This window comes from Actinoplanes italicus (assembly GCF_003001815.1).
Lineage (GTDB): Bacteria > Actinomycetota > Actinomycetes > Mycobacteriales > Micromonosporaceae > Actinoplanes > Actinoplanes italicus.
In genome coordinates this window covers 1-52,803 of the sequence record NZ_PVMZ01000043.1, presented here as the reverse complement: position 1 = coordinate 52,803, position 52,803 = coordinate 1, and the positions used below count along the sequence as shown (strand labels likewise).

The following is a 52,803-nucleotide window of genomic DNA, read 5'->3' as shown; positions in this document are numbered from 1 at the left end:
AACGCCCGGTTACATTCCGAACCCGGTAGCTAAGCCCTCCAGCGCCGATGGTACTGCACTCGGGAGGGTGTGGGAGAGTAGGACGCCGCCGGACTCAACGTTAAGAAAGGCCCACCCCACACGGGGTGGGCCTTTCTGCATTTCGGGAGTTTTCGCTGGCGGTTCCGCACTGGCTTGCCTGCCTCGCACTGGCTTGGCGCTGCCTCGTAATGGCTTGGCCGTCCTGCACGGGAATGGCGGTCCTGCACTGGCATGGCCATCCTGTGCTGGAGTGGCGGTTCCACTGGCGTGGCGGTCCCGCATTGACTGGCACCGTGGATCGGCCGGCCCGCACTGGATCATCGACCTGCCTGTCTGCCTGTCTGCCTGTCTGCCTGTCTGCCTGTCTGCCCTGGATCTTGGGAGGTTTTGCCGTCTGGGCAACCGCATTGCCGCAAGATCGGGATTGAGGGTGTTGTGCCGATCGTGAGATCGGGGATTGAGGGTCTCGTACCGATCGCATGATCGGGATTGAGGACGTGCGGCTTGGATTGGGTCGTGGCGTGGTTTGACGTTACGTTCTCGTTATCGATGGGTCAGAACTGACGGGCCGGTGGGTGCATCGCATCTAGTGACAGGACGCGAGAGGCGCGGACTTCACTGGGAGAAGGAATGGCGGTGCGACGCACGGCTGCGGTGGCGGGTCTCGCCATCTTGATCGGGTGCAACAACGAGCCTCAACGGTTTGGCGGAGTGGCCGTGACGGCCAGGACCGTTCAAACGACCGTGCCGAGTGCCGGCAGGCCGGCTGCGGGGGCAGGCCCGGTCAGGGAGTCCGCGTCTGCTGGAGCGACTGGTATGGCCGGGAGCAGTGCCGTTGGGGCGACGGCATGGCGGGGCGCGGGTGCCGTATGAAAGGACGGCACGGCCGGGCACGGTGCCGCGAGGTCGGGTGACAGGGGCCACGACCGACTGCGAATGGCGACTGGCCACGAGCGGTGGCGAAACGGGACTGGCCACGAGCGGTGGCGAAACGCGACTGGCCACGAGCGGTGGCGAAACGCGACTGGCCACGGGCAACTACGAATGGCTTTGAGTGGCTGAGCGCTGATGCGGCCGCGGTCGGGGAGCCTGTGTCGTCACGGGGGCGATCATGGGGTTGTCCGGTAGCGGCGGCAGCCGAGTGGTGGGAATCGTGCGGTTGTGGCAGCTGTGGCCGTACCTAAGAAGAGGTATGAAGAAAGGCCGGGAACTCCGTGAGATTGCGGAGAACCCGGCCTTTCGCATTGCTGGGGTTTGGTCAGGACGGGAGTCCCAGGGAACGCCAGTCGACGAACTTGAAGTTGGTGCTCGTGCGACCGTCGTCCGGGGTGTTCTCGCCGTCGTGGAGGACCAGCAGGCCCTTCGGGTAGCCGGGGAGCGCGACCGCGGTGACGGCGGCCCCGTCGGAGTGCTGGACTCCGTCAGCGTTGCGGCCGTCGGTTACCGAGAAGATGTTGAGCGGCTTGTTGGTACGGCGGTCGTAGACGAAGAAGCGGCTGTCGCCCTGGCTGGAAACGATCAGGTAGCCGCTGCGCTTGCCGGTCGGGTAGATGGTGGCGCCCTCGACGTCGGCGGTGATGCGGCCGCCGAAGTCGTTCACGTAGTCGACGGTGCACTCCTCGGTCTCCGGGTCGTAGACGGCCGGCTGACCGAACTCGCGGACCCGCTCGACGACCCGGGGGATGCTGCTGAACGTGCCGCCGGCCAGGTTGATGCGCCAGAGGGCGACGTCCTCCTGGGCGGCGTAGAGCACGCCCGCCTCGGCGTCGACGACCATGCCCTCGACCTGCGGGTCCTCGCCGGGCTCGAGGCACGGCGTCCAGATCTCGCCGTTCGGCAGGCGGAACTCGCGGGGCAGGTCGATCGTGTCGGTGGTGCGGTAGGTGACCTTCCCGTTCCGCTCCTCGAGGCGGAAGATGCCGAGACGGGTGCTGTGCCGGCGGCTCACGACGGCGTAACGGTCGTAGACGGCGATGCCGTAGCCGGTGGCCTGCTCCTCGACCTCGGCCTCGTCCTTCGAGAAGAGCAGCGGGACGTCGGCCGCGGTGATGTCGGTCAGGCCGTTCGCCTCGATGCGGTAGATGCGAAGCCTGTCCAGGCCGCGGTCGGTGACGACGGCGACGTCGACCTTCTTCTTGCCGAACGTGAAGCCGGTCAGGATGTCGACGTTGTTGAAGCGGCCGCCCTCGGGCGTCGCGATCGACTGGACCTCGCGGCCCTTGAGGTCGTAGACACGCAGGCCGCCGTTCTTGGCGGTGCCGATGACCAGGCTGCGGCCCTTGTCGGCGGGGTTGATCCAGATCGCGGGGTCGTCGGCGTCCGCGTCACCGCCGGCCTCGTCGTCGAAGAGGCTCGGAGTCTCGACGGTGGCCCGGATCTCCCGGGTCGGGCGCTCGGCCGCGTATGCGGGGAAGCCGGCCGCGAGAGTGGTCAGGGCGACGAGCGCGGCAATGCCGGTGGTCCGTTGCATGACCGGTGACGATTCCCGATCCACCTGACCGGGGGGTGACTGGTTGTTGAACACCGAATACCCCGTTATCTATCTGCTCGCGCCTCGGACTGATCAGCATGACGACCGAAGATCACAGAGGCACTACGACTGGTGCAGGCGCAGGGTCTTGAGGACCTCGTCGGTGTGGTCCGTGCCGACCTGCTGACGGATCTGCATATAGACGCCCTCACGTCCGTTTCCGGTCAAGAGTACGTCGGTGTACGAAACGGTCGCCGTTGCACAGCGCCGGACCTGGCCGGTCATTCCGGCGGCGCGTACCTCGCGGTCCAGGCCGCGGGCGCACCCGGGATGCGACGGCCACGCCACCGGCATGCCGGGCACCAGCCAGCGGCTCCAGCCCGCGAACAGGGCCGGTCTGGTGGGGTCGCGCAGATCGGTGCCGACCTGCAGGCCGGGTTCGGTGCCGGACGGCAGGCCAAGCGAGGAGACGTTCCAGCCGGAGTCACGCAGCTGGCGGGCCCACTCGCCGGGTACCGACAGCGAGAACGTGTGGCCGGCGTCGGTCACCCGTACCCAGCCCTCCGGAGTTCCTCCCGGGACGGTGGCGCCCGCCGTTAGTGCCAGCAGCGCCAGAGCCACCAGCGTGCCTGTCACGTGCCGCAGGAATCGGACGACCCGGCGCTGGATCACCGAGGACTCGAGCGCCGAGGCGAACGCCGCGGGCGACGGCCAGCGGCGGTTCCGGTCGGCGTCGAGGGCCCGCATCACGACCCGGTCCACCTGCCGCGGGATCTCGGGGCGCAGTTTCGACGGCGCCGCGCGGTTCTGCGGCGGGGCGTGTCCGGTCAGCATCTGGTACGTCATCGCGCCGATCGCGTGCACGTCGGCGCGGACGTCCAGGCCGCCGCCGGGCAGGCTCTGCTCCGGCGCCATGTATCCGGGCGTGCCGGCGATCACGGTGAACCCCGACGCCTGCGCGATCGACTTCGCCAGGCCCAGATCGGCCACCAGAACGCGTTCCGAGCCTCGGACCGTGTCGAACAGCACATTGGACGGTTTGAGGTCACGGTGCAGGACCCCTGAGTCGTGCAGGACCGTCACGGCGTGTGCGATGTCGGAGGCGGTGCGCAGCGCGGCGCGTACCGCCATCGGGCCCTTCTCCAATCGGTCGGCCAGGGAGCCGCCGGCCGCGTATGTCATCACCTGGTAGGGGCGGCCGTCCGGGAGCTCGCCGAAATCGTGCACACGTACCAGCCGTTCCGAGTCGGCCCGCCGCAGCACCTGGGCCTCCTGCTCGAACCGGGCCCGGACATCGGGGTGATGCGACCAGTTCTCGGCGAGCACCTTGATCGCGACCTGCGATTCCAGCATGTCGTCCTCGGCCAGCCATACGGTGGCGAACGCGCCCGATCCGAGACGCCCGGTGACTCGATATCGGCCGATCTTGGAAGGTACCTGCACGTTCGTATTATCAACGTCGTTGAATCGAGAACGGGGGCGACGTGCGGGACGAAGAACAGGAAGAGCTGGCCCGGAAAGCGGCCGGCGGTGATCGTGGCGCGCTGGAGAAGCTGCTGGCCGCCATTCAGCCGAGCGTGCTGCGGCGGTGCGCGCGGTTCCTGCCGTGCTATCAGGACGCCGAGGAGGCCTGCCAGGACGTGCTGATGCAGGTGGCGCGGAACATCGGCGGCTTCGAGGGGCGGTCCAAGTTCAGCACCTGGCTGCACGTGATCATCGCCAACGGGTCGCGGCAGACGTACCGGACCCTCAAGCGGCGGGCCGCCGAGCAGGGCTACGCCGAGATGCCGATCGATGTGGCTGACGCCCGCACCACGAGCGTCATCGCCGGGTCCCGCCTCGATCTGCTCGATGCCCTGGAGAAGCTGGAGACGAGCAAGGCCGACCTGGTGGCGCCGATGGTGCTGCGCGACATCTGCCAGCTCGACTACAGGGAGATCGCGGTGCATCTGGGCATCCCGGAGGGCACCGTGAAGTCCCGGATCCACCAGGCTCGCGGGCAGGTCCGGGAGTACCTGCTGGCCGGGATGTGACGACGGGCAGCGTCGGGTCGTCTACGTAGCGACGAATCGGGACCGGTTCATCCTTTCAGCTGATCAATTCGGTCGATTTCTCGCTTAGGCTGCGACGATGCGTGTCCCACGCGTCGTACTGGCCGCTTCTGTACCTGTAGGGAGTTCCCTCGTGTCTCGTTCCACCTGGCTGGCCCGCGCCGGTTTGGCAGCGCTCGTCGTGGGCGCCGTCGGTGTGGTGGCGACACCCGCACAGGCCGCGAGCACCGGGGTCGTCTCGGTCTACGGCGGCACCAAGGTGCAGTACAAGGCCGGCAGCGGGCACCAGAACCGGGTTCTGCTGTCCCGCTCCGGTAACACGATCACGGTCGACGACCGCGTCTCGATCAAGGCTGGTACGGGCTGCAAGGCGGTCAAGGGTGACAAGACAAAGGTGCGGTGCACCCTGAAGACCGCACCCACCCGGGTGCACGTTCGCACGTACGACCGCAACGACACGATCGTCAACAGCACCGGCCTGGCCATGACGGCGGTCGGCGGTACCGGCAGCGACAAGATCACCGGCGGTACGCGCGGCGACATCCTCTACGGCGACCTCGGCGGGGACCAGATCTGGGGCCTCGGCGGCAACGACCGGATCTACGGTTCGCCGCAGAACGACAAGCTGTACGGCGGTGACGGCGCCGACTGGATCGAGGACGGGCACGGCCGCGACCTGGTCCGCAGCGGCAACGGGGACGACCAGATCTTCGGCGGTGGCGGCAAGGACGTGTACTACGGGGATGCCGGCGCCGACCGGATCTCGATGAACCAGTACCCGGCGAGTGTGGCCGACGCCGACCGGATCCTCGGCGGGGCCGGTTCCGACACCGTGCACTACAGCTACGACTCGGCGGTCAGCATGGACGCCGACGGGGTCGCGGACGACGGACGCAAGGGTGAGGGCGACAACCTCGCCACCGACGTCGAGAACCTGGTCGGCGGCTTCGGCAACGACCGGATCGTCGGCAGCGCGGGCCCGAACATGCTCGAGGGCGTGGGCGGCAACGACACCATCTACGGTCTCGGCGGCAACGACGTCCTGTACGGCGGTCCCGGCACCGACAAGATGTACGGCGGAGCCGGCGACGACTGGCTGACCGGGGAGGACTGGGACGCCAACCGCACGTCCGACCTGCTCGACGGCGGTGCCAACGGCACCGACGGCGACTCCTGCCTGCGGTGGACCAACGACCAGACCGTGGGCTGCGAATACGTGACCGCCGGTAGCTGACGGACCTACCGGGCCGGACAACCCGGCCGGATTGCGGGCCGAACCTTTCCGGTCGCCACGGCAGTAGTCGCTTGACAATGCCTGCGGGCTTGCGATCATATGTGGGGTGGGTCCGCGGAGACTTGGTCGTCTTCGGCGGGTAACCTGTCACCTTGCGGGCTGCTAGCTCAATGGCAGAGCTGAGGACTTTTAATCCTTAGGTTCAGGGTTCGAGTCCCTGGCGGCCCACCATGATTGAGCTGGTAAAACTTCAGATCACGAATTAACTTCTGGCCCCAGGGCCGCTCCGTTGAATCAGTAGCCGGAGCAGCCTTGGGGCTTCAGTTTGCCCGGGATTCGGCCTTCCGCTTGGGATGGGCGTCGGGGCCGGTCCGCTGGTGGCCGATGCCTTCGAAAAGGCGCGACTCGCGGGGCGCATCCGTTCTGAAACCGATCTATCTCAGGAGCCGTCGGTACGGTATCGTCCCGTCGAGCAATCCGGATGTCGGAGGAAACAGCGTGCCTCGTAAAGCCTGGTCGGTAGTCGCCGGCATCACCCTTTCCGCTGTCGCCGGGGCAGGGGCGATCGCTTCTCCCGCCCAGGCAGCGAGCTCCGGCATCGCATCGGTCACTTCCAGCACGAAGGTTCAGTACAAGGCGGCGAGCGGCAAGCAGAACCGGGTGGTGATCACCCGGTCCGGCAGGACGATCACCATCGACGACAGGGTGCCGGTCAGCGCCGGCAAGGGCTGCAAGAAGGTCAAGGGTGACAAGACCAGGGTCACCTGTACGACGAAGAAAGCCCCCAGCCGGGTCACCATCTACACCTACGACCGCAATGACGTCATCGTCAACAACACGGACGTACGCATGAGCGCCTTCAGCGGGAGCGGCAGCGACACCGTGACCGGCGGCTCGCGGGGCGACGCCATCCAGGCCGGAAGCGGCAACGACAAGGCCGACGGCCGAGGCGGCATGGACACCCTGTGGGGCATGACCGGCAACGACACGCTGCGCGGCGGCACCGGCGACGACCAGCTGTGGGCCCTTGAGGGCAACGACCGGCTCCACGGCGACGCGGGCAACGACGACCTCAACGGCGGACAGGGCCGCGACCACCTCGACGGCGGCGACGGCATCGACTGGCTCTACGGTGACAGCCCGCACGAGGGAACGCCGGCGGCGGACGTCATGCTCGGCGGATCCGGCTCCGACTTCGTCCACTACGCCGGGTACACCAAGGCTCTCGTCATCGACGCCGACGGCGCCAGGGGCGATGACGGCCAGGCCGGCGAGCACGACACCATCGGCGCCGACGTGGAATCCCTCCTCGGTGGTTCGGGCAACGACCGGATCACCGGAAACGCCGGCAACGGCTCCTTCTCGGGCGGAGACGGCAACGACGTGATCCACGGCGGGGCAGGTGTCGACTCCATCGACGGCGGCGAGGGCAAGGACAAGCTCTACGGCGACGCCGACGACGACTTCCTCCACGGCGGCGACTACGACAAGCAGGTCGCCGACCTGCTCGACGGAGGCGGCAACGAGGTCACCGGCGACCATTGCGAGAAGGCAGCCAAGGACATCCTGGTCCGCTGCGAGTACTGACGGCGGCGGACTGCCCTCACGGTCTACCCATGGAAGTACGGCAAGAAGTTCACCGTACGGGTCCGCGCGTACGACCGGGCCTGGCAACGTCAGGCACAGCACCGTCCGGACGTACCGACGTTAGCCCGAAGATCTCTTGTAGGCAGTCGGGCTGGAACGGTACCGTAACGGCGCGCCGCGGTAGGCGCTTCTACGGGGAGGAACGTCATGGCTCGGTGGTCTCGGTCGAGGCTGCGCTCATTCGGCATCGGCGCATCGGTGTTCCTGGGCGGCTCACTACTCGTCGCCCCGTTGGATTCCCCTGTGGTCGCCGCGCCACCGACGGTTCCCTCCGGCCTCCTCCCGGTCGTTGCGGAGGGCGGCGACCGCTCGGCGTTCCGTTACACCGACGTCTCGGGTGGCACGGACAAGCCGATCGGTTTCGTCTCCACCGGTGGGACGGTGCGGGCACAGCCGTTCGGTGAGAACGCCAAGTCCGCCCTCAAGGCGAAGACCGGCGCACCGGTCGCCGCCGGCAAGACGGCCACCACGGCGGCAGCCACCTACCGGACCACGATCCAGATCGACTCGCCGAACTGGACCGCCTGGAACAAGACGATCCACCTGTGGAACCGGGACACCTGGGCCTACATCACCGTCGACAACCCGGGCAGCTCGCTCACCGCCACGGCCGACCTGCCGCCGGGAAACTACTTCGTCGGTGCGATGTACGGCATCTACAACGTTGACAGCTACCTGCTGACCAAGGCGTTCACCGTGACGGGCAAGGCGCAGACGGTCGTCCTGGCGCAGTCGTCGGCCAAGGAGGTCGCGCTCAAGGTCGACGACGCCACCGCCCGGATCGACGCGAGCGCTGTCTGGCTGTCGCTGCCCAACGGGGACCTGATCGGCTTCGCCGGGGGCTACAACGACACGCGGACGTACGTGACGACCGCCTCCACCGCCGGCACCACCCTGCGTACCCACCAGATCCTGACGAAGAAGGGCGCGACAGCGCTCCAGCCCAGCCCGTATCGGTACGACCTCGCCCAGAGCTGGGCCCACCCGTTCCCGTCCTCGCTGATCAGCACGTCGAAGACGGCGGCGCTGGCGAAGACCACCACGACCGTCCGGGCGCAGGGCATCAACACCCCCGGCTCATACCAGTCGGTCACCATGTTCGGCGAATGGACCGGTGTCTACCTGCCGACCCAGATGCGCCTGCCGGCGACCTTCGTCGAATACGTGACTCCCGGCGTGACGTTCTCGCGATTCGTCCAGTACGGCTCGTCCCAGCACCTCGACCTCGGCGACCGGAACCTCCCGGCCGGACCGTCCACGTCCACGACAGCCGGCGCCGGTCCCCTGAGGCCGAGTCGTCGCACGTGGAACGACGACTCCGAGCGGCGCGGGAACCAGCTGCGAATCCTGGAGAACATGCCGTACGGCGACAGTGCCGGCAACCGCGGCTACGACTACGACGCCAAGGTCGCCGTCGAACTCAGCGCCGACGGCCGGGCGCTGGGAACGTCCAGCAACGGCGGCCTGATGGTGGACGTACCGGCCGGGGAACAGACGTACCGGCTCAAGCAGCGCCATGACCGGATCGTCGCAGGTTCCCAGCTCGCCACGAAGGTCGAGAGCGACTGGACCTTCGTCTCCGGCGGTTCCATGCAGGGCACGCTCGACCTGATGGACCTCGCGGTCTCCTCCACCGGCCTGGACCAGCGCAACCGGGCGGGACTCGCCCCGGTGAGCCTGACCGTCGTCCCGTCCTCCCGGCGCACCGCCGGGGCCGCCGGCACGGTCCGGACGATCGAATGGTCCACCGACGACGGCGCCACCTGGACCAACCTGCCGCTCACCGCCTCGGGCGCGGGCGTCACCACGTCGCTCACGGTGCCGGCCGCGGCGGCGTTCGTCTCGCTGCGGATCACCGCCGACAACGACCGCGGTGGAAAGCTGACCCGGACCGTCCAGCGCGCGTTCGCCGGCCCGGCCACCGGCGCCGACGAGCAGACCGGCGGCGTGACCGTTTCCAACGTGACGTTCCAGAGCGGCAGCGTGCTGAACGTGGGCACCTCCGGCACGACCAGTGTCACGGCGACGTTCACCGCCTCCGCGCCCTCCGGGATCGCCGACGGGGGCCTGTTCCTCTGGCACGGCGCCTACGACACCCCGGACGGGGTTCAACTCGCCGGCACGAGCTGCACGCCGGTGAACGCCACCACCGCGAACTGCTCGGCCACCCTGTACTTCTGGGACGTGCGCCACCTGTTCTCCAGCAACGCGCTGGCCGGCATGTGGCGGGCCTCGGCCTGGGCGACGGCGAAGGACGGCGCCGGCCACGCCCACCGGCACAGCGCGGGCACCCTGCTGATCAAGCGGGCCGTCGGGCTGGCCACCGCCGACGCCACTCCGGAGCCGGTCAAAAAGGGCAATACGATCACCATTTCCGGTACGCTCACGCGCGCCGACTGGGCGACCGGCGCTTACGCCCCCTACGCCGGCACGGTCACGCTGCAGTGGCTCAAGCCCGGCACGAAGACCTGGACCAGGGTGAAGTCGGTGAGGTCGGACGCCAACGGCCGGATCAAGACCACGGTCACGGCCACCGCGGACGGTTACTACCGCTTCGTCTACACCGGTGACGTGGTCTCGTCGGGAGCCGTCGGAGGCTGGGACTACATCGACGTGCGCTGACCTGCCGTCCCCTGTGGAAATTCCCGCTCTCCGTCAAGGTCGTCGATGTTAGGCTCCGTCGCCCCCGAAGAAGTCCATCGGACTCCGAGGATCGGGGGCACGGGGAGAAATCATGCATCGCACTGTCCGGGCGTTGCTGTCCGCGGCCGCTGCCGCGGTGAGCGCCACCACCTTCCTCGTCGCAGTCGCGCCCGCGCCCGCGCAGGCCCAGACCTACGGCGACGTTCCACTGACCTCCTGGACCTACACCGACAAGGCGCAGCCGGCCACGCCGAACCCGAACCCGGCCGGTGACTTCCTCATCGGCAGTCGCGAGGGCTCGACCGGCCGCGCCTACTTCACCTTCGACCTGACCCCGCTCAAGGGGCAGGTCCTGCACCGGGTGACCTTCTTCAGCACCGAATCGGCCGTCACCGACTGCTCGAAGGTCGCCACCGTGCAGGTGTGGCGCACCAAGCCCGTCGCATCGACTACGACCTGGCAGAACGCACCGAAGGAGCTGGAGCTCCTCGCCGAGCGGACCCGCGGCCCCGGCACCTTCTGCCCGCAGTCCTACCTGGGGATCGACATGATCCCCGCGATCCAGGCGGCGTTCGCCCGGGGCGAGAAGAAGATCTCCATCGGGGTACGCGTCAGCGCCGCCGGTGAGGATGACGCGTCGCTCGGCCGGACCATGCGTCAGGCGCGGATGAGCTACGCCGCCAACCACGCGCCCAAAGTCAGCGGGCTGAAGCTGAGGTACCCGGACGCGGGCTGCGGAACGCTCGACAAGCACCCGCCGGCCGGCCGGTCGGTCCAGGTGCAGGCCACCGTCACGGACGCCGACCCCGGTGACAACCCGCAGATCACCTACGCGTACTGGCCGGTCGACCGCCCCGCCGAGCGCAAGGAGACCGGGTCGCCGACTCTCGACATCAGCGGACTCACCGACGGTACGGTCGTCGCCTGGACCGCGCAGGGCTGGGACTACGACGACGCCGGCCCGTGGGGTAAGACCTGCTACTTCACGGTCGACACGGTCGCGCCGGCGACGACCCCGGTGGTGTCCTCGAAGCAGTACCCGACCGCCGAGTACCCGGGCGGCGGTGGTCCAGGCGTGCCGGGCACCTTCGTGTTCGACGCGGCCGGCGACGTCGAGACCGTGGGCTTCGACTGGAGCCCGCTCGACGGCAGCACCGTCCAGAGCGTCAAAGCGAACCGTCCCGGTGGCCGTGCCAAGGTCACCATCACTCCGCGTACCCGAGGCGCCGCGCGGCTCGAGGTTGCCGCACGCGACGCGGCCGGAAACCGCGGTCCGTGGGTCGAGTTCCGGTACGAGGTCCGCGACAGCGCCCCGCTCGCCTCGGTCGAGGTGAACGGTGTGGGTCTGACCAGCCACATCACGCTGTCGTCGAAGTGGCCCGAGGTCACCTCGTTCGGGTACACGGTGGACGGTGGCCCGGAGACCCAGGTGCCCGCGGTCGACGGCAAGGGCGCGGCCGACCTGGTGTTCGACAGCCCTGGCAACAAGACCATGGTGCTGCGTGCCTACGCGGGCAACCGGATGCTCGGCTCGGACACCATCCAGGTGCAGGTCACCGACGCGCCTCGGGTCACGTCCGTCGAGTTCGACACCACGAGCATGCCGATCGAGGGCCGGCCCGGCTCGTTCACCTTCGCCCCGCGCCGGGCGGGTGTCGTGTCGTACCTGTACGACTTCGGTGACGGTGCGCAGCGGAGTATCGACGCGGGCGCCGATGGCACGGCGGTGCTGAACTGGACGCCGGAGCGCGCCGGATCCTTCGACCTCACCGTGTATTCGGTCGATGCCTCGGGGAACCGGTCGCTGGCTGCGGAGAAGTCGTTCTACGTCCGCAGTCTGCGGCCCGAGGTCGTCGTGCGTACTTTCGACGCCCACGTCGGTGAGCCGGTCAGCGTGCTCGCCATGTCCGATCTGTCGACCACGGTGGCGATCGTCCACAGCTTCGACGGTGGCCCGCAGCAGACGATCGACGGCTCGATCGTGAACTTCTCGGTGGTGCCGACCCGCGCCGGGGACAGCCTGCTCAAGGTATGGGCGAAGCAGGCCGACGGCACCCTGTCGCCGCCGACCGAGAAGGTCATCCATGTCGACTCGGCGCCCGGCGTCGTGTCGAAGGGGCCATTCGACGAGCACGCCGTCATGGGATCGCCGGTGTCGTTCACCTTCACCGCGGTGCAGGAGGACGCCACCACGTTCCGGTACTCGGCCGGTAGCGCATACGACGGTCAGGAGCACCCGCAGCTGACCGTTCCGGTCGGACCGGACGGCACGGCGACGGTCAGCCACGACGTGCCGTTCCAGGACTGGGGTGACGTCAAGGTCGAGGTGGTCAGCGTGAGCGCCGACGGCACGGAGTCGGACGCCGGCACCCACTCGATCTATGCGCGTGATCCGCGCGTGGAGATCTTCAGCAACCCGTGGCCGGCCGACGCGCCGGAGGGTATGGGCGGGGTCGGCATTCCGGGCCAGTTCGGGTTCGGCTTCTACGACCTCGGCGAGGTGACCACGAAGTACTGGTGGCGGGTCGACGACGGTCCGGAGCAGGAGGCCGTGTTCGACCCGTGGGCGTGGGAGACGCTGGTCTCGTACACGCCCGACCGCTCGGGTGACCACGTGCTGTATGTGCAGCGCGAGTTCACCGACGGGTCGCGGTCGCCGGTGGCCACCGTCCCGTTCAAGGTCGGCAACGAGGTCGCGCGCAGTTGATCGCCGATGATGCGGCCCGGTCCGGTGACCGGGCCGCACCATCGCTTCTGCTTTCGAGAATTCGATATGGACGATGGGGTACGGGCCATCACCGGTGACGATGGGGTATGACGCCTGACGGGAAGCAGCCGGAATCGATGCGGACGATCACCCTGACGACCGCCGCGGCGACGCTCGTCAGGTCTCTCGTCGCGCTGACCTCCGGGGATCCCGGTCAGGTGGCCGAGTCGCTGCAGGCGTTGACCACGCTGGCGAAGGACGCGCCGGGCCTGCCCATGCGCGGTGAATGGCCGTGGTGAAAAGCGCACACCGCGCCGTGGTGAAAAGCGCACACCGCGCCGTGGTGACGGGCGCGCGCCCCGCGCCGTGGTGACGGGTTACTCGGCGGCCTCGCGCCAGATCTCGGCGGCCCGGCGGTAGGCGGCGGCGTCCTCGGCCAGCTGGGCGGCGCGGCGCAACGTCGCCGTGGCCTCCTCGATCCGGCCGCAGCGGCGCTGGGCACGGCCGACCGCCAGGACGAAGCGAACCCGCTCGATGCCGGACAGCTCACCGTCGTTCAGAGTGGCGGCGATCTCCAGGGCCCGTTCCGGTTCGCCGCAGGCCAGGGCGTACCGCACCTCGAGGCTGACCGACGCCGACGGGTCGGCCAGGGCCTCGGTGGCGGCGGTCGCGGCACGGGCGGCCTGCATGTGGGTGGTGATCTCGGGCAGATCAGCACCGGCGTCGAGCAGCGCGGAGGCGGCCGCCCGGGAGAAACGGGCCCAGTCACGCAGCGACGTCCCTGGGTGGGCCAGCATCTCGCGGGCCGCACGGAGGTGACCGAGCGACCGGTCCACCGCGCCGAGCCGGGCCAGCGTGATGCTCGCGACCCAGTGTGCGCGGCCGGAGATCGGCGGACTGCCGAGCTGGGCGGCTATCTCGAGCATCCGGTCCAGGATGCGTTCCACCTCGATGCCGCCGCCGGCGTCGCTGAGCACCGACGCGTGGACGGCGAGCAGCCTGACGTGTTCCGCGCCGCGGACGAACGCGGTGTCCCGGATCTCCTGTTCCGCGGCCTCGACCGAGGTCAGCGCCTCGCCGAGTTTGCCCACGTCACGGGCCGCGCCGGCGAGGGCGATCCGGGTGCGTACGACGGCCTCCGGCACCCCTGACTGCTCGGCAGCCGTCATCAGTTCGGCGAGCAGCTCGTATCGCGGCTCGTGGAGGTTGCGCAGGTCGAGGACCCGTTCCAGGGCGAGACCGTGGTGCAGTACCGCGTTCGCCGGGCCGGTGCCGCGGGCCGCCCGGTAGGCCGCGGTGAGCCGGACCTGCGCCTGGCCCAGGTCGCCGTGTTCGATCGCGCTGGAGGTGAGCAGGTCCTGGACGAGTTGCCCGCCGTTCCGGTCGTCACCGGTGGCCGGCAGGTCGACGTCGCCGACGAGTGCACGCACCGGGACGTCGAGGGCTTTGGCGAGCTGCATCACCACCTCGAGGGTGGGCACCCGTGCGCCCTTCTCGAGCAGCGAGATGTACGACTGGTTGACGGAACCGGTGGCCAGGTCGCGCTGGGAGAGCCCGCGCTCGGTGCGCAGACGACGCAGCCGCTTACCCAGTTCGGGCTGCGTGATCTGCCGGGACATGGGCTGCCTCTCGCCTCGACGTTCAGGAACTGCACAGTAACTTTACCCTAGTCATCGCGGCGATAACAGCGTCCGAATATCAAGTCTTGAAATCAGGCGTCTCCTGTCATGGGCGGACCGAGCTGGAGACGGTGTGCTTGATGCCGTTCATCAGCACCAGCACCGCTTTCACGGATGGGAGCATCAGTGCACCGGTGCGGGTGATGGTCGCGCCGGCCGAGTTGCGCTCGAACAGCCGTACGCCCAGGGCCTGTTCCAGGCATTTGATCTGATAGCTGACCGCGGGCTGCGAGTAGCCCAGGGATCGCGCCGCCAGGTCCATCCGCCCGAGTTCGGCGACTCTCACGAACGCTTCGAGCTCGCGCTGATTCATCTCTACCCCCGTGTCGACGAGCGCATCTTTACCGAAGTCATCACTTGAGTCATCAAGCTAGCGAGTGCTGGAGTCATCGTCAATCACTTTGCGATGCCATATCGAAGTTTTTGAAGTGACCTTGGGGCGTCGTCGTGCCCGCTGCTGTCATGGGTTCGTTGCCAGGTTCCGGCCGCACCCAGATGCCGGCTGCACAGAGAGGAAAGCCCATGTCAGAGGGACAGATCGTCCTTTCTCGACTCACCAAGCACTATCGCGGCGTACGGGCGGTCGACGAGCTGTCGTTCCAGGTCGAGGCCGGCCGCGTGACCGGGTTCCTCGGGCCCAACGGCGCGGGCAAGACGACGACCCTGCGGATGCTGCTCGGACTGGTGCAGCCGACGTCGGGAGAGGCCGCCATCGGGGGTCGCCGCTACGTCGACCTTGCCCAGCCGATCCGCACGGTCGGCGCCGTGCTCGACGCCTCCGCCGCCCACCAGGGCCGCACCGGCCGCAACCACCTGCGGGTGTACTGCGCCGCGGCCGGACTGCCCTACAGCCGCGCCGACGAGGTGCTCGACCAGGTCGGGCTCACCGCCGCCGCGGACCGCAAGTTCAAGGGTTACTCGCTCGGCATGAAGCAGCGGCTCGGCATCGCCACCGCCATGCTCGGCGACCCGGGCGTGCTGATCCTCGACGAGCCGGCGAACGGTCTCGACCCGGAGGGCATCCACTGGCTGCGCGGCTTCCTTCGCAGGCTGGCCGCCGACGGGCGTACCGTCCTGGTCTCCAGCCACCTGCTCACCGAGATGCAGTCGCTGGCCGACGACGTCGTCATCGTGGCGGCCGGCAAGCTGATCCGCCAGGGCCGCATCAGTGAGCTGCTGCAGACGGTCTCCCGGTCCCGCATCCGGATCCGCACCCCGCGTCTCGCGGAACTGGCCGCGGCGCTGACCGCCGTCGGCGCGATCGTGGAGACGACCACAGCCGGCACGCTGCTGGTCGAGGGCATCGACCAGGCGACGGTCAGCCGCACGGCGCTCGGCGCCCAGCTGGAGATCCACGACCTCGGCACCGACACCCCCGACCTCGAGCAGGCGTTCCTCGAGCTCACGAGCGGAAAGGCGGCGATCCGATGAACCTCGTCCGCAGCGAACTGGTGAAGATCCGCACCACGAACGTCTGGTGGATCCTGGCCGTCGTCGCCGTGCCGCTCTGGGGGGCGGCCATCTGGTCCGCGTGGGCGCTCGACCCCGCGAACGCCGGCGAGACGACCGAACTGTTCGGCGAGACGATCGTCGCTCCGGACGTCGCCGAGATCGCGGCCACCTTCTACACGGCCGGGCAGTACATCGGGCTGTTCTTCGTCTTCCTGCTCGGCGTGCTGCTGATGACCAACGAGGTCCAGCACTCCACGGCCACCCCGACCTTCCTGGCCACACCCAAGCGCGGCTCGGTGGTCGCGGCCAAGCTCGCGGCGGCCGCGATCGTGGGCCTGATGTGGTGGGCTGTCGGCACGGTGCTCAACATCGTGGTCGGTGTGGCGTTCCTGTCCGAACGCTGGGGCGGCAGCCAGCTCGACGACGCCTCGGTGTGGGGCGGCATCGCCCTCAACGGTGTGGCGTTCGCGCTCTGGGCCGTGTTCGGTGTGGGCCTCGGCGTGCTCATCCGCAGTCAGATCGGCGCGAGTCTGGTGGCCGCGTCGCTCTACTTCCTCGGCCCACTGGCCGCCACGGCCGGTCTGATCATGCTCGTCCAGGTGGCGGGCGAGGGCGTCAAGGACGTCATGGACTACCTGCCGTACGGCGCGACCAACGCCGTCACCGGCGGTTCCGACAGCATGCCGTACTGGCTGGCGGCGCTCGTGCTGCTGGGCTACGGCGCCGTCACCGCTCTGGCGGGAACCGCGCTGGTACGTCGGCGCGACATCGCGTGATCGACTCTCGCTCGCTTCCGTAGGCCCTGCTGTCACAGGGCAGAAATAGAGCGTCAGGGGCGGCGCCCCGGGTTCGCATGAATCCGGGGCGCCGCCCCTTTTCATGCGTGCCGGAGAATTTCGTGTGTGCCGGAGAATTCTGTGTGTCCGGGGGAGAAAGGAAAACAATGGAACGCAAAAAGGCGGGTGCCCCGCAGTGGTGAGACCACTACGGGGGCAACCGCGCTTCGGTGTTACCTCAGTGCCGCCTGCTTGTCAGCAGACCTCCTTGATGGTCTTCGAGACGCCACCGGTGGCGCGAGCGATCGACTCGGCGCAACGGGTGGAGGAGCTGGCGGCGATGATGCTGGCACGGATCAGGATCGGCACCAGGGGGCTGACGGCCGGGCTGAAGGCCGGGGCGTTCGCGCCGGCGTCCATCAGCTCGAGCTCCTCGGCCGAGGTGTACTCGGTGTAGCCGTCGACCAGGTTCTCGGTGTTGAGCTTCTCCATTGTATTTCCCTTTCTCTTCCGGCTCGGCGTCTCCGTTCCGGTGACTAAACAATCGCATCCGCCGCCAAGCCCCCGCTACCCTTCTTCCGATTCTTCTATTTACGTTGGACAGTGCTCCATTAATGCGTGAGGGTCGTACGCAAGCGCACGTAAAGGAGGACTGTGATGGCACCGGAAAAGGGTGATCTGGCCGCGCTGCTGGCGCCCGGGGTCAGCTTCCGCCGGCTCCTGCTGGTGGGTACCGGCGCCCTAGCCGTGACCCACCTGCCGTTCTGGCTGAACTGGGCCGGCGAGTTCTACCCGGACCTCGAGCTCCGCATCGTGCTCACCCGCTCGGCCACCCGCTTCGTCGCGCCGGACGCCCTCGCCGCCCTCGCCGGCGGCCCGGTGCTCGTCGACGACTGGGCCGCCCTGCCGGTCCGGCCCGCCCCGCACGTCGACCTGGCCGGCTGGCCGGACGCGATCCTGGTGCACCCGGCCGGTCAGTCGTTCATCGCCCGGCTCGCCCTCGGCCTCGCCGACAGCCCGGTGCAGCTGGCCCTCCAGCTCACCACCGCGGTCATCGGCGTCGCGCCGGCACTGCCGCCGGGACACGGCAACGGACGGGCCGTCGGCGAGCACCTGGCCCGGCTCGCGGCCGACCCGCGCATCGTCGTCGGACCCACCGAGGAGGCCACCAGCGCCTCCACCCGGGAGGTCCACGACGGCGGCGTCACCCCGGTGTCCACGATGTTCCGTCTGATGCAGCAGCGGCTGGTCGAGCGTGAGACCCCGATCGGAGCCGGTCATGGCAACCGTTGACAGCCGCGGTCCGGTGGTCTCGCGAACCGAGACCCGCCTGCGTCGCACGATCGTCCACGAGGCCGCGCCCGGCAGCTACCTCTGGTGGCTGCGCCCCGGCGACGCCGACCCGGTGGCCCGGACGGCGATGCCGGAGAACATGCGTCCGGCGGTGAGCGAGGCCAGCAGCGTACGACTGCGTTTCGTCCTGCCCGATCCGGACCGGGACGGCCTGACCTACCGGGTCGGCTCGCCCCTGTCGGCGGCGTTCTGGCAGGGCGCCGGCCCGGTCGTCGAGGACCGCCTGTCCGAGGTGCTCGGCGACGTCGTGCGCGGTCTGGCACGCCTGCACCGGATCCGGGTCTGGACCACACCGGCCCAGCCGCCCGGGATCGCCCGGCTGCGGCACTGGCTCGACCACCCCGACCTGCGGGACGGCGGGGCCCGCCTTCATCGGCTGGCCCGTCGCGCCTGGGGGCCGGCCGGCCTGCGCCGGATCGCGGAGTGGGCGGCCGCCGCGGGCGGACGGACCGGGACGATGCTGCACGGCAACCTGTCGCTTTCGGCCGTCGTGCCCACTCTGGACGGCACCGGACCGGTGGAACTGCTCACCGGCGCCGAGCTCAGCGGTGGCGACCCGGCCTTCGACCTGGGCTGGCTGCTCGGCGAGTTGCGCGAGCTGGCATTCGTGGCCGGTACCGACACCGATCCGCTGACCGCGGCGGTGCTACGGGCCGCCGACCCCGCCCTGCTCGACCGCCCGGCCCGGCACCAGGCCACCGTCCTGCGGATCGTCACGCACATGCGCGACCACGCGTGCGCGATGCCGTGGACCGACGAGCTGGCCGACTACACCGACCTGATCAGCGCGCTGCTCGACGCGGCGCCCCGCTCCACACAGGAGACGCTGCGATGACCGACTCGACCAGCTCGATGGCGCTCGCCTTCACCCCGGAGAGCCTCGACGACCACCCCGAGGTGAACCGCTTCGTGGCCCGGCTCGGGTACGGCGAGTTCGACCCGGCCACTCTCGCCGCGCACGGCGGACGCAACCTCAACTGGTCCGGCACCACCACGACCGGCGACCGGCTGTTCGTGAAGGCGCTGCCGACGATCGCGGACATCGCGCAGACGGCGCTGCGGCGCACGCTGGCGTACGAGACCGTCGCGAAGACCCGTCCGCCCGGCTCGCCGTTGCGCTCGCCGGACCTGCTCGGCACCGACGAAGAGGCGGGTCTCGTGGCGTTCCGGCTGGTGCCCGGCGCCCGCGGGCTCAACGCCGTCGCGGTCGCGGGCGAACTGGAGCCGTCGGTCTGCCAGCAGGCGGGCGCGGCGGTCGGTGCCCTGCACGGGCTCGACCCGGGTGACCTCGCCGACGAGACGCCACTGGAGATGCCGCCGCTGGCCTGGCTGCGTGCCATGCCGGTGGTGCTGCTCGGCGGTTACACGATGGCGCAGCTGGCCGGCTGGCGGCTCGTGCAGAACGACCTGCCGCTGGTCGAGCGCCTCGTCGAGCTGCGCGAACAGGAGAGTCTCGCCCGCAAGGTGCCGGTGCACGGCGATCTGCGACTCGACCAGTTCCTGATCAGCGACGGCCGGGTGCAGCTGTGCGACTGGGAGTACTTCCGGCTCGGCGACCCGGCGCGGGACGTCGGCGCGCTCGTCGGCGAGCTGGTGTTCCAGGCGATCTACCTGGCGCTGACCGACCGCAAGGCGGCCGTCGCGTCCGGCGGGACCGCCGAGCTCGACCACGCCGAGGTACGCCGCCGGGCGGGACTGGGTGTCGACCGGGCAGGGGTGCTGGTCCGAGCGTTCTGGTCGGGTTACCGCTCTGCCGCGCCAACTGACGAAGGTCTTTCCGAGCGTGCCATCGGGTTCGCCGGGTGGCACATGTACGACCGGCTGATCACCTGGGCCGAGCAGAACTCGCAGCTCAACCCGGCCGCCAAGGCCATCGCCGGCATCGGACGCCGGCTGATCATCTCGCCCGCGGCCGCCGCCGAGCTGCTGGGCCTGAAGGACAGGGAGACCCAGCCGTGCTGATCGATCCGCGACTGACCGAGGCGCTGGCGACGGTGACCGTCGCGGCCGATGGCAGTGCCGCACAGGTCGGTGATCAGAAGATCACCGCCGAGGACCCGCGTGAGCTGCGCGGGTCCCTGGCCCTGCTGCTCTACCGGAAGCTGCACTCCGGGGCCGCGCCGCCACCGGCCGACGCCACGATGATGCCCCGCAAGCGACACGACGGGCAGTTCGAGGACGAGCTGCATGACGCCGTTCCGCACCGCTTCACCCCGTCCCGCGGGCTGCTGATCGGCCTGGACGGCGACGACATGATCGTGCGCCTGCCGGAGATCACGGCACGCGTCCCGCGCGAGCGGTACGCGGGGATCGGTGAACCGCGGCCCGGTGAGATCGCCGAGGTGCTGCTCGACTCGCGGCGCCCGAACGTGTCGCCCGGCTTCTACTACGTGATGGGCTCACGCCACCACTCCGACGCCCAGGCGCAGGTCCGGCGGCTGTTCGTGCACATCGAGGACTCCCGGTACGCGCCGGAGATCTGGCACCGGGCCCTCGACCACCTGGAACGCACCGAAGCCGGCTACCACGCCAAGGTGCTGTCAGACCGGTCCGCCTACCCCCGGCGCGACGCCCTCGTGGTGTACCTGACCGGGGCGCCGGCCGCGGCCGAGCAGGACCTGGCCGACGCACTCGACGGCCTGCCCGGCGTCGCCTCGGACGTCTCGGCCTACACCGAGCGTTACCGGCCCGGCATCAGCGGCGCCGACGACCCCGTCGACGACCGGCCCGGCCAGTCCGGTCTCAGCTTCGGCCAGCACCGCAGCACCGCCCTGGCCACCGCACTGATCGAGCACGCGACCACACCCGGCGCCCCGGCGCGCGACGACGTGATCGCCCGGCACTTCCGGGCCGCCCGGATCGACCCGCGGCGCCCCGCGCGCAATCTCCGAGCAGAGGACTTGACCCATGTATGAGCAAGCCGTTCCCTTCAGCGACGCCGTTGCCGGCTACTACGACGACATCTACCCCGACTTCGAGTCCAGCGGCGTGATCGAGTTCCTCGAGACGCTCGGGTACCCCAAGGGCGCCGTGCTGGAGTTCGGCATCGGCACCGGGCGTATCGGCCTCCCGCTGGCCCGGCACGGTTACGACGTGCACGGCCTGGAGGCCTCGGCCAACATGATCGAGATCCTGCGTGCCAAGCCGGACGCCGAGCGGCTCACCATCACCGAGGGTGACTTCACCACGCTCGAACTGGGTCCCGTGTTCGACGTCGTGCTGGCGCCGTTCAACGTGTTCTGCTGCGCTCTGACGCCGGAGGCCCAGCTGGCCACCATGCGGTCGATCGCCCGGCACATCGGCCCGGACGGGGTCGCCGTGCTGGAGACGTTCGACCCGACCTCGTACCACTCGCAGACCGCGGCCGTCACCAACGTCAACCCGGTCGGCGAGACCGGTGTGCTGATCGAGAACATCCGTACGCTCCCCGCCGACCAGCTGATGATCGTCGTGAACACGCTGCTGCGGGCCGGCCGTGACCCGGAGGTCAGCACGCTGGCCATGCGGTACGTCTGGCCCAGTGAACTGGACCTGCTGGCCGGCATGGCCGGGCTCGAACTCGCCGACCGCTTCGGTGGCTGGGACCGCCGCCCGTTCTCCGGCTCGGACAGCAGGCAGATGGCCGTCTCGGTGTACCGGCCCCGGCGATGACCAGCACGGCGATGACCAGCGACGGGCCTACCCGGACGAGTGGCATCCGCCCCCGGGTGCGGGCGGACCCGCGCTGGCGGATCGCCGCGGTCTCTGTCGCGGTCGGTACCGGACATCGGGCCGACCGTGACGGGACCCGGGGACTGGCCCACCTCTGCGAACACCTGGTGATGAGGCACCGGCCGGACCCGGCGGCACCGGAGCTGTTCGAATGGCTGGACCGGATCGGTGGGATCGCCGGTGCGCACACGTGGCCCGACCACACCGTGTTCACCGCCCTCGTGCCGCCGGCCGCCGCCGGCCCGGCCGTCCGGCGGTTCGCCGACGCGATCAGCGCCGACGCCGTTGCGGCCGAGGTGCTCGCCGAGGAGATCGACAAGGTCGTCGAGGAGATCCGGGCGCTCGGACCCGGCCGCGGTTTCCCGTGGGGGATCGCGGCGGCCGCGCTGGGTGGTGGCGATCCGGCGCTGGCCGACGGCTACGGCGATGTCGACCAGCTGCGGGCGCTGTCGCCGGAGCAGGTGGCGGCGTTCCGGCGTGCGCACTACCGGCCGGGCAACACCGCGGTCGCGGTCGTCGGTGACATCGACCCGGAGCGGATCGACCCGGTCATCGCCGAGGCGTTCGACGGGCGGCCGGACTCCTCCGACCGGCTCGGACGGCCCGGCCGTCGGCGGGCCCTGTCACCGGTGAACGGGCTCATCGCGTACCCCATGCCTGATCTGAACCGTGACCCGGTCGCCCATCTGACCCACCTCGTGCTGGCCCGGCTCGTCACCCGGCGGCTCGGCGCGGCCGGGCATCCCGGCTGGCTGCGAGCCGGTTGGTTCGGCCGGTCCTTGACCGTGCGCCGCGACGACATGACGGTGGCGCTGCTCCCGGCCGCGGGCGCGCGCCGGGCATTCCTCGACCATCTGCGCGAGCTTGCCGGCGGTCCGGTGCCGGGTGCGGAGCTGGATCAGGCCCGGGAGCAGGTACGCCTGGACCTGCGCCGCCGCCTGGACAGCCCCGAGGGCTACGCCGCCGAGGCGAGCCGCATCGCGTTGCTGCTGCCCGGAGCGGGACCGCCCGAGGACCTCGCCGACCGGGTGCGTGCCGTGACCGAGGCGGCGCTGTCGCGTACCGCCGAGGCTCTGACAGTCTTCGGGGGCCCGCCGTGAGCAGGCCAGCCGGGAGCTGGACCCCGGTCACCGACATCCGCCTGCCCGGTGGCCTGCGGCTGGTCGTGCTGCCGGCCCCGGCCAGCACGGTCGTCGAGGCCCGCCTGGTGCTGACCGGCCAGGTCGTGGAGGCCACCGCCTCACCCGACCGGCTCGACGCGTGCCTGAGTGATCTCGTCGTGCCGGCCTCACGTGACCCGCGGCCGGCACCCCGCGACCGGCTGCGCCGCGAGTTGCTCGGTGAGCGATTCGAGCTGCTGCCACGCGTCCCGGGCAGCAGTGACCTGCTGCTGCTCGCGGGCGCGGTCGAGTCGTCGGCCGCCGTCGCCGCGGCGGCCCGGCACCTCGGCGGGTTCGTCCCGGCCGGCCGCCGCCGGCCCCGGATGCGATCCCGGGACTCGTACACCGCCGTCCGCATCGTCGACGACCCGGAGGCCTCGTACGCCACCGTGCTCGCCGCGGCGCCCGCGCCGGAGCCCTCCGACGGCGCGTTCGCCGCGGTGCTGCTCGCCGCCGAACTGGCCGGAGCCGCTCTGCACCGCGGGCTGAGCAGCCGGTTCGCCGGTCTGCTCAGCGCGTCCTGCGTGGTCGAGCACTCCGGCGGCGCCTGGCTGTCGGTGGAGGCCGACGTGCTGGACGCGGGAGCGGCCGAGGTGGCGGCCGCCGTGCTCGACGAACTGGCCGCCACCGACTGGCACGTCCCGACCGCGGAGGCCTGGCAGGCGGCGCGGGCCGGCACGTTCCGTTCCACGGTCGTCGCCCTTGCCGGAACCGCGCAGACCGCCACGACGTGCGCCGAAGCCGTCGCGGACGGGCTGCCGCCCGCGTTCTGGCCGACCTTGCCCGAACTGCTGGACCGGGTCGATCCGGCCGACGTCACGGCCGCCGCCCAGCGATATCTCACCCGTCACTCGTTCGCTGTAGTCGCCTCCGGGCCCCCGCTCGACCAGGAAGGACAAGGACATGGCCGACCCCGATGAGGCTGTGGGCGGCCGATACCGCCCCAGCGCCCTGCGTGCTCTGCTGAAATACGCCCGGCCACACCTGGGCGTACTGCTGGGCGCGCTTGCGCTCACCCTGGCCAGCAGCGTGCTGGCCCTGACCCAGCCACTGCTCACCGAGCGGATCATCACCCGTCTCGGTGCGGGCGACAGCGTTCGCGGCCTGGCGATCGCCCTGTTCGCGTTCATCCTGTTCTCGCTACTGCTCACCGCGGTGGAGTCCTGGCTCACCGAACGCACCTCGGAACGCATCGTGCTGGACGTCCGCCGCGGCCTGATCCGCCGGCTCATCCGGCTGCGGATCAGTGAGGTCGACCGCTCGGAGCCGGCCGACCTCACGTCCCGGCTGACCGCGGACAGCACGATGGTGCAGTACGCGGCCACCAGCGGCGCGATCAAGCTGGTCGACGGGACACTGCACCTGATCGCCGCCGTCGTGATCATGGCGGTGCTCAGTCCGATGCTGCTCGGCGTCACCGCGGGTGTCCTGGTGGTCGCGCTGGTCGCGGTCGTGGTGGTGTTCCCCCGGGTGCGTGCCGCGGTGACCCGTGGCCAGGAGGCCGTCGGTGAACTGGGCGCCAGCATGGATCGCGCGCTCGGCGCCATCCGCACGGTCAAGGCCAGCGGCGCTGAGGAACGGGAAATCGAAAGAGCCGACAAGGCAGCCGTACGGTCATACGACGCGGCCCTGACCGGGGTGCGCTATCAGGTCTTCATCTCGGTGGTGACCGGTCTGGCCATGCAGGCGTCGTTCCTCGCCGTGATCGGCCTGGGCGGTGTGCTGGTGGCCCGGCAGGACATCACGGTCGCGGTGCTCATCGCGTTCCTGCTGTACCTGTTCAACCTGGGCACGCCGATCGTCGCCCTGCTCGACGGCGCGACCAGCCTGCACCAGGGTCTCGGCGCGATGGTCCGGATCCAGCAGGTCGAGGAGATGGACGTCGAGCCGGCCACCGCCACGGCACCGCCGCCACGCCGGATCCCGTCACTGGCCTTCGAGAACGTCAGCTTCGGGTACGGCGACCGCGGCGAGATCCTGGCCGGAGTCACCTTCACCGCACCGGCCGGTGGCATCACCGCGCTGGTCGGCCCGTCCGGCGCCGGCAAGACGACGCTGTTCTCGCTGGTGGAGCGCTTTTACGAGCCGACCGCCGGTCGCATCCTGCTCGGGGGCGACGACATCTCCGGTCAGCCGCGGGAGCTGGTGCGGCAGCAGATCGCCTATGTCGAGCAGGACACTCCGATGCTTGCCGGCACGCTGCGGGAGAACCTCACCTACGCGGCACCCGACGCGGACGACGCGGCGATCGTGGACGTGCTCGAACGTACCCAACTCGCGGGTCTGGTCTCCGGAATGCCGGACGGCATCGACACCGACATCGGCACCCGCGGCCTGGCCCTGTCCGGCGGCGAGCGGCAGCGGCTGGCGGTGGCCCGTGCACTGCTGCGCAGGCCCGGTGTGCTGCTGCTCGACGAGATGACCGCTCACCTGGACTCCCGGAGCGAGGCGGTGATGCGTGAGGTCATCGCGGAGGTTGCCCGGGATTGCACCGTATTGCTCATTGCACACCGTCTACACACCGTTACGATGTCCGACAATATCGTTGTCCTCGATGCCGGACTGGTCCGTGCCGCCGGTACGCACCGGGAACTGCTCCACAGTGATCACCTCTACCAGGAGCTGGTGCACAACCAGCTGCTGACCGCCGACGACGAACTGACGACAGGGAGCCTCGTATCGTGACCGAACTCCAGGACCTGCCGGTCGAACTCGAGGTCGACGAGGGCCGCGTGGCCGTCACCGCCACTCACGATGGCCACATCGGCACCGCCGTGATCGAGCGGCACGGCAGCGCGACGAAGGCCAAGCACGTCCCGATCGGCACCCGTGACGCCAAGTCGCTGACCATGACCGTGGACTCCGAACAGGTCACGCTGCGCCCCGGCCCGGGCCGGTACACGCGCGGGTCGTACAAGGTGCGCGTGCGGCACGGTGCGGCGAAGTACCTCTACCGCCCGAAGAGCCCGGACACCCACCGGCTGCTGCGCGACGGCGTACAACTCGGTGATTTCGAGATTCGCAAGGACGGCAGCATCGACGTCACCTGGCATGAGGGCGCAACGCCCACGGCGACCGACGCGGCGGTGGGATACGCACTGGCGGCGGCGTTCGGCACCGGCGCGCAGTTCTTCATCATGATGATGCTCGACCTGGTGGGTCAGGTCCCGGACTGATCGCACCGACGACAAAGCCCTCCGCACCGGAAACGGTGGGGAGGGCTTTTCGGTTCACGGATGCGATTCACCACGGCCAGTCGAGCCACGGCCAGTCGAGAACGACGCCCGGCTTGTGCGGCACCGGAATGTCGAGGTCGATGTCGATCGGGCCGGAGGCGTGCGCGGCCGGGGCCGCCGCGCCGACGGCGAAGACGAAGGCCAGCGCCGGCACCAGGATCCGGCGGGCGATGCGAGCGTTGCGGCGGCGAGGTGGGGTGTTGTTCGTCATGGGGGCATGTCTACGGGCCGCCGCCGCCCGGCAGGAGTCCGTTTCCAATTCTTTGTGATCAGCACCGGACGGGGCCTCCCGGAAAGCCGGATCCCCGTATCATCCCGCGCCTTTGAGCCCTCTCATCGAACTGTTCGATGTGGAGTGGAGTACGGCTCGACGCGTTGGTGGACTGCCTTCAGCGACAGCGCGGCAATGCGAATCGATCAGCCGTCGCATCATTCCCGCCGCGCCGCCCCACCAAACCGATGGAGGTAAGGCACATGCTCACCAACGACGACTTCGACGCCGCCGGCGACATCCTGGCGGAGCTGTCCGACTCCGAGATCGACCTGGACGCCGCGCAGGCCGCAGGCGGCCTGTTCACCGTCCCGGGCACCAGCACGATCGGCTACGTCTGCACCTACTCCTACGAATGCAGCTTCCCGAAGCGCCTCTGCGGCATCGGCGACTGAACACCCGCGCGCCGCGGGCAGGCCGCACAGCCCTGCCCGCGGCGGGTCATTCCAAGGAGGACGCCGGCATGCTGCTCAGCGACATCAAACCCCTGTTCCCCGAGTTCCCGACCGTCGACGCGCTCGGCGACTTCGTCACCCGGATCTCCGGGGGCCTGCTCGCCGGCGCCGGAGATCCGCCGGACCGCACCGGTGAACTGGCCGCCCTGGCCGGTATCGCGGCACCGGACGGCCCCGCCGACTTCGACTCGTTCGGCCGAGGCCTGTGCGCGTCGCACCGGGCCGGCCTGCTGACCGTATTCGGTGGCTCACCCCTCAGCACCGCAGCGGCGGACCGGCTCACCGACGAGGCACTGGCCTGGCTCGCCGGCCGCGTCACGGACACCGCCACCCGTACCCTCGTCGTGGTCCTCGACCGCTTGCGGAACGCCGAGGCGCTGGCCGGGGACACCTCCGAGGACCGCTTCCGGCACTTCTGCGCGATCTCGGCCACGCCCGAGTTCCGTGACGTCGTCCTCGGCGTCTTCCCGGAGCTGCGCCGTCAACTGGACACCCTGATCGACAACGGACTCCGGCACATCCGCACGATGCTCGAGGCAACCACCACGGCGGTACGCGACGGGGTGCTGCCCTCGTCGGCCGCCCGTCTCGCCTCGATCGGATACGGACTCGGCGACACCCACGCCGGTGGCCAGGCCGTGTGCCGGCTGACCTTCGACGGCGGGCTCCGGCTCGTCTACAAACCACGACCCATGGCGGTCGAGGAGGCGTACGGCCACTTCGTCACCCGGATCAACGAGGCCGCCGGGCTGCGCCTGCCGGTACTCGGCGTCTGGTGCGGCGACGGGCGCGGCTGGCAGGAACACGCCGACCAGGCCCCGCCCGACCCCGGCCCCGGCTACTTCCGGACCTGCGGTCACCTGCTCGCCGTGCTGCACCTGCTGCGCGCCTCGGACATGCACTACGAGAACGTGCTCAACCACGGCGGACAGCCCGTGGTCGTCGACGCCGAGTCGCTGTTCAGCGTCAACCGGCGATCCGGTGACGCGACCGGGCAGCCGGCCGAGACCGTGGCCCTGGCACACACCGTCTTCTCGATCGGCCTGCTGCCCACCCGGGTCGGCAACCCGGCCGCCCCGGAACGCTCGATGGACGCCGGCTTCCTCGGATACGTGCCGGACCAGCGTGGTGTCGCCGAACAGCCGGTGCTCGCCGGATTCGGCACCGACACCGCACGCATCGTCCGGGCCGTGTCGGCGGTCGACGCCCCCTCGCATCGGCCGGCCGGCCTGCCGCGCGGTGTCGAGCTGCAGCAGCTGTGCACCGGTTTCGCCGAGGTGTACGACTGGGCGCTGGAGCACCGGCGTGAGCTCGAGTCCTGGCTGCGGGAACTGTTCGGCGACGTGATGATCCGCTCGGTCCTGGCCGCCACCGACCGGTACGCCCGCCTGCTGCGGACCGGATCACACCCGGCGTTCCAGCGGTCGACCGCGCTGAAGGAGCTGCTCTTCCACCGCTGCGGGATGGGCCGCCTCGACCACGTCACCGTGCCGGTGGTGCGCGCCGAGATCGCCGACCTGCTGCAGGGCGACATCCCGTACTTCACGCTGCGGACCAACGCGACCGCCGTGCACCACCGGGGCGACCCGATCGCGGACGTGCTGGCCGAGCCGCCTCTGGCCGCGGCCGTCGCGGCGCTCGGCAGCCTGTCGGCCCACGACCGGGAACTCAACGTGCGGATCATCCGGGCCGCGTACACCGACCTGACCGGCCCGGAGTGCGACGCGCCGACCTACACCCGGCGACCGGGTCCGGCCCGCATCCACGGCCGCGATGTCGTGGCCGCCGGCCGGACGCTGATCGCCCGAATAGCCGAGGAGTTGTACGGCTTCGCTGCCGGAACCGACCGGCCGTTCTGGATCGGCGCGTCGATCCGGGACACCACTCAAGAGCATCCGTGGCGGGTCGACGGTCTGGCCGACGACCTGTACGCGGGGGTGGCCGGCGTGGCGATGTTCCTGGGCGCGGCCGGTGCGGCATTGGACGACGACCGGCACCGCCGTTTGGCCGCCCGCGCACTGCGATCACGGCTGGAACCGCTGCTGGACGACCCGGCCGCACGCCGCGGGCAGGCGGCCGGTGGCATGGCCGGCGGTTACCCCGGCCTGGCGTTCGCCGCCGTCGAGGTGGGCCGTCTGACCGGCGACGCCGACCTGTCCGCACTGGGCCGGCGGTTGTGGGAGCACCTGCCTGGCGACCTGGACGAGGCCACCGACTTCCTGATGGGCTCGGCCGGACTCCTGGCCGCCTCGCTCACCCTGGACGCGCCGGCAGCGGTGACCGACACCCTGGCCGCCCACATGCTGGCCGGGCCGGTGCCCGAGCGGATCTACAGCGGTTTCGCCCACGGCACCAGCGGACAGCTGGCCGCCCTGACGCGATACCACGGCGCCACCGGGCGGGCCGTCGCGGAACTGGCCGCGCTGACCCGTAGCCACGACGGCCTGTACGACGAAGCCGCCGGTCACTGGCCGGTCAGCAACACCGCCGACCGCAGCGCCCGCGGCTGGTGCCACGGCACACCGGGCGTCCTGCTCGGCCTCACCGAGCGGCTGGCCGCCGGCGCCCCGGTCGCTGATCAGGTCGGCCCGCTCGCCCGCGAGGTCGCCACCGGCTGCCTCGGCCTCAACCTGTCGCTCTGCCACGGTGATCTCGGCAACCTGATGATCCTGGCGGACGCGGCACCGGCCGAGCCGACCGGCCTGGTCGCCGAGCGGGTCGAGGCCCGGCACGCCGAGCTGGTGTTGCGGATCCTGCCGCGGGCACTCGCTTCCCGGGTCGGCAAGTCGGTCCTCAACGACGGCCTCTACCTGGGTCTGGCCGGCATCGGCACGGCCCTGCTGACACTCGGCGGCGAGATCACCGTGGCGAGCCCGCTGACTCTGCGCCGGCGGTCGTGATGCGGCGCCGGGTGCGGTGCGTCGAGCAGCTGGGCGCCACCGAATGCGGGCTGTGCTGCTGCGCGATGCTGCTGGAACTGACCGGAACCGGTGCTTCGATCGCCGACATGCGGCTGCGCTACCAGGTCGGACGCGACGGCCTCACGGTCGCCGACCTGGTGGCGGTGCTGCGTGCGGAGGGTGCCACGCCGCACGTCTACCGCACCACGGCCGCCGCGCTGGCTGCCCTCGACGTGCCGGCCATCTGCCACTGGCGGCGGTCGCACTTCGTGGTGCTGCTGGGTGTGGACGCGCGTGGCGTACTGCTGCTCGACCCCGGCGAGGGCCGTCGCCGGATCACCTTCGCCGAGTTCGAGGAGGGCTTCTCCGGTCTGGCCGTCACCGCCGATCCGGGCCGGCAGCGACCCCTGCCGCGGACACCGTCGGGAGGGCGGCTGCTTGCCCGGTTCGCCTGGCGGCGGCGTGGCCGGCTCGGCGTGGTGCTCGCGTTGTCGCTGGCCACGGCCCTGGTCCCGTTGGGGATCCCGCGACTGCTGGAACTGCTCTTCGACACGCAACCCGCGGCGATCAGTGCGGGACCGCTGCTTGCCGGGGTGGGCATAGCGTTCGCTCTGGTGATGTTCCTGCGGACCGCCGCGGGGGTGATGGCCGCGGTGGCGGTCGGCCGGTCGCTTTCCCGGGCGGTCTTCGACCGATTACTTCGGCTGCCGTACGGCTTCGTCGCGGGCCGTGGCCCCGGCGACCTGCTGTTCACGCTCGAATCGGTGCAGCAGTTGCGCGTGCTCATCTGCAACGACGTGATCCAGGTGCTGGTCGGCGCGGTCCTCACCGCGGTGCTGCTGGCCTGGCTCACGCTCGTTTCGGCGACGGCCGCGCTGCTCACCCTGGGTCTGATCGCCGGGCTCGTGGTCTGTGCGCTGCTGGCCGGTTCGGTGGTGCGGCGGTTCGCGTTGACCGAGACCAGGGCCAAGGTCGAACTGCAGACCACACAGATGTCAGCGATCACCGGCCTCGAGACGATCAAGACCAACGGCATGGAGCGGGCGTACGCCGACGCGTGGGAACGCCGCAGCGACGCCGTGCAACGGCAGTTCGCGTCGCTGCAGACCGTGCAGGGCGGATTCGACGCCCTGACCGCGGGGATCATGTTCGTCGGCCCGGTCGTCCTGCTCGCGCAGGTGGCCGGCACCGGTCCGGCGAGCCTGTCGGTGCTGGTCTCGGTGCAGGCGCTGACCGGGGTGCTGCTCGGTCAGGTGACCGTGATGGTCGGCTCGTTCACCCGGATGGCCCGGACCGGTGCGCTGCTCGCCCGGCTCGCCGACATCATGCTGCGCGAGCCGGACGACACCTTCCTCGACGAGACACCGGCCCGCCCGAGCGGCGCGGTCGAGTGTCACGGGGTGGGCTTCGGTTACGGGTCGTTCAACCGGCCGGTGCTCGACGACGTGTCGTTGCGGGTGCCGGCCGGTGCCAAGGCGGCGATCGTCGGGCCGTCGGGCTCCGGAAAGTCCACTCTGGCCCGTCTGCTGGTCGGCCTCCACCGGCCGGACACCGGGTCGATCACCATCGGAGGTGCCGATCTCCGGGCGTACGGCCGGGAAAGGTTCTATGAGGCTGTCGCGTATGTGCCGCAGAACATCGTCCTGGAACACGGATCGATCCGCGACAACATCGCGTGGGGTGCGGGCGAGCCGGAGGACACCGCGGTGCACGAGGCGGCCGAGCGGGTCGGGCTGCACGAGGAGATCATCCGGCTGCCGCTCGGGTACGACACCCCGGTGGCCGCGCTCGGTCAGAACTTCTCCGGCGGTCAGCGGCAGCGGATCGCACTGGCCCGGGCGGCCTTCAAAAAGGCGGCCATCGTGGTGCTCGACGAGGCGACCAGTTCGCTGGACAACCTGGCCGAGGCGCGGGTGACGGCGTACTTCGACAGTCTGCGCGCCACCCGGATCGTCGTCGCGCACCGGCTCACCTCGGTTCGCGATGCGGATCTGATCATCGTTCTGGACGGTGGCCGGGTGGTCCAGACCGGCACCCATGACGAGCTCTACGAGCGGGCAGGTCTCTATCGCGCGCTCTACACCAGGGACAACGGCCCCGTCGCGGTCGACGTTTGATGACTATAGTTTTGTTTGCTTCCTGACGAGCTAAAACGGTTAAGGGCAGGGCAGCGCGGCTGTCCTGCCCTTACATGTATTGACGACGTCGAATCATGTGTTTAGCCTGATGACAGCCTGGCGATGACAGTAGTCATAGCGCGCCAGTCGAACTCGGGGGAGTTTCTGTGAACGAGCGTGAGCTGCAGGCCTTCGTGGCCGTGGCCGGTCACGGCCGGATCGATCTGGCCGCCAAGGCACTGGGATACTCACAGCCTGCTGTGAGCTACCAGCTCAAATGTCTGGAAATGACACTCGGCACCAAACTGTTCGTGCGCACCTCGACCGGCACCACTCTGACGCACACCGGTGCGCTGATGCTGCCGTCGGCACAGGCGGTGCTGGCCCTCATGCGCGGCATCAAGGCGACCACCGGAGACCTGGTGCTCGCCGCCTGACATGAACCGCTGGGGCCCGGGCCGTGACGGTCCGGGCCCTTCGTCATGACCGGGTGGTGAACCGAGGGCACTGTGCGGCGATCAGTACTTGTAATATGCGCCGATGGTCCATGCTCTCGAGCCGGTTGATTCACGCCGTCCCGTCACGACGCCCCGGCCCGAACAGGACCCGGAGACACCCGCGCGGGCGCAGGCCCCGTCGGGCCCCGACATGCTGCTCTGGCTGCATCGAGGGCTGACACTCGCCGCGGTCATGGGCCTGATCGTGAACACGCGTGGTTTCTGGAACGCGCACGTGCTCAGCCGCCCGTGGCTCGCCCTGGTGATCACGGTGGCGTACCTGGTGATGCTGGTGGCGGCGGTCGCCGCCCTGAGCGCGCCGCGTCACCGGGAACTGGGCCGGGTGGACATCGGTGTGCTGATCACCGCGATCGTGATCAAGATCGTGGCGGCGTGGAACGGGATCGCCGGGCTCAAGAAGCTGACGGTCGACGAGGGCATGCTGATGGACGCGGCGGCCCGTGGACTGGCCAAGGGCCGTAACCCGTACACCTCGGAATGGCCCAAGATCGACCCGGGTCTGCCCACGCAGCTGATGGACGGCCGGACCGTCTTCGACTTCGGTTACCCGCCGCTCGGTGTGGAGATCGGTGCCGTGGTGCAGCGAATCTTCCCGTCGCTGGTGGGGATCGTGCTGGTGGCGTGGCTCGCGATGCTGGCGACCGTGCTGATCGTGTTCTTCGCGGCGCCGAAGCCGCTGCGGCCCATCGCCACGCTCGGTGTCCTGGGACTCGGCACTTTCACGGCGTACGCCGACAACGCGTACCCCTCGGTGATCGCCCTGCCGTTCCTCTGCCTCGCGCTGTGGGGCTGGTCGCGGATCGGCCGCGAAGGCAAGCTGGGCTGGTTCGGCCTGGTGCGCGCGGCGGCGCTCGGCGCGGCGTGCTCGATCCACCAGCTGGGCTGGTTCCTGGCACTGTTCCTCGTGGTCGGCCTCGTGGTGCTGCGGCTCCCCGAGCTGGGTCTCGGCCGGACCTTCAATCTGATGCTGCGGTACGGCGGAACGGCGCTGAGCGTGTTCTTCGTGTCCAGCCTGCCGTTCCTCATCAAGAGCCCGCACGCCTGGCTGACCGGTGTGTTCGAGCCGCTGCTGCAGCACGCGGTCCCGCACGGTCAGGGCCTGGTCGGCATCACCCACTACGTGATCGGCGGCAGCGGGGCGCTCGACCTCTACGGCTGGGCGACACAGCTCCTCCTGCTGGCGCTGCTCGTGGCGTTCGCGTTCCACCTGCGCACCATCGGCCCCGCCATCGCGGTCCTGCCGTGGATGATCTTCATGGTGTCGACGCGGTCCCAGGACGGGTACTGGCTGCTCACCATGCCGCTCTGGCTGGTCGCGCTTGTGACCACGACCCGGGCGGACTTCGCGGAGGCGTACCGGATCCCGCTGCCGAAGGCCGACAAGGCCCGCGCCGCGGTGACCGCCGCGCTGTTCCTGCCGGCCGCGGCCTGCTTCGTGATCGCCGCCGCGACCCCGCAGCCGCTCGACTTCAAGGTCGGCACCCCGATCGCCGCCGGCCAGAGCATCGAGTCGCTGACCGTCGAGGTGACCAACAGCTCCGGCGACCCGGTGACGCCGTTCTTCTCGGTGGCCACCGGCCCGACGATCTCCGAGTTCTGGAAGGTGTCGGCCGGCCCGAAGACGCTGGCCGCCGGCGAGACGGCGACCTACACCCTCCTGCCGGACGCCAAGACCTTCAAGATCCCGCCGGTCGAGCCGGCGATCCTGCGCGCGGTCTCCGACAGCCCGCAGACCCTCAGCAGCATCCGCCTCACCGACTGACCGATGAATTGGCGTGTGATAACCGCCGGCCTGACCGTGCCGGCGGTACTGTTTGCGGCCTTCCAACTGCTCAACCGGGAGGAACCGGCGGTGGCGGCGCAGTTCTGCGGCGCCGTTCCCGCACCGGTCGCGCATCGCGGCGGCACCGAGCGCGCGGCCGAGAACACCCTCGGCGCGTTCAAGGCGGCCGGTGATGCCGGAGTGACGTACTGGGAGCTGGACGTTCACTTCGACAAGAACGGCACGGCGGTCGTGCTGCACGATCCGAAGGTCGACCGGACGAGCCCGCTGCGCGGCAACGTCCGGCGACTGGACGCCACCGACGCCGGCATCCCCACCGACGACGGCCAGCACGTGCCGACGCTGCGTGAGGTCTACGAACTCGCCGGTGAATATCGCGCGCACGTGCTCACCGAGCTCAAGGTGACACCCACGGCCGCGCAGTGGCGCAAACTCGCGAAGGACATCGACGACACGATCGGCCGTTCGGCGGTCACGATCATGTCGTTCCAGGAGCGGCACGTCCTCGACGCCGCGAAGCTGATTCCCGGCACGGTGCGTGCGCTGGTCCACGAGACCGGAGCCCTCACCGTCGACGAGGTCAAGTCATACGGTCCGGTGCTCAACGTCCACCACGGTCCGCTGACCCTGGACCAGGTCCGGCGGTGGCACGAGGCGGACGTCGAGGTCCTGATCTGGACCGTGAACAACGAGACCCTGTGGGAGAAGTTCGTGACCTGGCCGATCGACGGCTTCGTCACTGACAAGCCGATCGAGTACCAGCGCTGGGCCTCCCAGCGATGCAACCCCTGGACCTGACGCCCTACGTTCAGATGGGTGGTACCCGCCGTGGCAGGTACCACCCTCCTTGTCCAGGATCCTGGCGTCCGTCCAGGCGCGGCCATCCCTTCGTCCGTTGCGGTGGCGGCGGGTCTGGCATTCCATGGTGGCGCTGAGTGATGCCGACTTATAGGATCTATTTCGCATTGGAGCACTGTGGACGGTCGTGGCGGGTGATATCGATGGGCGCAGGTGCTCCCGAAAGGGCTCCGGTGCGGCGGCGCGGGCGACGGACAGCGCGGCCGGACCCGGAGTCGGGACCGGTCGGTGGGTTCGCGGACCTGCTGTGGCGGTTGAAGAAGGAAGCGGGCGACCCCTCGTATGAGGAGATGGCCAAGCTCGGTGCCGCCGCCTCCAAGTCGTCGCTCGCGGCTGCGGCTCAGGGCCGGACACTGCCGAGCTGGGAGATCACCTGGGAGTTCGTGCGGGTTCTCGCCGTGGACCGGCTGGGACGCGACGCTTCGGCGACCGAGAAAGAGTGGCGCGAGCAATGGCAACGTGCCCAGTCCGGACGGGCGGCCGACGAGACTGAGGTCGAGCCGGCCCCGGATCCCGAGCCTGTGGTGCCGCCGCGTAGCCGAGTGGCGCTGATGGTGGCCGCGGTCGCGACGACGGTGATCGCTGCGGTCGTCGCGGTGGTGTTGATCGTTCTGAACGACGGCCAAGGCGTCGAACGGGCTGAGGCCGGGCCGGTGGCCGAGCATGACGACTCGGTGTTCGAGGGGGACATCACCTACCCGGACGGGACGGTCGTGCCGCCGAAGTCCTCGTTCACCAAGGTGTGGCGGCTCCGGAACACCGGGACGGTCGTGTGGGCCAACCGCTTCCTGGCCCGGGCCAACGAGCAGCCCTGCAAAGCGCCGGACCTGACGCCCATCCCGCAGACCAACCCCGGCGAGACCGTCGACATCGCCGTCCCGGTCGACACCCCGGCGGGGCCGGCCAGCTGCAAGATCTACTTCAAGATGGCTGACGAGCAAGGGCGTACGTTCTTCCCCGCGAAGCGACCGATCTTCCTCGATGTTCGCGTCAGCGAGCGGTGAGGCCCCGCCAGGCCTCACCGCCGGCGAGGGTCAGCCGCAGTTGGTGCCGCGCTTGCCGCCCTCGGTGCCGCTGATCCGGCCCATCCAGTCCACGCACTTGTCAGCGGCCGACAGATACAGCGGCCCGGCGTACGAGGTGAAGTAGCCCCCGTCGAACTTGGTCCAGTGCGAGCCGACCGGGTGGATGGCCAGCCCCGCCTCGACGAGGACGGCCGAACCGGCGCTGTTGCGCTTGGCGACCACGCAGTTGTAGCCGTTGGACGCGTTGTAGGTGAGGAACACCGTGCCCTTCGAGCCGATCGCGGCCGAGTTCACGACGCCGTAGCCGGAGCCGCACTCACCGCCGTAACTGGCGGCCTGGGCGGGGGTCGAAACGGTCAGCACCGCGGCCGCCGTCATCGCGAAAGCCGTTGCAGCGATCTTCTTCATGATTCTGGCTCCTCTCAGCCGCAGTTGGTGCCGTAGCGGGTCTTGGTCGCGGTGCCGATCGTGCCGCCCCAGTCGACGCACGAACCGGCCGCCGAGATGTAGACCGGGCCGGCGTACGTCGTGAAGTTGCCGCTGTCCTTGACGTACGTCGTCGTGCCGGTGCGGCGGATGAACGCCTCCATGAGCGTGGCGGTGCCGGGGTTCTCCCGGAGAGTCACGACGCAGTTCTTCCCCGTCGACGCGTTGTACGTGAGGTACACGGTGCCGCGCAGGTTCGGCAGGTCGATCAGGTTCACCAAGCCGTAGCCGGAACCGCACTGGCCGCCGTAGAGCGCCGCCTGTGCGGGCGACGCGGCCACCGTCACACCGGCCGCGGTGGCGGCCGCGGACAGTCCGATTGCGGCGATCTTGCGTGAGATTCGCACGAGCGAAGGTTCCTTTCTGGTGCCGGACGTTTCGGCCCAGACGCTGGCACGCCGGACGGCATGGTCGCAGTAGATCGCCGTCCATGGATCGTCCGCTGGAGAATTCGGACAATGTTTCCGCAGCTCACACGCTTGAGCGCCGAGGAATGTCAGACCCCGCCGATACGCTGGGCGGGCACCGCGACCGATGGGGACGCAAACGGACTCAATCGGGCTAAACCGTAACGTCGGAAATTTCGGGCTCACCGTTGGGGTGTATTCGCTTGGGGTGACGGCCCGGGCGTGCCAAGGTCAGAGCCGGGCCGCGTTGGGCGCGGTCGTTGAGATCGGAGATTGTTTTGTCGGTGTACGACCCAGGACAGCTGCTGGCCGGTCATCGGTCCGCGAGCATGCTGACCCGTCTCGTGGAGCGGGGTGGCCGCCCGGCGGCGGTGAGTCCCACGATCCCGCTGCGGGCCGGTGAGAAGCAGTTCGGGTGGTTCCCGGTCGACGTCATCGGGGACGACCGGCGACTTGCCGTGGTCACCAGCCAGCGGCTGGTGCTGGGCGCTGAGTCCTTCGACCTACGGTCGGTGACCGGGCTGCGGCCACGGCCCGACGACTGGTCGCTCACCCTCGACATTCGCGGTCGCGGGACGGTGGAGATCGTCGGGCCGTGGGTGCCGTGGCTGAGCGTGGTGCTCTGCGCCGAGATCCACGGGGCGGCGTTCCCACCCGGATACGCGCCGGTCATCCCCGCCCCGCGCCGGGCGCGGCGACTGGTGACGGTTCAGTAGACCCGGGCGGTCCGGCAGGCTAGGACGGTCCCGAGAGCCGGATCGTTCAGTAAACCCAGACCTTCGTCTTCAGCGGGATCGCGTCGTTCTTCCACAGCCAGTTCATCGCGGCGACCGAGACGCGGGCGCAGCCGTGTGACGCCGGGTACGGCGGGACGCTCGGGGCGCCGTGCACCGCGATCCCGCCGTTGAAGTACTTCGGACGCCAGAGCAGGCCGAGCGGCGCGTTGCGCCAGCCGTCGATCTGGCGGCCCACCTTGAACTTCCCGCGCGGGGTGTCCGCCAGGTAGGTCTCGCCCTCCTGCTGGTAATACTCGTTCGAGCCGGTCGACGTGTTGAAGGTCCGCGTGACCTGACCGTCGGTCACCAGGAGCAACAGTTGCTTCTTCAGGTCGATCTCGATCAGCGTGCCGCTGGTGGAGCGCGCCTTCGGGCGTACGCCATTGTCCAAGGCCTTGAAGGTTTTCGGTCCGACGGACCCGTCGCGGCTGATGCCGGCCGCTTTCTGAAGGGCGTAGACGGCCTGCCTCGTGGTGTCGCCGAACTTGCCGTCCGCCTTGCCGTTCCAGTAGCCCAGCTCGGTGAGGCGCTGCTGCACCGCCAGCACGTCGGGGCCCTTGGCGCCGGCCTTCAGCTTCCTCCGAGGCGTGGGGGAGAGCGGGGCCGGGGTGTTCGGGGTCGCCGAGACGGTGGGTGCGGGAGCAGGCTGCGACGCCGGGGCCGAGACGGTGGGCGCGGGTTCCTTCGCCGTCGGGGTGTCTGTCTCGCAACCGGCGGCGAGGGTCAGCGCCACCACGGCGGCGATCGCGGTCGCCAGAGCTCTACGCACAGGTGAAGTCTAGAGAGTCATTCACGACCGTCCACCGATGAATGGCGGCCGTCCACTCGGCCGGGTGGCGTTCCGGGTATGGCGGAAAAAGAGCCGAGTAGGCTTTGGCTATGTCATGGAAGGCGAGTGCGCGGCACGGCGTACGGGAGGCGCCCGGTGGATTCGCCCTCGTTCAGGAGTTGTTGAACACTCGTCCGGCGATGTCCCATGCGTCTGACCTGCTCGCGGGTGTCGACGACGCCCAATGGTGGGTGACCGACGCGCTCGGTCTGTGGTCGCACGTCTCCGGTATGCCGGGGCCGACTCTGCTGCTCTCCGCCGCCGATCTGCGCTCGATGCGCCGCCTGCGGACCGCTTTCGAGCAGGTGCTGATGGCAGGGGTCAGCCCGTCGCCCGACGAGGCGCTGCTACCGCCGGCCGACGTCCAGGTGAGCCTCGTGCCGGACGGGGCCGGCTGGGTGCGGGTGGTCCCGACCGGCCGCGGGGTCCGCTGGCTGGCGTCGGCGTTGTGGGCCGAGGCGCTGCTGGCCCAGCAGGCGGGACTCTGGCCGCGGCTCAAGCTCTGCAACAACCAGGTATGCCGGGCCGCTTTCTTCGACACCTCGCGAAACAACAGCGGGGTCTGGCACGACGTCAGCACCTGCGGTAACACGGCGAACCTGCGTGCCTTCCGGGAGCGGCGGCGTCTGCTCGGCCACGAACATCTCTGAAAGCTGAAGGGGTGGAGCTGGCTGCTCGGCCACGAACGTCTCTGAAAGCTGAAGGGGTGGAGCTGGCTGCTCGGCCGCGAACATGTTTTGAACGCTGAAGGGAGCGGCGTCTGCTCGGCCGCGAACATCACTGAAGCCGGGCGGGAACTTCGGCGGCTTTTTCGGCGACTATCTAGTCATGGCATGTGAGCGGTGGCGCGAGATGCTCTCCGCGCAGCTGGACGGCGAGGACGACCCGGTGATGCGCCCGCTGGTCGACGAGCACCTGGCCGAGTGCGCCGGCTGCCGTGACTGGCTGGACAAGGCCGCGGCGGTGAACCGGATGACCCGGACCACCCCGGTGCCCGACGTGCCGGATCTGACGGCCGCGATCCTGGCCGCGCTTCCGGAGCAGCCGCCGGCCCCGCGGCGCCGGCGCCTGCCGGTGGCCGCCCTTCTTTACGTGGCGCTGGCCGCGATCGGGGCGGTGCAGCTGATCCTCGGGCTGACCCAGGTCGGCGGCGGGGTGAGCGCCGGGCACGCGCACAACGGGCTGGGTGCCACGCAGGGCCACCTCTGGCACGAGTCGGCGGCCTGGAACGTCGCGGTCGGCGCGGGCTATCTCTTCATCGCGCTGCGCCGGACCCGGCCGACCGGCCTGGTCCCGATGCTGACCGCGTTCGTCGGGATGCTGCTGCTGATCTCGATCACCGACCTGACCGGCGGGCGCGTCGACGTCGACCGGCTGATCGGCCACGGCTTCGTGATCACCGGATATCTGCTGGTGGTCGCGCTGGCCCGGGGTGTCGGCGGGGAGATGCGGCCGCCCGGCGCGCGGGCCGGCACCGGCTGGCGGGCCCGTTTCGACACCGAGGCGGCGGGTCCGGAGACGCCGCTGCCGGGCCTGCGACTGCTGCCACCACCGCGCGGCCCGCTGACCGCGCGGCATCACGAGGACCATCGAGCGGCCTAGCGGGCGGACGGGCGAACGGAGAGTTCACGCCACTCGTCCGGCCCGTTGAGCAGGCCGCGGATCATGTCGAGGGCGGCGTCCTCGCTGTCGTACTCGAAGAAGTGGGAGACACCCTCCGAGCCGCCGGCGCGCTGTTCGACATACCACTGATCACCGCTGGTCCGTAAGTAGACGTCCTTGCGGGCGATGCTGCCCCACTTGCCGTTCCACCAGTGCTTACGCTGCTCCATCCCGGCACTGTATCGAACAGGTGTTCGAACCGTGCCGGGAGGGCGGATCTTTTTTCAGAACTTCTGCGGCGGCTCGGGGCGGCGGCCCAGCACCTCGTCCAGGGCGCTGTTGGAGACCTGGTGGCCCTGGTCGCGCAGCAGCGCGTCGCGGATCTCGGTGAGCAGCTTGACCTCCTCACTGGGCGCCTTCGGCGGCGGCTCCTCGCCGCGACGGCGGCGCTCGGCCAGCACGTTCAGCGGCATGACCACGAGGAAATAGAGCACGGCGGCGGTCAGCAGGAAGGTGATCACCGCGTTGATGAACGCGGCGTAGGTGAAGACCACGCCCTTGACCGGCTCCCACTGGCCCTTGGCCTCGCCCGAGCCGCCGGAGATCAGTTTGATCAGCGGCTCGAGGAAGGACTTGGTGAAGCTGGTGACGACCGCGGTGAACGCGGTGCCGATCACGACGCCGACCGCTAGGTCGACGACGTTGCCGCGCATGATGAAGTCTTTGAAGCCTTGGATCATTTTTTTCACGGGCACTCCTGGGCCGGTTGTTCAGTCCGGCGACGGGGTGCCCGTCACCGGTCGACGACAAACTACGCCGACCGGGAGGTCAGTCGAGGGCAGGCTCTTCGGCGGTGACCGCCTCGTCGACCGTGGGATAGGTGTGCAGCACCTCCACCAGGCCGCTCACCTCGAGGATGCGCAGGACCCCGCGCTGCGGGGCGGCGAGCCGGACGGTGCCGCCGGCATCGTCGGTGCTGTTCTTCGCGCGGACGAAGACCGAGAGCCCGGTCGAGTCGCAGAAGGACACCTCGGCGAGGTCGAACACCAGGCGGGTCCGGCCCTTCTCCAGCAGGTCACTGATCTGATCCTGCAGCTGGGGGGCGGTTGCCATGTCAAGCTCACCAGCGACCGACACGACCACCATGTCGTCACGCTGTTCCGTTTGTACCGTCAGGGACATTCGCCGACCTCCAGTTATTGCTGAACGGTACTCCACGTACCCGCTGGCGCGCAGAACGGGACGCACCTTTGCTTCCCGGTCCGTTACTTGGCTTACAGCAACTATTGGACACGCTGATGGTAAAGTCCGGCCGTTGCGCAGGATCGCTAAGTGGGAGGGCACCGATGCCGCTCAGTCCGGACGAGGCGAGACGCTTCGCCGTACTGCTGGAGAGCCATGCTGAGCAGTTGACAGCGCGCTGGACCGAGCTTGTCACGAGGAGCCTGCGCAATCGTCTGAGCAGCGCCGAGCTCCAACGGCAGACCTCCGACCTGCAGCGTGGATTCCAGCAGGCGTTCTCCGGCGGGGCCACCGATCTGGGTGACGGGCCGGCGGACGAGCTGCGAGCCCAGCTCAGCGAGCTCTCGAACAGCCGGGCCCGTCAGGGTTTCAACGCCACCGAGACCGCGGTCAGCATCTACGCGTTCAAGGACGCGCTGCTCGAGGTGCTGGGCGACCAGAGTGACGCCGCCACCCTCCGCGACTACGTGGCGATCTCCGGCTTCGTCGACCGGGCCGCGCTGTTCACCTTCGACAGCTATGTGCGGATCCGTGAGTCGCTCATCGCCGACCAGACCGAGCAACTGCTGGAGCTCTCCACCCCGGTGGTGAAGCTCTGGGAGGGCGTGGTCGCCGTGCCGCTGGTCGGCACGCTCGACTCGGCACGCGCCCAGGTGGTGATGGAACGCCTCCTGCAGACCCTGGTGGACACCAGCTCGCCGTACGCGATCATCGATATCACCGGTGTTCCCGCGGTCGACACCCAGGTCGCGCAGCACATCCTCAAGACCGTGGTGGCGGCCCGGCTGATGGGCGCCGACTGCATCATCTCCGGCATCCGACCGCAGATCGCGCAGACGATCGTCGCCCTCGGCATCGAGTTCGGCGACATCGCGACCAAGGCGTCGCTCGCCGACGCGCTGCGTCACGTCATCAGCCGGACCAAGCAGTCGGGACGCTGACGTGGAGCGCGTGCCGGTCCTGAAGATCGGCGACATCCTGCTGGTCTCCATCCAGATCGACATGGAGGACCAGGTCGCCCTGCAACTGCAGGAGGATCTGGCCGAGCGGATCGTCGCGACAGGCGTGCACGGCGTGATCATCGACATCAGCGCCCTCGACATCGTCGACTCGTTCGTCGGGCGGACCCTGGCCGCCATCGCCTCGGTCTCCCGGGTGCTCGACGCCGAGACTGTGGTCGTCGGCATGCGCCCGGCCGTGGCTATCACCCTGGTCGAGCTGGGTCTGTCGCTGCCCGGCATCCGGACGGCGCTCAACGTCGAGCTGGGCATCGCGATGCTCGGCAGCCGGGAGACCGTCGACGTGCTGGGTGACGAGGGCGAGACCGACCCCGCGGTACTCACCCGTGAATGACGAGAGTCAGCGCCTTCCGGTCGTAACCGATCAGGATGTCGTCCGGGTTCGGCAGCTGGTGCGTACAGTCGCGGTCGGGGTGAAGTTGTCCCTGGTGGACCAGACGAAAATCGTCACCGCCGCAAGCGAGCTCGCCCGCAACACACTGGTCTACGGTGGTGGTGGCGAGGTCGAGGTGACCCGTGTCCACAACGACCGCCGGGCCGGTATCCGCATAGTCTTCGCCGATCAGGGTCCCGGCATCGTCGACCTGGACCTCGCCCTCACCGACGGTTACACCACCGGTGGCGGGCTCGGGCTGGGACTCAGTGGCGCACGTCGCCTGGTGGACGAGTTCGACATCGACACCGAGCCGGGTAAGGGCACGACCATTACGATCGTCAAGTGGTGCCGATGAGCGGAGGCGCGGTGGCGTCCCTACCCGAAGGACTCCTGGACGGAGGGGTCTGGTTCCGGGTGGAGGAGCCGGGGACGGCCTCTGCCGTCCGCCGGGCCGCCGAGCGCCTGGCCGCCGAGCTGGTCATGCCCGAGCATCGGATCGCCGACCTCTCCATCGTCGCCGCCGAGACGGCCGGCAACCTGACCAAGCACGCCTCCCAGGGCACCGTTCTGGTCCGGCCCGTGCGTGCCGCCGACCAGGCCGGGGTCGAGCTCATCGCGGTCGACAGCGGGCCCGGCATGGCCGACTTGAGGCGCTCCATGGGCGACGGGCACTCCACGGCCGGGACGCTCGGCATCGGGTTCGGCGCGATACTGCGTCAGGCCAGCTGGTCGGATCTGCACTCGGTGCCCGGCAAGGGGACCGTCATGACCGTGCAGGTGTGGCCCGGTGACGTGCCGGAACGCGGCTGGGCGGCCGGAGTGACCCGGCCACTGACCGGTGAATCGGTGAGTGGGGACGCGTGGGCGGCCCGCGAGGCCGGTGGGCGCCGGCAGGTGCTGGTCTCCGACGGGCTCGGGCACGGCGGTCTCGCGGCGGCCGCGTCACACGAGGCGGTCCGGGTGTTCCACAAGACGCCCGCTGTTCCGCCGGCGCAGGTGCTGGAGGCTCTGCACCGTGCTCTCGGGCACACCCGCGGCGCCGCACTAGCCGTCGCCGAACTCGATCCGGAGGCCGGGGTCGTCCGCTACGCGGGCCTGGGCAACATCTCCGGCACCGTGCTGTCGGCGGACGGCGGCCGCCGGGGCATGGTGTCCATGCCCGGCATCGTCGGACATCAACGACGGCAGATCCGGGAGTACGACTACCCGCTCACCCCGGGAGCGATCGTGCTGATGCATACCGACGGCGTGGTCGACCGGTGGAACGCGGGCGACTACCCGGGCCTGCTCTCCCACTCGCCGGAGGTGATCGCGGCCACCGTGCTGCGGGACGCGGGTACCCGCCGGGACGACGCCGGCGTTCTGGTGGCACAGGCCCTCTCATGACCGCCGAGCCGCTGATGCGCGTGCGCCTGCGGGTCGAGCAGGATGTCTTCGTGGTGCGGCAACTGGGCCGGGAGGTGGCCAGGGCGGTCGGACTCGAGTCGCAGGACCAGACCCGGGTGGCGACCGCTCTCAGCGAGGTCGGCCGGGTGCTGCTCGCCGCGGGCAGGCACGCCGACGTCACGTTCACCGTCGAGCCGATCGGGGTACCTACCCTCCACGTAGCCATGGTCCACCCCGTGACGGGGGAGGCGGCCCGGCTAACCGGACAGTTGCAGCATGTCGGCCGACTGGTCGACACGATGGAGGTCGACGATGGTGAGACCGGAACGATTGTCCGGATGGCGAGGCGGCTGCCACTCGGCGCTCCTCGCCTGACCCCCGACCGGATGGACGAGATCCGTGAAGGGCTGGCCCGGCACGTTCCCGGAACGCCGCTGGACGAGCTGGCCGTGCAGAACCAGCAGCTCATCGCCGCACTGGACGAGGTGCGTGCGCAGCGCGACGACCTGGCCCGGCTCAACGCCGAGCTGGAGGAGACCAACCGCGGGGTGATGGCGCTCTACAACCAGCTCTCCGAGGAGCTGGAGGAGACCAACCGCGGCGTGGTCGCCCTCTACGCCGAGCTGGACGAGAAGTCGGCGCAGCTGGGAGCAGCCAGCGAGGCGAAGAGCCGCTTCCTGGCCAACGTCAGCCACGAACTGCGCGCCCCGGTCACCGCGATCATCGGTCTGGGCCGGCTGCTCACCGACTCCGGCTCGGACGACCTGACCGTCGAGCAGCGACGCCAGGTGGACCTGATCCGCGGATCGGCCACCGACCTGCTGACCCTGGTCAACGACCTGCTCGACCTGGCCAAGGCGGAGGCCGGGCGGATCGAACCGAACTGGTCCGACGTCGATCTGCGGGCGGTGTTCGGCCAGCTGCGCGGCACCCTGCGCCCGCTCGCCACCCGGCCCGGCGTCGACTTCACCGTCGACGAACCCGGTGTGCCCACCCTGCGCTCCGACGAGGTGCTGCTCGCCCAGGTGCTGCGTAACCTGCTCACCAACGCGATCAAGTTCACCGAGGCAGGCTCGGTGCGGCTCAGCGTCCGTCGCGTCGGGGACGACGCTGAGTTCGTGGTCACCGACACCGGCACCGGCATCCCTCAGGAGCTGCAGGAACGTATTTTCGAGGAGTTCTACCAGGTGCCCGGCAGCAAGCCGGTGAGCGGCAAGGGCACCGGCCTCGGCCTGCCATACGCCCGGCGGCTGGCCGGGATCCTCGGCGGCGCGCTGCGGGTGGACTCCACTCCGGGTGAGGGCAGCACCTTCACCCTGCGGCTTCCGGTCGCGTCATGAACCCGGTCACCGTGCTGGTCGTCGACGACAGCGCCACCAAGCGATACCTGCTGGTCAGCTGGCTGACCCGGGCCGGGTTCACGGTGTTCGAGGCGGAGACCGGCGGCGCGGCGCTCGCCAGTCTGCTGGAGACCCAGGTCGACCTGGTCGTCCTCGACGTGAAACTGCCCGACATGAGCGGTTTCGACGTCTGCGAGACGATCAAGACCGATCAGCGGTACGGCGTGCTGCCCGTGGTCCATGTGTCCGCGCACGCCGTCGACGTCGGTGACCGTACTCAGGGATTGAACCGGGGCGCCGACGCGTACCTCGTCGAACCGATCGAACCGGACGAGCTGATCGCCACCGTCCATGCCGTCCTCCGCTACTACCGCGCCCGGCAGCGGGCCGAACTGCTCGCCGAGCGGATGGTCCGGCTCGCCGAGACCACCCTGGCGATCAACTCGGCACCGACCCTGCCGACCCTGCTGGCGGCCGCCGCCGAGGGCGCCCGGGACATCTTCGGCGGGCCGGTCGTGGTGGTCGCCGAGACGTCCGAGGGCGAGAGCCTGGCCGCGACGGGCAAACCCGCGACGGTACGCCGATGGGCGGTCCCCGGACACCGGGTCGCCGTCGGTTCGCTGGTCCGCAGCGACGAGCCCGGCGACTGGAACGTCGTCGACTGGCCGGACGGCGAGACCGTCGCGGTCGCCGCCGCCCGGCTGCGCGTCGACCGGCCACCGGTCTACGTCGCCGTGCCCGGCAGCTCGCAGACCCCCGGCTTCCCGGTGTTGCGGCAGCTCTCCCAGGCCGTCGCCGCAGCCGTCGAGGCGCAGCGCTCCTTCGACGAGGAGCACCGGATCGCGGTCACCCTGCAGCGCAGCCTGCTGCAGTCCCGTCTGCCCGCGGTGCCCGGCCTCGACCTGGCCGTCCTTTACGAGCCGGCCGGTGCGCAGACCGAGATCGGCGGCGACTTCTACGAGCTCACCGTGCTCGACGACCGGCTCCTCGTGGCGATCGGCGACGTGGCCGGGCACTCCCTGCACGCCGCCACCGTGATGGCCGAGATCCGGCACGCCGTCCGCGCCTACGCCGTCGAGGGCCACACACCCGGCGCCGTACTGGAGCTGGTCAACCGCTTCATGCGCACCGTCCTGCCGACCGAGTCGGCGACACTCTGCCTGCTCACCCTCGAACCAGCGACCGGCCGGATCCGCATGGCCAGCGCCGGGCATCTGCCGCCGCTCGTGCACGTCGACGGCGAGGTACGGTTCCTGGAACCGCGTGGTGCCCTGCTCGGTATCGTGGCGCCGGTGCGGGCCGAACTCGAATTCATCCTCCCGCCCGGCGGCACCCTGGTGCTCTGCACCGACGGTTTGATCGAGCGGCGCGACGCCGACCTCGACGAGGGCCTGAACAAGCTGGCAACCGCGGCCGCCCGGGTCGAGGAGGACCTCGACGCCTTCTGCCGCCGCCTGCTCACCCAGCTGACCGGAGCCGGGGAGCAGGCGGACGACATCGCGGTCGTGGCGGTCCGCCGCAACGGCTAGGCGGCCTTGAGTACGTCCAGCACCCAGGCCAGGTTGAACGCCTCTTCCTTCCATGCGTCGTAACGGCCGCTCGGGCCGGCGTGCCCGGCACCCATCTCGGTCTTCAGCAGGTAGGTGCCGTCCGGCGCCACCGAGCGCAGCCGGGAGATCCACTTCGCCGGCTCGTGGTAGAGCACGCGAGTGTCGTTGAGGCTGGTCACGGCGAGGATCTTGGGGTACGCCTGCTTGGTGACGTTCTCGTACGGGCTGTACGACTTCATGTAGGCGTAGATCTCGGCCGACTCGAGCGGGTTGCCCCACTCCTCCCACTCGGTGACCGTCAGTGGCAGCGACGGGTCGAGGATCGAGGTCAGCGGGTCCACGAACGGGACCTCAGCCAGGATGCCGGCGAACGCGTCCGGTGCGATGTTCGTGATCGCGCCCATCAGCAGGCCACCGGCCGAGCCGCCACGGGCGACCAGGCGCTCAGCCGACGTCCACCGGCTGCGGACCAGCGCCTCGGCGGCCGCCACGAAGTCGGTGAAGGTGTTCTTCTTGGCGAGCATCTTGCCCTGCTCGTACCACTGGCGGCCCATCTCGCCGCCGCCGCGGACGTGCGCGATCGCGAAGACGACGCCGCGGTCCAGCAGGGACAGGCGGGCGATCGAGAAGTACGGGTCGATCGAGTGTTCATACGACCCATAGCCGTAGATCAGCGCCGGGGCGGTGCCGTCGCGCTTGACACCCTTGCGGGCCACGATCGAGATCGGCACGCGGGTCCCGTCGGCGGCTGTCGCCCACTCGCGGAACTGCTCGTAGTCGGCCGCGTCGTAACCGCCGAGCACCGGCTTCTGCTTGCGCAGCGTCATCGACCGCGTGTTCAGGTCCACGTCGTAGACCGAGTCGGGGGTGACCAGCGAGGTGTAGGCGATCCGGACCGAGGAGGTCTCGTACTCCGGGTTGCCGGCCAGGCCGACCGAGTACAGCGGCTCCGGGAAGTCCATGTCGTACGCCGCGGTGCTGCCGTCGGTGATCACCCGCAGGCCGGTCAGGCCGTCACGACGCAGCGAGATGACCAGGTGACGGGAGAACGCGTCCACCGACTCCAGACGGGTGCCCGGCTGGTGCGGGATCATCTCGATCCACTCACCGGGATTGTCCACCGAGGTCCAGGCGAGCGCGAAGTCCTCGGCGTTGCGGTTGTGCAGGATCAGGAAGCGGTGGCCGTGGTGCTCGATCGAATACTCGACACCCTGCACACGTTCGGTGATCAGGGTGGGCTCCACCGCCGGATCGTCCGCCGGGATCACCCGTACCTCAGAGGTGATTTTGCTCTGGGTGTCGATGACGATGAACTTCTCGCTGCGGGTCAGGTCGACGCCCACCCAGAAACGCTCGTCGGGTTCCTCGAAGATCAGCGTGTTCTCCGTGGTACCGACCGTGTGCCGCCAGACCCGGTTGGGCCGCCAGGCGTCGTCGACGGTGATGTAGAACAGCGTGCCGCCGTCGGCCGACCAGGCGCTGCCGTAGAAGACGTCGTTGACCTCGTCGGCCAGCACCTCGCCGGTGACCAGATTCTTCACGCGCAGGGTGAACCGCTCGTCGCCGGCGAAGTCGGTCGAGAACGCCAGCCACTTGCCGTCCGGGCTCACGTCGAAGGTGCCGAGCGCGAAGAAGTCCTTGCCCTCGGCCAGCTCGTTGCCGTCGAGGAGAACCTCCTCACCGGGCTTCTCCGACTCCATCGGCGGGCTCGTCTCGCCGGGACGCACCGGGACGCGGCAATGGATGCCGTACTGCTTGCCCTCCTCGGTGCGGGTGTAATACCAGAACCCGCCCTTGCGGCTCGGGACCGACAGATCGGTCTCCTGAGTTCGGCCCTTGATCTCCTGGAAGACGGTCTCCCGGAGGCCCGCCAGGTGGGCGGTCGCCTGCTCGGTCCAGGCGTTCTCCGACTCCAGGAGCGCGATGGTCGCAGGGTCGTCCTTGGCCTGGAGCCAGGCGAACTCGTCGACGACCGTGTCGCCGTGGAAGGTGCGCTCGGTCGGCGCCTGGCGAGCGATGGGTGGACCTTCATTCGTCACCGGAAACACGTTACCGCCCGGATTTCCCGGACACACGAACCTCGGTCATTCGAACATGTGTACGATGTGCCAGAGTGGACGATCTTCGTTGTGGGGAGGCTTCTGACGTGAGCGGTTCCCTTCTCGCCGAACTCGCGGACATCTGCGGTCCGGGTGCCGCGCGAGTCGCCCGACCGGAGGATCAGGCCGCCGGGCGCCGCGCCTCCTTCGTGGCATCGCCGGCCACCGCCGGCTCCGTCTCCCGCCTGCTCGCGCTCGCCGGGGAACGCGGCCTGAGCATTCGCCCACGAGGATCCGGAAGCAAAATCGATTGGGGTACGCCTCCGCGGGACCTGGACATCTTCCTCGACACCGCCCGTCTCCACGGCGTGTGGGATCACGACGGCGCGTCCGCGGTCGTCGCGGCCGGCACACCGGTGGTCGCGGTGCAGGAGACCCTCGCCAGGCACGGCAAACGTCTCGCCCTCGACCCGCCGTCGCCAGGTGCCACGATCGGCGGTGTGCTCGCCGTCAACGAGTCCGGGCCGCTGCGGCACCGGTTCGGGTCACCGGCCGGTCAGGCCGTGAGCGTCAGTCTCGTCGACCCGGCGGGGCAGACCGTCGACCTCGCCGAGTGGGAGAGCCCAGCCGACGGGGTGATCACGTCGGCGGTGCTGCCGGTCGAGGAGCTTCCCCAGGCACGGCGCTGGGTGGTGCGTCCGGTGTCGACACCGACCGAGGTCAACGACCTGGCGACTCGGCTCGTCACCCAGGAGTTCGCGCTCAGCGGCGTCGAAGTCGACCTGCCGGCCGCCGGAGAGGGCTCCTTCGCGCTGTTGCTCGAGGGCGTCACGCATTTCGTCACGGTCGGCGCCGGACGTCTGGCGCGCGATCTCGGCCCGCTCGCCACCATCCGGACCGAGCCACCGCCGTGGTGGGGGCGTTACCCCTTCGACGGTTCCGATGTGGTGCTGCGGCTGCGGGTGCGTTCCCGTGACCTGCACGCGGTCGGTTTCGTGCTGCGCGACGCGGTCGGCTCGGCCGTATCGGTGCGGGGTTCGGTCGGTGCCGGTGTGGTCTATGCGGTGCTGCCACGCGGTCTGAGCGCGGACCGGATCATCGACATCGTGAGCGGCCTGCAACAGGTGCTGCTCGCCCGGCGCGGTCAGGTGTCGGTCCTGACCGCACCGCCGTCGCTGGCCGCCCGGATTCAGATGGCCCGGCCACGGGACCTGTTCTGATGCGCGTGGTCAGCTCTTGCTTTGTCGGCACGCTTCGGCGCTTACCTTGTCGGCTACGTCTGCCGGATCGTTCTGTCGGTTCGCCTTGCCGGCTCGCTTCGGGCAGCTCGCTTCGTCGGCTTGCTTCGGCAGCTTGCCTTACTGGCTATGTCTGCCAGCTCGTCTTGTCGGCTTGCCTTGCCGGCTGGCTTTCTCGACTCACTTCTGTCGGCTCGCTTTGACAGCCCGCTCTGTCGGTTCGCTTTGCTGGTTCGCTGTGCCGGCTTGCTTCGCTGGCTTTGCTTTGCCGGCTCGCTTTGCCGGCTCGCTTTGCCGACTCGCATTGCTGGCTCGCTTTGCTGGCTCGCTTTGCTGGCTCGCGTTTGTCAGCTCAGGGACGGGATTCGGGCGACGGTCTCGGCTGCGAGGTGGCGGCCCAGGCGAGCTACCTCACCGACCGCGTAGGTGAGGTAGGCGAACTGGCCGACCTCGCGGACGCCGGTCAGGATCAGGTCGTCGACGAGCAGCCTTCGACGCAGCAGGGGGATGCCTTCGCCCAGGATGGTTGGGGCGATACCGAGGATGATCTCGTCGAGCAGACCCTCGGCGACGAACTGGCTCACCAGGTTGCCACCGCCGGCCAGCCAGACGTTCTTGCCCTGAGCCGCGACGAGCATGGCCTCATGCACCCGGCGGACATCGCCGCTGATCATGAAAACGTTGGCGTCCGGCACCGGCGGCAGGTCACGATGAGTGAAGACCCAGCACGGTACGTCGCCGTACATGTCGTGCCAGTTCTGCGGCTCCTCGAGCAGGTTGTCATGCTCGAGAATCCATTCGTAGGTGGTCGCGCCCATGGCGAACGCGCCGACACCCTCGAAGAACTCACCGAACGGATTCTCGGTGCCCTCATCGACCTCGAAAAGCCAGTCCAGCGAGTTGTTCTCGTCGGCGATGTAGCCGTCGATGCTGGTGGCGGTGTAGTACTGCGTCTTCGCCATGACAAACACCATGCCACGAGCCGCCCGACAAAAAGGGCAGATCGATCAGACAGCCCGTTCCCCGCCGCTGTCCGCCGCTGTCCGTTGCTCTCCCGCGCCGCTGTCCGCTGCTCTTCGCTGCTCCGCGTCGCCGTCCGCTACTCCTCGTCGCTGCTCGTTACTACGCGCTGCTGTCCATTGCTCTCCCACACCGCTGTCCGTCGCTCTACGCTGCTCCGCGCTGTTGTCCGCGTCGCTGTCCGCTGCTCCGCGCCGCAGTCCGTCACTCTTCGTCGCTGTCCGTTGCTTCCCGTCGCTGCTCCGCATCGCTGCTCGCTGCTCCGCGTCGTTGTTTGTTGTTGTCCGCCGGTCTGCGCCGCTGCTCGCTGCTCCGCGCCGCTGCTCGCTGCTCCGCGCCGCTGTCCGCTGCTCCGCGTCGTTGTTTGTTGTTGTCCGCCGGTCCGCGTCGCTGGCACGATTTCTTGCCCGCCCGCGCCGAAACCGTCCGATATCGCAACCACCCGCCAATCGCCACTCAGCCGCATGCCGCACTCGTGAGATAGCGGTCGGGCCTGCACCCGAACTCGCCAGGTCAGGATCGCCCGCGGTCACGTCCACCCGGTCGCTCCACCACCTGCCGCAGATCTTGTGAGGTTGTGGTCGCATGGACGGCCGAACTCGCCAAGATCGGACCGTCGGCGCGATCGTCCAGCCGCCACCCCGCAGATCTTGTGGAGTTGTGGTCGTGTGGATGGCCGAACTTGCCAAGATCGGATCGCCGGCGCGGTTGCCCCGCCCTCCTGTGTTGAGCGGGTGAGATTGTGGTCGCCTCGGCGGTCGAAGTCGTCAAGTTCGGAGCGTCCGCGCGGTCATCCTGCCCTCCTGCATAGATCTTGTGCAGTTGCGGTCATCTGGACGGCCTAACTCGCCATGTTCGAGCTGTCGGCGCGGTCGCCCGCCGCCCCCGCGCAGATCTTGTGGGGTTGTGGTCCTGTCGACGGTCAGACCTCCCAAGATCGGACCACTGTCTGCTCGGTCGCCCGCTTGCATCGCTGGTCACAGGTCTTGTGAGGTTGCGGTTGTGTGCATGGCGTAACGACCCAAGATCGCGGTCGGGCGGAGACGGCGGGGGTAGGCAGCGAGGCGAGGGGGTGGCGGACGGCTGCGGGGCGAGGGGGTGGCGGACGGCTGCGGGGCGAGACGGTGGGGAGTCGGCCGGGCGAGACGGCGAGGAAAGGCAGCGGGGCGAGGCGGTGGGGAGACGGCGAGGAGAGGCAGCGGGGCGAGACGGTGGGTGGGGGTGATGGGTCGCGAATGGGTGACGGGCGGGGGTGCCGGTGGCGGGTGGGGTGTTGCCGCACCCAGCCCGCCACCGTCACCGGCTCGGTGTCCGCGGCCTGGGAAATCCGGGGTCGCGTCCACCGAAGTGGTGTATGACCGGGACTTTCCGGGATGAAAGAGGCGGCCACCGCAGATCCTTCGGATTGCCTAGATCAGAAGGAGAG

At 69.6% G+C, this 52,803-nt stretch carries 48 protein-coding genes, 1 tRNA gene and 1 rRNA gene; 36 read left to right on the top strand and 14 right to left on the bottom strand.

Annotated features, from left to right (window positions below; all coding sequences use genetic code 11):
- Positions 1-94: ribosomal RNA gene (gene rrf / locus CLV67_RS49845) — 5S ribosomal RNA — on the top strand; the annotation flags it as partial.
- A gap of 1,185 nt (positions 95-1,279) precedes the next feature.
- Here rrf and CLV67_RS49840 read toward each other — a convergent pair.
- On the bottom strand, positions 1,280-2,491 hold the full coding sequence (locus CLV67_RS49840) for a phytase (RefSeq protein ID WP_106331033.1): 1,212 nt from the start codon (positions 2,489-2,491) through the stop codon (positions 1,280-1,282).
- 123 nt (positions 2,492-2,614) lie between these two features.
- Positions 2,615-3,934 carry a serine/threonine-protein kinase gene (locus CLV67_RS49835; protein ID WP_106331032.1) on the bottom strand — a complete coding sequence of 440 codons (1,320 nt, stop codon included), beginning with the start codon at positions 3,932-3,934 and terminating at the stop codon, positions 2,615-2,617.
- A 41-nt stretch (positions 3,935-3,975) separates the two neighbouring features.
- Between CLV67_RS49835 and CLV67_RS49830 the strand changes: the two genes are divergently transcribed.
- The 7 genes from CLV67_RS49830 to CLV67_RS52555 all read left to right on the top strand — a co-directional run bounded on the left by CLV67_RS49830 (position 3,976) and on the right by CLV67_RS52555 (position 13,072).
- On the top strand, positions 3,976-4,524 hold the full coding sequence (locus CLV67_RS49830) for an RNA polymerase sigma factor (RefSeq protein ID WP_106331031.1): 549 nt from the start codon (positions 3,976-3,978) through the stop codon (positions 4,522-4,524).
- Between the two features lie 151 nt (positions 4,525-4,675).
- Positions 4,676-5,776 (top strand): calcium-binding protein, encoded by a 1,101-nt coding sequence (locus tag CLV67_RS49825; RefSeq protein WP_170154319.1) that lies wholly within the window; start codon positions 4,676-4,678, stop codon positions 5,774-5,776.
- 156 nt (positions 5,777-5,932) lie between these two features.
- Positions 5,933-6,007: transfer RNA gene (locus CLV67_RS49820), tRNA-Lys, on the top strand.
- A gap of 267 nt (positions 6,008-6,274) precedes the next feature.
- Positions 6,275-7,363, top strand: coding sequence for a calcium-binding protein (locus CLV67_RS49815; protein WP_170154318.1), 1,089 nt, complete (start codon positions 6,275-6,277; stop codon positions 7,361-7,363).
- A gap of 207 nt (positions 7,364-7,570) precedes the next feature.
- The gene (locus CLV67_RS49810) at positions 7,571-10,045 is read left to right on the top strand and encodes a hypothetical protein (RefSeq protein ID WP_146169645.1); all 2,475 of its coding nucleotides are present in this window, start codon (positions 7,571-7,573) and stop codon (positions 10,043-10,045) included.
- Positions 10,046-10,157: 112 nt separating this feature from the next.
- Positions 10,158-12,773: a hypothetical protein gene (locus tag CLV67_RS49805; RefSeq protein ID WP_106331027.1), complete on the top strand. Its 2,616-nt coding sequence runs from the start codon at positions 10,158-10,160 to the stop codon at positions 12,771-12,773.
- 137 nt (positions 12,774-12,910) lie between these two features.
- Positions 12,911-13,072 carry a hypothetical protein gene (locus tag CLV67_RS52555; protein WP_170154317.1) on the top strand — a complete coding sequence of 54 codons (162 nt, stop codon included), beginning with the start codon at positions 12,911-12,913 and terminating at the stop codon, positions 13,070-13,072.
- Positions 13,073-13,150: 78 nt separating this feature from the next.
- Here CLV67_RS52555 and CLV67_RS49795 read toward each other — a convergent pair whose 3' ends face one another.
- Together CLV67_RS49795 and CLV67_RS49790 are read right to left on the bottom strand one after the other, a co-directional pair.
- On the bottom strand, positions 13,151-14,392 hold the full coding sequence (locus tag CLV67_RS49795) for a helix-turn-helix domain-containing protein (RefSeq protein WP_106331025.1): 1,242 nt from the start codon (positions 14,390-14,392) through the stop codon (positions 13,151-13,153).
- A gap of 106 nt (positions 14,393-14,498) precedes the next feature.
- Entirely contained in the window at positions 14,499-14,765 is a 267-nt protein-coding gene (locus CLV67_RS49790; RefSeq protein WP_106331024.1) for a helix-turn-helix domain-containing protein, read from the bottom strand.
- A gap of 182 nt (positions 14,766-14,947) precedes the next feature.
- Here CLV67_RS49790 and CLV67_RS49785 point away from each other — a divergent pair, with 182 nt between their 5' ends.
- Entirely contained in the window at positions 14,948-15,883 is a 936-nt protein-coding gene (locus CLV67_RS49785; RefSeq protein ID WP_106331023.1) for an ABC transporter ATP-binding protein, read from the top strand.
- Positions 15,880-16,680 (top strand): ABC transporter permease, encoded by an 801-nt coding sequence (locus tag CLV67_RS49780; RefSeq protein ID WP_106331022.1) that lies wholly within the window; start codon positions 15,880-15,882, stop codon positions 16,678-16,680. Before CLV67_RS49785 ends, CLV67_RS49780 begins: the two co-directional genes overlap by 4 nt.
- A 255-nt stretch (positions 16,681-16,935) precedes the next feature.
- Here CLV67_RS49780 and CLV67_RS49775 read toward each other — a convergent pair whose 3' ends face one another.
- Positions 16,936-17,172, bottom strand: a complete 237-nt coding sequence (locus CLV67_RS49775) for an LxmA leader domain family RiPP (RefSeq protein ID WP_106331021.1) — start codon at positions 17,170-17,172, stop codon at positions 16,936-16,938.
- 165 nt (positions 17,173-17,337) lie between these two features.
- Here CLV67_RS49775 and CLV67_RS49770 point away from each other — a divergent pair, with 165 nt between their 5' ends.
- From CLV67_RS49770 to CLV67_RS49730, 9 genes are read left to right on the top strand one after another with little or no spacing between them, the layout of a single operon-like run.
- Complete coding sequence (locus CLV67_RS49770) at positions 17,338-17,973, top strand: flavoprotein (protein ID WP_106331020.1); 636 nt, start codon at positions 17,338-17,340, stop codon at positions 17,971-17,973.
- A complete protein-coding gene (locus CLV67_RS49765) occupies positions 17,960-18,868 on the top strand; it encodes a hypothetical protein (protein ID WP_146169644.1) in 909 nt (302 codons plus the stop codon). The genes CLV67_RS49770 and CLV67_RS49765 overlap by 14 nt, the downstream gene beginning before the upstream one ends.
- Positions 18,865-19,995, top strand: coding sequence for a class V lanthionine synthetase subunit LxmK (lxmK, locus tag CLV67_RS49760; RefSeq protein WP_106331018.1), 1,131 nt, complete (start codon positions 18,865-18,867; stop codon positions 19,993-19,995). Before CLV67_RS49765 ends, lxmK begins: the two co-directional genes overlap by 4 nt.
- Positions 19,989-20,948, top strand: coding sequence for a T3SS effector HopA1 family protein (locus CLV67_RS49755; protein ID WP_106331017.1), 960 nt, complete (start codon positions 19,989-19,991; stop codon positions 20,946-20,948). Before lxmK ends, CLV67_RS49755 begins: the two co-directional genes overlap by 7 nt.
- On the top strand, positions 20,941-21,684 hold the full coding sequence (locus CLV67_RS49750; protein WP_106331016.1) for a class I SAM-dependent methyltransferase: 744 nt from the start codon (positions 20,941-20,943) through the stop codon (positions 21,682-21,684). Before CLV67_RS49755 ends, CLV67_RS49750 begins: the two co-directional genes overlap by 8 nt.
- Entirely contained in the window at positions 21,681-22,844 is a 1,164-nt protein-coding gene (locus CLV67_RS49745) for a M16 family metallopeptidase (RefSeq protein WP_106331015.1), read from the top strand. The genes CLV67_RS49750 and CLV67_RS49745 overlap by 4 nt, the downstream gene beginning before the upstream one ends.
- Positions 22,841-23,824, top strand: a complete 984-nt coding sequence (locus CLV67_RS49740; RefSeq protein WP_170154316.1) for a hypothetical protein — start codon at positions 22,841-22,843, stop codon at positions 23,822-23,824. Before CLV67_RS49745 ends, CLV67_RS49740 begins: the two co-directional genes overlap by 4 nt.
- Positions 23,808-25,589: an ABC transporter ATP-binding protein gene (locus tag CLV67_RS49735; protein ID WP_106331013.1), complete on the top strand. Its 1,782-nt coding sequence runs from the start codon at positions 23,808-23,810 to the stop codon at positions 25,587-25,589. Before CLV67_RS49740 ends, CLV67_RS49735 begins: the two co-directional genes overlap by 17 nt.
- Positions 25,586-26,080, top strand: coding sequence for a hypothetical protein (locus CLV67_RS49730; RefSeq protein WP_106331012.1), 495 nt, complete (start codon positions 25,586-25,588; stop codon positions 26,078-26,080). The genes CLV67_RS49735 and CLV67_RS49730 overlap by 4 nt, the downstream gene beginning before the upstream one ends.
- Positions 26,081-26,147: 67 nt before the next feature.
- Here the strand turns inward: CLV67_RS49730 and CLV67_RS49725 are convergent, their stop codons facing one another.
- Positions 26,148-26,351 (bottom strand): hypothetical protein, encoded by a 204-nt coding sequence (locus CLV67_RS49725; protein ID WP_106331011.1) that lies wholly within the window; start codon positions 26,349-26,351, stop codon positions 26,148-26,150.
- 263 nt (positions 26,352-26,614) lie between these two features.
- Between CLV67_RS49725 and CLV67_RS49720 the strand changes: the two genes are divergently transcribed.
- The 7 genes from CLV67_RS49720 to CLV67_RS49690 all read left to right on the top strand — a co-directional run bounded on the left by CLV67_RS49720 (position 26,615) and on the right by CLV67_RS49690 (position 36,046).
- Positions 26,615-26,806 carry a hypothetical protein gene (locus CLV67_RS49720; protein ID WP_106331010.1) on the top strand — a complete coding sequence of 64 codons (192 nt, stop codon included), beginning with the start codon at positions 26,615-26,617 and terminating at the stop codon, positions 26,804-26,806.
- Positions 26,807-26,874: 68 nt separating this feature from the next.
- Complete coding sequence (locus tag CLV67_RS49715; RefSeq protein WP_106331009.1) at positions 26,875-29,766, top strand: type 2 lanthipeptide synthetase LanM family protein; 2,892 nt, start codon at positions 26,875-26,877, stop codon at positions 29,764-29,766.
- Positions 29,766-31,883: a peptidase domain-containing ABC transporter gene (locus CLV67_RS49710; protein ID WP_106331008.1), complete on the top strand. Its 2,118-nt coding sequence runs from the start codon at positions 29,766-29,768 to the stop codon at positions 31,881-31,883. Before CLV67_RS49715 ends, CLV67_RS49710 begins: the two co-directional genes overlap by 1 nt.
- 167 nt (positions 31,884-32,050) lie before the next feature.
- Positions 32,051-32,320 carry a LysR family transcriptional regulator gene (locus tag CLV67_RS49705; protein ID WP_106331007.1) on the top strand — a complete coding sequence of 90 codons (270 nt, stop codon included), beginning with the start codon at positions 32,051-32,053 and terminating at the stop codon, positions 32,318-32,320.
- Between the two features lie 103 nt (positions 32,321-32,423).
- Positions 32,424-34,163, top strand: coding sequence for a hypothetical protein (locus CLV67_RS49700; protein WP_146169642.1), 1,740 nt, complete (start codon positions 32,424-32,426; stop codon positions 34,161-34,163).
- Positions 34,164-34,166: 3 nt separating this feature from the next.
- Positions 34,167-34,982, top strand: coding sequence for a glycerophosphodiester phosphodiesterase (locus CLV67_RS49695; RefSeq protein WP_106331005.1), 816 nt, complete (start codon positions 34,167-34,169; stop codon positions 34,980-34,982).
- 203 nt (positions 34,983-35,185) lie between these two features.
- Entirely contained in the window at positions 35,186-36,046 is an 861-nt protein-coding gene (locus tag CLV67_RS49690; protein WP_106331004.1) for an NBR1-Ig-like domain-containing protein, read from the top strand.
- A gap of 30 nt (positions 36,047-36,076) precedes the next feature.
- Here the strand turns inward: CLV67_RS49690 and CLV67_RS49685 are convergent, their stop codons facing one another.
- Positions 36,077-36,475: a spore-associated protein A gene (locus CLV67_RS49685; RefSeq protein ID WP_106331003.1), complete on the bottom strand. Its 399-nt coding sequence runs from the start codon at positions 36,473-36,475 to the stop codon at positions 36,077-36,079.
- Positions 36,476-36,489: 14 nt separating this feature from the next.
- Positions 36,490-36,900, bottom strand: coding sequence for a spore-associated protein A (locus CLV67_RS49680; RefSeq protein ID WP_106331002.1), 411 nt, complete (start codon positions 36,898-36,900; stop codon positions 36,490-36,492).
- Between the two features lie 344 nt (positions 36,901-37,244).
- Between CLV67_RS49680 and CLV67_RS49675 the strand changes: the two genes are divergently transcribed.
- Positions 37,245-37,676 (top strand): hypothetical protein, encoded by a 432-nt coding sequence (locus tag CLV67_RS49675; protein WP_106331001.1) that lies wholly within the window; start codon positions 37,245-37,247, stop codon positions 37,674-37,676.
- Positions 37,677-37,722: 46 nt separating this feature from the next.
- Here the strand turns inward: CLV67_RS49675 and CLV67_RS49670 are convergent, their stop codons facing one another.
- Positions 37,723-38,505, bottom strand: coding sequence for a L,D-transpeptidase family protein (locus CLV67_RS49670; RefSeq protein WP_106331000.1), 783 nt, complete (start codon positions 38,503-38,505; stop codon positions 37,723-37,725).
- A 200-nt stretch (positions 38,506-38,705) separates the two neighbouring features.
- On the opposite strand from CLV67_RS49670, the gene CLV67_RS49665 reads away from it, so the two are divergent.
- Positions 38,706-39,215, top strand: a complete 510-nt coding sequence (locus tag CLV67_RS49665; RefSeq protein ID WP_239166967.1) for a CGNR zinc finger domain-containing protein — start codon at positions 38,706-38,708, stop codon at positions 39,213-39,215.
- Positions 39,216-39,393: 178 nt separating this feature from the next.
- The gene (locus tag CLV67_RS49660; RefSeq protein ID WP_106330998.1) at positions 39,394-40,167 is read left to right on the top strand and encodes a zf-HC2 domain-containing protein; all 774 of its coding nucleotides are present in this window, start codon (positions 39,394-39,396) and stop codon (positions 40,165-40,167) included.
- Here CLV67_RS49660 and CLV67_RS49655 read toward each other — a convergent pair.
- From CLV67_RS49655 to CLV67_RS49645, 3 genes are all read right to left on the bottom strand, one after another.
- Positions 40,164-40,397 (bottom strand): hypothetical protein, encoded by a 234-nt coding sequence (locus tag CLV67_RS49655; RefSeq protein ID WP_106330997.1) that lies wholly within the window; start codon positions 40,395-40,397, stop codon positions 40,164-40,166. The two genes, CLV67_RS49660 and CLV67_RS49655, sit on opposite strands and share 4 nt — an antisense overlap.
- Before the next feature lie 54 nt (positions 40,398-40,451).
- The gene (gene mscL / locus CLV67_RS49650; protein WP_106330996.1) at positions 40,452-40,907 is read right to left on the bottom strand and encodes a large conductance mechanosensitive channel protein MscL; all 456 of its coding nucleotides are present in this window, start codon (positions 40,905-40,907) and stop codon (positions 40,452-40,454) included.
- Positions 40,908-40,995: 88 nt separating this feature from the next.
- A complete protein-coding gene (locus tag CLV67_RS49645) occupies positions 40,996-41,349 on the bottom strand; it encodes an STAS domain-containing protein (RefSeq protein ID WP_106330995.1) in 354 nt (117 codons plus the stop codon).
- A 164-nt stretch (positions 41,350-41,513) separates the two neighbouring features.
- Here CLV67_RS49645 and CLV67_RS49640 point away from each other — a divergent pair, with 164 nt between their 5' ends.
- Genes CLV67_RS49640 through CLV67_RS49615 form a run of 6 tightly spaced genes read left to right on the top strand, consistent with a single transcriptional unit; the run spans position 41,514 to position 47,059 of the window.
- The gene (locus CLV67_RS49640; RefSeq protein ID WP_106330994.1) at positions 41,514-42,350 is read left to right on the top strand and encodes an STAS domain-containing protein; all 837 of its coding nucleotides are present in this window, start codon (positions 41,514-41,516) and stop codon (positions 42,348-42,350) included.
- 1 nt (position 42,351) lies between these two features.
- Positions 42,352-42,762 (top strand): STAS domain-containing protein, encoded by a 411-nt coding sequence (locus CLV67_RS49635; protein ID WP_106330993.1) that lies wholly within the window; start codon positions 42,352-42,354, stop codon positions 42,760-42,762.
- Positions 42,755-43,159, top strand: coding sequence for an anti-sigma regulatory factor (locus CLV67_RS49630; RefSeq protein WP_106330992.1), 405 nt, complete (start codon positions 42,755-42,757; stop codon positions 43,157-43,159). The genes CLV67_RS49635 and CLV67_RS49630 overlap by 8 nt, the downstream gene beginning before the upstream one ends.
- Positions 43,156-44,190, top strand: a complete 1,035-nt coding sequence (locus CLV67_RS49625; protein ID WP_106331034.1) for a SpoIIE family protein phosphatase — start codon at positions 43,156-43,158, stop codon at positions 44,188-44,190. Before CLV67_RS49630 ends, CLV67_RS49625 begins: the two co-directional genes overlap by 4 nt.
- Entirely contained in the window at positions 44,187-45,530 is a 1,344-nt protein-coding gene (locus CLV67_RS49620; protein WP_106330991.1) for a sensor histidine kinase, read from the top strand. Before CLV67_RS49625 ends, CLV67_RS49620 begins: the two co-directional genes overlap by 4 nt.
- Entirely contained in the window at positions 45,527-47,059 is a 1,533-nt protein-coding gene (locus tag CLV67_RS49615; protein ID WP_106330990.1) for a SpoIIE family protein phosphatase, read from the top strand. Before CLV67_RS49620 ends, CLV67_RS49615 begins: the two co-directional genes overlap by 4 nt.
- Here the strand turns inward: CLV67_RS49615 and CLV67_RS49610 are convergent.
- On the bottom strand, positions 47,056-49,119 hold the full coding sequence (locus CLV67_RS49610) for a S9 family peptidase (protein WP_106330989.1): 2,064 nt from the start codon (positions 49,117-49,119) through the stop codon (positions 47,056-47,058). The two genes, CLV67_RS49615 and CLV67_RS49610, sit on opposite strands and share 4 nt — an antisense overlap.
- Positions 49,120-49,226: 107 nt before the next feature.
- Between CLV67_RS49610 and CLV67_RS49605 the strand changes: the two genes are divergently transcribed.
- Positions 49,227-50,339, top strand: a complete 1,113-nt coding sequence (locus tag CLV67_RS49605) for an FAD-binding oxidoreductase (RefSeq protein ID WP_106330988.1) — start codon at positions 49,227-49,229, stop codon at positions 50,337-50,339.
- Between the two features lie 365 nt (positions 50,340-50,704).
- On the opposite strand, the gene CLV67_RS49600 is transcribed toward CLV67_RS49605, so the two are convergent.
- Positions 50,705-51,319, bottom strand: a complete 615-nt coding sequence (locus CLV67_RS49600; RefSeq protein ID WP_106330987.1) for a dihydrofolate reductase family protein — start codon at positions 51,317-51,319, stop codon at positions 50,705-50,707.
- Positions 51,320-52,803: the final 1,484 nt, after the last annotated feature.

What these genes read in the sequence shown, in the direction of transcription:
- CLV67_RS49780 (WP_106331022.1), top strand. Translation starts at nt 15,880, where the DNA reads ATGAACCTCGTCCGCAGCGAACTGGTGAAGATCCGCACCACGAACGTC.
- CLV67_RS49660 (WP_106330998.1), top strand. Translation starts at nt 39,394, where the DNA reads ATGGCATGTGAGCGGTGGCGCGAGATGCTCTCCGCGCAGCTGGACGGC.
- CLV67_RS49770 (WP_106331020.1), top strand. Translation starts at nt 17,338, where the DNA reads ATGGCACCGGAAAAGGGTGATCTGGCCGCGCTGCTGGCGCCCGGGGTC.
- CLV67_RS49695 (WP_106331005.1), top strand. Translation starts at nt 34,167, where the DNA reads ATGAATTGGCGTGTGATAACCGCCGGCCTGACCGTGCCGGCGGTACTG.
- CLV67_RS49735 (WP_106331013.1), top strand. Translation starts at nt 23,808, where the DNA reads ATGGCCGACCCCGATGAGGCTGTGGGCGGCCGATACCGCCCCAGCGCC.
- CLV67_RS49720 (WP_106331010.1), top strand. Translation starts at nt 26,615, where the DNA reads ATGCTCACCAACGACGACTTCGACGCCGCCGGCGACATCCTGGCGGAG.
- CLV67_RS49775 (WP_106331021.1), bottom strand. Translation starts at nt 17,172, where the DNA reads ATGGAGAAGCTCAACACCGAGAACCTGGTCGACGGCTACACCGAGTAC.
- CLV67_RS49615 (WP_106330990.1), top strand. Translation starts at nt 45,527, where the DNA reads ATGAACCCGGTCACCGTGCTGGTCGTCGACGACAGCGCCACCAAGCGA.
- CLV67_RS49805 (WP_106331027.1), top strand. Translation starts at nt 10,158, where the DNA reads ATGCATCGCACTGTCCGGGCGTTGCTGTCCGCGGCCGCTGCCGCGGTG.
- CLV67_RS49765 (WP_146169644.1), top strand. Translation starts at nt 17,960, where the DNA reads ATGGCAACCGTTGACAGCCGCGGTCCGGTGGTCTCGCGAACCGAGACC.
- CLV67_RS49655 (WP_106330997.1), bottom strand. Translation starts at nt 40,397, where the DNA reads ATGGAGCAGCGTAAGCACTGGTGGAACGGCAAGTGGGGCAGCATCGCC.
- CLV67_RS49710 (WP_106331008.1), top strand. Translation starts at nt 29,766, where the DNA reads ATGCGGCGCCGGGTGCGGTGCGTCGAGCAGCTGGGCGCCACCGAATGC.
- mscL (WP_106330996.1), bottom strand. Translation starts at nt 40,907, where the DNA reads ATGATCCAAGGCTTCAAAGACTTCATCATGCGCGGCAACGTCGTCGAC.
- CLV67_RS49795 (WP_106331025.1), bottom strand. Translation starts at nt 14,392, where the DNA reads ATGTCCCGGCAGATCACGCAGCCCGAACTGGGTAAGCGGCTGCGTCGT.
- CLV67_RS49810 (WP_146169645.1), top strand. Translation starts at nt 7,571, where the DNA reads ATGGCTCGGTGGTCTCGGTCGAGGCTGCGCTCATTCGGCATCGGCGCA.
- CLV67_RS49785 (WP_106331023.1), top strand. Translation starts at nt 14,948, where the DNA reads ATGCCGGCTGCACAGAGAGGAAAGCCCATGTCAGAGGGACAGATCGTC.
- CLV67_RS49715 (WP_106331009.1), top strand. Translation starts at nt 26,875, where the DNA reads ATGCTGCTCAGCGACATCAAACCCCTGTTCCCCGAGTTCCCGACCGTC.
- CLV67_RS49745 (WP_106331015.1), top strand. Translation starts at nt 21,681, where the DNA reads ATGACCAGCACGGCGATGACCAGCGACGGGCCTACCCGGACGAGTGGC.
- CLV67_RS49685 (WP_106331003.1), bottom strand. Translation starts at nt 36,475, where the DNA reads ATGAAGAAGATCGCTGCAACGGCTTTCGCGATGACGGCGGCCGCGGTG.
- CLV67_RS49750 (WP_106331016.1), top strand. Translation starts at nt 20,941, where the DNA reads ATGTATGAGCAAGCCGTTCCCTTCAGCGACGCCGTTGCCGGCTACTAC.
- CLV67_RS49665 (WP_239166967.1), top strand. Translation starts at nt 38,706, where the DNA reads ATGTCCCATGCGTCTGACCTGCTCGCGGGTGTCGACGACGCCCAATGG.
- CLV67_RS49625 (WP_106331034.1), top strand. Translation starts at nt 43,156, where the DNA reads ATGAGCGGAGGCGCGGTGGCGTCCCTACCCGAAGGACTCCTGGACGGA.
- CLV67_RS49600 (WP_106330987.1), bottom strand. Translation starts at nt 51,319, where the DNA reads ATGGCGAAGACGCAGTACTACACCGCCACCAGCATCGACGGCTACATC.
- CLV67_RS49790 (WP_106331024.1), bottom strand. Translation starts at nt 14,765, where the DNA reads ATGAATCAGCGCGAGCTCGAAGCGTTCGTGAGAGTCGCCGAACTCGGG.
- CLV67_RS49620 (WP_106330991.1), top strand. Translation starts at nt 44,187, where the DNA reads ATGACCGCCGAGCCGCTGATGCGCGTGCGCCTGCGGGTCGAGCAGGAT.
- CLV67_RS49725 (WP_106331011.1), bottom strand. Translation starts at nt 26,351, where the DNA reads ATGACGAACAACACCCCACCTCGCCGCCGCAACGCTCGCATCGCCCGC.
- lxmK (WP_106331018.1), top strand. Translation starts at nt 18,865, where the DNA reads ATGACCGACTCGACCAGCTCGATGGCGCTCGCCTTCACCCCGGAGAGC.
- CLV67_RS49690 (WP_106331004.1), top strand. Translation starts at nt 35,186, where the DNA reads ATGGGCGCAGGTGCTCCCGAAAGGGCTCCGGTGCGGCGGCGCGGGCGA.
- CLV67_RS52555 (WP_170154317.1), top strand. Translation starts at nt 12,911, where the DNA reads ATGCGGACGATCACCCTGACGACCGCCGCGGCGACGCTCGTCAGGTCT.
- CLV67_RS49700 (WP_146169642.1), top strand. Translation starts at nt 32,424, where the DNA reads ATGGTCCATGCTCTCGAGCCGGTTGATTCACGCCGTCCCGTCACGACG.
- CLV67_RS49640 (WP_106330994.1), top strand. Translation starts at nt 41,514, where the DNA reads ATGCCGCTCAGTCCGGACGAGGCGAGACGCTTCGCCGTACTGCTGGAG.
- CLV67_RS49840 (WP_106331033.1), bottom strand. Translation starts at nt 2,491, where the DNA reads ATGCAACGGACCACCGGCATTGCCGCGCTCGTCGCCCTGACCACTCTC.
- CLV67_RS49645 (WP_106330995.1), bottom strand. Translation starts at nt 41,349, where the DNA reads ATGTCCCTGACGGTACAAACGGAACAGCGTGACGACATGGTGGTCGTG.